Origin of the sequence: Bradyrhizobium sp. INPA03-11B, assembly GCF_040446015.1 — a bacterium.
In the GTDB taxonomy this organism is placed as follows: domain Bacteria; phylum Pseudomonadota; class Alphaproteobacteria; order Rhizobiales; family Xanthobacteraceae; genus Bradyrhizobium; species Bradyrhizobium macuxiense_A.
The window spans coordinates 55,518-96,853 of sequence record NZ_JASGSR010000020.1 but is presented as its reverse complement, the minus strand read 5'-3'; the positions used below and the strand labels follow the sequence as shown (position 1 = coordinate 96,853).

General features: G+C 63.9%; 41 protein-coding genes (1 of these 41 only partly in view). 19 read left to right on the top strand and 22 right to left on the bottom strand.

Annotated elements, in window-relative coordinates:
* From QMZ05_RS11165 to QMZ05_RS11155, 3 genes are all read left to right on the top strand, one after another.
* On the top strand, window positions 1-1,808 hold a 1,808-nt coding region (locus QMZ05_RS11165), incomplete at its 5' end, for a KUP/HAK/KT family potassium transporter (protein ID WP_353700790.1).
* 220 nt (window positions 1,809-2,028) lie between these two features.
* Window positions 2,029-2,787, top strand: coding sequence for an SDR family NAD(P)-dependent oxidoreductase (locus tag QMZ05_RS11160; protein WP_353700789.1), 759 nt, complete (start codon window positions 2,029-2,031; stop codon window positions 2,785-2,787).
* Window positions 2,784-3,698 (top strand): sigma-70 family RNA polymerase sigma factor, encoded by a 915-nt coding sequence (locus tag QMZ05_RS11155; RefSeq protein ID WP_353700788.1) that lies wholly within the window; start codon window positions 2,784-2,786, stop codon window positions 3,696-3,698. The genes QMZ05_RS11160 and QMZ05_RS11155 overlap by 4 nt, the downstream gene beginning before the upstream one ends.
* Before the next feature lie 152 nt (window positions 3,699-3,850).
* On the opposite strand, the gene gyrA is transcribed toward QMZ05_RS11155, so the two are convergent.
* From gyrA to QMZ05_RS11140, 3 genes are all read right to left on the bottom strand, one after another.
* Window positions 3,851-6,580: a DNA gyrase subunit A gene (gene gyrA / locus QMZ05_RS11150; RefSeq protein ID WP_353700787.1), complete on the bottom strand. Its 2,730-nt coding sequence runs from the start codon at window positions 6,578-6,580 to the stop codon at window positions 3,851-3,853.
* 212 nt (window positions 6,581-6,792) lie between these two features.
* Complete coding sequence (locus tag QMZ05_RS11145) at window positions 6,793-7,191, bottom strand: DUF2306 domain-containing protein (protein WP_353700795.1); 399 nt, start codon at window positions 7,189-7,191, stop codon at window positions 6,793-6,795.
* 251 nt (window positions 7,192-7,442) lie between these two features.
* Complete coding sequence (locus QMZ05_RS11140; RefSeq protein ID WP_021081257.1) at window positions 7,443-7,934, bottom strand: single-stranded DNA-binding protein; 492 nt, start codon at window positions 7,932-7,934, stop codon at window positions 7,443-7,445.
* A gap of 447 nt (window positions 7,935-8,381) precedes the next feature.
* Between QMZ05_RS11140 and QMZ05_RS11135 the strand changes: the two genes are divergently transcribed.
* From QMZ05_RS11135 to QMZ05_RS11120, 4 genes are all read left to right on the top strand, one after another.
* The gene (locus QMZ05_RS11135; RefSeq protein ID WP_353700786.1) at window positions 8,382-9,125 is read left to right on the top strand and encodes an outer membrane beta-barrel protein; all 744 of its coding nucleotides are present in this window, start codon (window positions 8,382-8,384) and stop codon (window positions 9,123-9,125) included.
* A gap of 447 nt (window positions 9,126-9,572) precedes the next feature.
* The gene (locus tag QMZ05_RS11130) at window positions 9,573-10,232 is read left to right on the top strand and encodes an outer membrane beta-barrel protein (RefSeq protein ID WP_353700794.1); all 660 of its coding nucleotides are present in this window, start codon (window positions 9,573-9,575) and stop codon (window positions 10,230-10,232) included.
* Window positions 10,233-10,576: 344 nt separating this feature from the next.
* Window positions 10,577-13,564 (top strand): excinuclease ABC subunit UvrA, encoded by a 2,988-nt coding sequence (uvrA, locus tag QMZ05_RS11125; protein WP_353700785.1) that lies wholly within the window; start codon window positions 10,577-10,579, stop codon window positions 13,562-13,564.
* Window positions 13,565-13,602: 38 nt separating this feature from the next.
* The gene (locus QMZ05_RS11120; RefSeq protein WP_353700784.1) at window positions 13,603-14,598 is read left to right on the top strand and encodes a hypothetical protein; all 996 of its coding nucleotides are present in this window, start codon (window positions 13,603-13,605) and stop codon (window positions 14,596-14,598) included.
* 137 nt (window positions 14,599-14,735) lie between these two features.
* On the opposite strand, the gene QMZ05_RS11115 is transcribed toward QMZ05_RS11120, so the two are convergent.
* From QMZ05_RS11115 to QMZ05_RS11095, 5 genes are all read right to left on the bottom strand, one after another.
* A complete protein-coding gene (locus QMZ05_RS11115) occupies window positions 14,736-15,107 on the bottom strand; it encodes a VOC family protein (RefSeq protein ID WP_353700783.1) in 372 nt (123 codons plus the stop codon).
* Window positions 15,108-15,237: 130 nt separating this feature from the next.
* Window positions 15,238-15,570: a PRC-barrel domain-containing protein gene (locus tag QMZ05_RS11110; RefSeq protein WP_353700782.1), complete on the bottom strand. Its 333-nt coding sequence runs from the start codon at window positions 15,568-15,570 to the stop codon at window positions 15,238-15,240.
* Window positions 15,571-15,842: 272 nt separating this feature from the next.
* Window positions 15,843-16,784 carry a cytochrome D1 domain-containing protein gene (locus QMZ05_RS11105; protein ID WP_353700781.1) on the bottom strand — a complete coding sequence of 314 codons (942 nt, stop codon included), beginning with the start codon at window positions 16,782-16,784 and terminating at the stop codon, window positions 15,843-15,845.
* 2 nt (window positions 16,785-16,786) lie between these two features.
* On the bottom strand, window positions 16,787-17,326 hold the full coding sequence (locus tag QMZ05_RS11100) for an SRPBCC family protein (protein ID WP_353700780.1): 540 nt from the start codon (window positions 17,324-17,326) through the stop codon (window positions 16,787-16,789).
* A 139-nt stretch (window positions 17,327-17,465) separates the two neighbouring features.
* Entirely contained in the window at window positions 17,466-18,230 is a 765-nt protein-coding gene (locus QMZ05_RS11095; protein ID WP_353700779.1) for an AAA family ATPase, read from the bottom strand.
* Window positions 18,231-18,312: 82 nt separating this feature from the next.
* Here QMZ05_RS11095 and QMZ05_RS11090 point away from each other — a divergent pair, with 82 nt between their 5' ends.
* The gene (locus QMZ05_RS11090; RefSeq protein WP_353700778.1) at window positions 18,313-18,636 is read left to right on the top strand and encodes a hypothetical protein; all 324 of its coding nucleotides are present in this window, start codon (window positions 18,313-18,315) and stop codon (window positions 18,634-18,636) included.
* A gap of 182 nt (window positions 18,637-18,818) precedes the next feature.
* Here the strand turns inward: QMZ05_RS11090 and QMZ05_RS11085 are convergent, their stop codons facing one another.
* The 4 genes from QMZ05_RS11085 to QMZ05_RS11070 all read right to left on the bottom strand — a co-directional run bounded on the left by QMZ05_RS11085 (window position 18,819) and on the right by QMZ05_RS11070 (window position 23,098).
* Entirely contained in the window at window positions 18,819-19,694 is an 876-nt protein-coding gene (locus QMZ05_RS11085; protein WP_353700777.1) for a DUF296 domain-containing protein, read from the bottom strand.
* 4 nt (window positions 19,695-19,698) lie between these two features.
* Window positions 19,699-21,357: an acyl-CoA synthetase gene (locus QMZ05_RS11080; protein WP_353700776.1), complete on the bottom strand. Its 1,659-nt coding sequence runs from the start codon at window positions 21,355-21,357 to the stop codon at window positions 19,699-19,701.
* A gap of 211 nt (window positions 21,358-21,568) precedes the next feature.
* Window positions 21,569-21,970, bottom strand: a complete 402-nt coding sequence (locus tag QMZ05_RS11075) for an SPW repeat protein (RefSeq protein ID WP_353700775.1) — start codon at window positions 21,968-21,970, stop codon at window positions 21,569-21,571.
* A gap of 183 nt (window positions 21,971-22,153) precedes the next feature.
* Window positions 22,154-23,098, bottom strand: coding sequence for a tetratricopeptide repeat protein (locus QMZ05_RS11070; RefSeq protein WP_353700774.1), 945 nt, complete (start codon window positions 23,096-23,098; stop codon window positions 22,154-22,156).
* A 100-nt stretch (window positions 23,099-23,198) separates the two neighbouring features.
* On the opposite strand from QMZ05_RS11070, the gene QMZ05_RS11065 reads away from it, so the two are divergent.
* Window positions 23,199-23,471, top strand: a complete 273-nt coding sequence (locus tag QMZ05_RS11065; RefSeq protein WP_050424520.1) for a GNAT family N-acetyltransferase — start codon at window positions 23,199-23,201, stop codon at window positions 23,469-23,471.
* Between the two features lie 11 nt (window positions 23,472-23,482).
* On the opposite strand, the gene QMZ05_RS11060 is transcribed toward QMZ05_RS11065, so the two are convergent.
* Window positions 23,483-24,274 (bottom strand): fumarylacetoacetate hydrolase family protein, encoded by a 792-nt coding sequence (locus QMZ05_RS11060; protein ID WP_353700773.1) that lies wholly within the window; start codon window positions 24,272-24,274, stop codon window positions 23,483-23,485.
* Window positions 24,275-24,373: 99 nt separating this feature from the next.
* A complete protein-coding gene (locus QMZ05_RS11055) occupies window positions 24,374-24,787 on the bottom strand; it encodes a DUF3597 domain-containing protein (RefSeq protein WP_050424522.1) in 414 nt (137 codons plus the stop codon).
* 288 nt (window positions 24,788-25,075) lie between these two features.
* Here QMZ05_RS11055 and QMZ05_RS11050 point away from each other — a divergent pair, with 288 nt between their 5' ends.
* Both QMZ05_RS11050 and QMZ05_RS11045 read left to right on the top strand, forming a co-directional pair.
* Window positions 25,076-25,987, top strand: a complete 912-nt coding sequence (locus tag QMZ05_RS11050; RefSeq protein WP_353700772.1) for a DUF2189 domain-containing protein — start codon at window positions 25,076-25,078, stop codon at window positions 25,985-25,987.
* Window positions 25,988-26,219: 232 nt separating this feature from the next.
* Window positions 26,220-27,035, top strand: a complete 816-nt coding sequence (locus QMZ05_RS11045; protein ID WP_353700771.1) for a lytic murein transglycosylase — start codon at window positions 26,220-26,222, stop codon at window positions 27,033-27,035.
* 175 nt (window positions 27,036-27,210) lie between these two features.
* Here the strand turns inward: QMZ05_RS11045 and QMZ05_RS11040 are convergent, their stop codons facing one another.
* Entirely contained in the window at window positions 27,211-28,206 is a 996-nt protein-coding gene (locus tag QMZ05_RS11040) for an AraC family transcriptional regulator (protein WP_353700770.1), read from the bottom strand.
* Window positions 28,207-28,305: 99 nt separating this feature from the next.
* Window positions 28,306-28,731 carry a DUF3574 domain-containing protein gene (locus QMZ05_RS11035; RefSeq protein ID WP_353700769.1) on the bottom strand — a complete coding sequence of 142 codons (426 nt, stop codon included), beginning with the start codon at window positions 28,729-28,731 and terminating at the stop codon, window positions 28,306-28,308.
* A gap of 514 nt (window positions 28,732-29,245) precedes the next feature.
* On the opposite strand from QMZ05_RS11035, the gene QMZ05_RS11030 reads away from it, so the two are divergent.
* A complete protein-coding gene (locus tag QMZ05_RS11030) occupies window positions 29,246-30,244 on the top strand; it encodes an AraC family transcriptional regulator (RefSeq protein ID WP_353700768.1) in 999 nt (332 codons plus the stop codon).
* Window positions 30,245-30,327: 83 nt separating this feature from the next.
* Here the strand turns inward: QMZ05_RS11030 and QMZ05_RS11025 are convergent, their stop codons facing one another.
* Complete coding sequence (locus tag QMZ05_RS11025) at window positions 30,328-30,588, bottom strand: hypothetical protein (protein ID WP_349510106.1); 261 nt, start codon at window positions 30,586-30,588, stop codon at window positions 30,328-30,330.
* 755 nt (window positions 30,589-31,343) lie between these two features.
* Here QMZ05_RS11025 and QMZ05_RS11020 point away from each other — a divergent pair.
* From QMZ05_RS11020 to QMZ05_RS11005, 4 genes are all read left to right on the top strand, one after another.
* Complete coding sequence (locus QMZ05_RS11020; RefSeq protein WP_016846063.1) at window positions 31,344-31,496, top strand: DUF1127 domain-containing protein; 153 nt, start codon at window positions 31,344-31,346, stop codon at window positions 31,494-31,496.
* A 213-nt stretch (window positions 31,497-31,709) separates the two neighbouring features.
* Window positions 31,710-33,143: a methylenetetrahydrofolate--tRNA-(uracil(54)-C(5))-methyltransferase (FADH(2)-oxidizing) TrmFO gene (gene trmFO, locus QMZ05_RS11015; RefSeq protein WP_353700767.1), complete on the top strand. Its 1,434-nt coding sequence runs from the start codon at window positions 31,710-31,712 to the stop codon at window positions 33,141-33,143.
* 5 nt (window positions 33,144-33,148) lie between these two features.
* Window positions 33,149-34,252, top strand: a complete 1,104-nt coding sequence (locus tag QMZ05_RS11010) for a serine/threonine protein kinase (RefSeq protein ID WP_353700766.1) — start codon at window positions 33,149-33,151, stop codon at window positions 34,250-34,252.
* Window positions 34,253-34,345: 93 nt separating this feature from the next.
* Window positions 34,346-34,630, top strand: coding sequence for a DUF1488 family protein (locus tag QMZ05_RS11005; protein ID WP_353700765.1), 285 nt, complete (start codon window positions 34,346-34,348; stop codon window positions 34,628-34,630).
* On the opposite strand, the gene QMZ05_RS11000 is transcribed toward QMZ05_RS11005, so the two are convergent.
* Genes QMZ05_RS11000 through yajC form a run of 5 tightly spaced genes read right to left on the bottom strand, consistent with a single transcriptional unit; the run spans window position 34,627 to window position 38,924 of the window.
* On the bottom strand, window positions 34,627-35,490 hold the full coding sequence (locus tag QMZ05_RS11000) for a squalene/phytoene synthase family protein (RefSeq protein ID WP_353700764.1): 864 nt from the start codon (window positions 35,488-35,490) through the stop codon (window positions 34,627-34,629). The two genes, QMZ05_RS11005 and QMZ05_RS11000, sit on opposite strands and share 4 nt — an antisense overlap.
* Window positions 35,487-35,870 (bottom strand): Mth938-like domain-containing protein, encoded by a 384-nt coding sequence (locus QMZ05_RS10995; RefSeq protein WP_074126129.1) that lies wholly within the window; start codon window positions 35,868-35,870, stop codon window positions 35,487-35,489. The genes QMZ05_RS11000 and QMZ05_RS10995 overlap by 4 nt, the downstream gene beginning before the upstream one ends.
* 6 nt (window positions 35,871-35,876) lie before the next feature.
* On the bottom strand, window positions 35,877-36,911 hold the full coding sequence (gene secF, locus QMZ05_RS10990; protein ID WP_353700763.1) for a protein translocase subunit SecF: 1,035 nt from the start codon (window positions 36,909-36,911) through the stop codon (window positions 35,877-35,879).
* A 10-nt stretch (window positions 36,912-36,921) separates the two neighbouring features.
* Window positions 36,922-38,526, bottom strand: coding sequence for a protein translocase subunit SecD (gene secD, locus QMZ05_RS10985; RefSeq protein ID WP_353700762.1), 1,605 nt, complete (start codon window positions 38,524-38,526; stop codon window positions 36,922-36,924).
* A gap of 41 nt (window positions 38,527-38,567) precedes the next feature.
* Complete coding sequence (yajC, locus tag QMZ05_RS10980; protein WP_021081225.1) at window positions 38,568-38,924, bottom strand: preprotein translocase subunit YajC; 357 nt, start codon at window positions 38,922-38,924, stop codon at window positions 38,568-38,570.
* A gap of 191 nt (window positions 38,925-39,115) precedes the next feature.
* Here yajC and QMZ05_RS10975 point away from each other — a divergent pair, with 191 nt between their 5' ends.
* The 3 genes from QMZ05_RS10975 to QMZ05_RS10965 form a co-directional block, all read left to right on the top strand.
* A complete protein-coding gene (locus QMZ05_RS10975) occupies window positions 39,116-40,099 on the top strand; it encodes an ATP-binding protein (RefSeq protein WP_353700761.1) in 984 nt (327 codons plus the stop codon).
* A gap of 85 nt (window positions 40,100-40,184) precedes the next feature.
* Window positions 40,185-40,640 carry a hypothetical protein gene (locus QMZ05_RS10970; RefSeq protein ID WP_353700760.1) on the top strand — a complete coding sequence of 152 codons (456 nt, stop codon included), beginning with the start codon at window positions 40,185-40,187 and terminating at the stop codon, window positions 40,638-40,640.
* 352 nt (window positions 40,641-40,992) lie between these two features.
* Window positions 40,993-41,336, top strand: the start of a protein-coding gene (locus QMZ05_RS10965; RefSeq protein WP_353700759.1) for a porin. The gene runs 1,285 nt beyond the window's last position; only the first 344 of its 1,629 coding nucleotides appear in the window; its start codon is at window positions 40,993-40,995; the stop codon falls past the right edge of the window.

Genomic DNA, 41,336 nt, shown 5'->3' with positions numbered 1-41,336 from the left:
GCCCCCTCTACGCCCTCAAGGAAGCCGCCAAGGCCGCCGCCCATGGCGGTCCACTCACCCACAGCGCAGTGCTCGGCGTGGTCTCGCTGATCCTGTGGGCGCTGATCCTCATCATTTCCGTCAAATACGCCATGCTGATCCTGCGCGCGGACAATCGCGGCGAAGGCGGCATCGTCGCGCTGCTGGCGCTGCTCTCGGCGCGCAACGCGGCGCCCGGCACCTGGCGCGCCCACCTTCTGGTCGTCGGCCTCATCGGCGCCGCCCTGCTCTATGGCGACGGTGCGATCACGCCGGCGATCTCGGTGCTGTCGGCGATTGAAGGCCTGAAGGTCGACGCGCCCTCGCTGACGCCGATTGTGGTGCCGCTCACCGTCGTGATCCTGATCGGCCTGTTCTTCATGCAGAAGCAGGGCACGGGTTTCATCGGCAAGATCTTCGGCCCGGTAATGCTGTTCTGGTTCGCCGTGCTCGCGGCGCTCGGTATTCACGGCATCGTCAAGGCGCCCGCCGTGCTGGTCGCGCTGAGCCCGTTCTATGCATTCGATTTCCTGATCCACCAGGATTTTCACGTCAGCTTCGCCATTCTCGGCGCCGCATTCCTCGCGGTCACCGGCGGTGAAGCGATGTATGCCGACATGGGGCATTTCGGCCGCTTTCCGATCCGCCTCGCCTGGTTCGCGGTCTGCCTGCCCGCGCTGGTGCTGAATTATTTCGGCCAGGCCGGCGAACTGATCAACGACCCGAATTCGATCGACAACCCGTTCTTCCAGCTTGCCCCGGACTGGGCGCACTACCCGCTCGTGTTGCTCGCGACCGTCGCCACCGTGATCGCCTCGCAGGCGATCATCTCCGGTGTGTTCTCGCTGACCCAGCAGTCGATCCAGCTCGGCTTCCTGCCGCGCATGCACATCCAGCACACCACGAGCGATGCGATCGGACAGATCTACGTGCCGCTGGTGAACTGGCTGCTTGCCGCGGGAACGCTCGGCGCGGTGCTGGCCTTCGGCACCTCGGACGCACTCGCCGGCGCCTACGGCATTGCCGTGTCGCTGTTGATGGCGATCACCACGCTGCTCGCGGCGCTGGTCGCGATCCAGTGGGGCTATGCGCCGATCCTCGTGATCGCGGTGAACGGCTTCTTCTTCATCATCGACGCGATCTTCTTTGCGGCAAACACCGAGAAACTGTTTGAAGGCGGCTGGTTCCCGCTGCTGCTCGCCGCCGCGGTGGCGTTCCTGATGATGACCTGGCGCGGCGGCGTGAAGCTGGTCGAGAAAGCACGCGCCAAGCTGCGCCAGCCCGAAGAGGATCTGATCGAGACCGCGGTCAACAAATGCAGCGCCCGCCTGCCCGGCACCGCCGTGTTCCTGGCCTCGGCGCCCAATGGCGTGCCGCTCGCGCTGACGCAATTCGTCAAGCACAACCACGTGCTGCACGAGCGCGTGCTGCTGGTCACCGTGCAGATCGAGGAGCGGCCGAGGATTCCCGACGAGGAACGCGCCGACGTCAACGAGATCAGCCCGGGCATCACAAGGATACTCCTGCACTACGGCTTCATGCAGTACCCGACGATCTATGAGGGGCTGCAGCTCGCCTGCCGGCAGGGCAAGCTGCCCGGCATCGACCTCTCCGACGTGACCTATTACATCGGCCGCGAGACCATCATCCCGCGCGAGGACGTTCCGGGCATGTGGGTGTGGCGGGAATCGCTGTTCGCCTTCCTGCAACGCAACGCCGAGCGGTCCGCGGCCTTCTTCGGCGTGCCGACCGGCCAGGTCGTGGAGTTCGGCACGGAGATCGAGATTTAGAACTGGACGTGCATGAGCAGCTCGTTTGAGCCGAATGCTGACAATCTAAGGGCCACGCAACCCAGAAGAAGCGCGCTGAACCTGGGCCACAAAGTGGCTTTACGGGCGCGTCCCACGATCCGCCACTTCAGCTCAAACGCTGGAGCTCTGGTGCTATTAGGCCTGACTCTTTTCGGTGGCCTCGATCGTCTTGGCTTCACACAGACATGGGAGCCAACAGATGAGCCTCGAGAAAAAAGTCGCCGTCGTCACCGGTGGGAGCCGCGGTCTTGGCCTCGGCCTGGTTGAAGCGCTTGTTGCCGAGGGCGCTAACGTCACGGTCGTTGCGCGTGGAACGGACTCGCTCAAGGCCGCTCGCGACCGGCTCGGCGTCGCGACGATCCCGGCTGACGTGACCGATCGCGCTGCCGCCAATCGCATCCTCTCTGAAATCAAGCCGGATATTCTGGCGCTCAACGCGGGCACCACGCCGCGGATGGGCCGACTGGACCAATTGAGTTGGGAGGACTTTTCAGCCGCCTGGGAAACCGACGTCAAAGCGGGCCTGTTCTGGCTGCAGGCAGCGCTCAATCTCCCCATGAAGCCGGGCAGCACGGTTCTCGTGGGATCGAGCGGCGCCGCTGTGACCGGCTCGCAGATGTCCGGCGGTTACGGCGGCTCCAAGCGAATGCTATGGTTCATGGCCAAGTATGCCAACGGCGTTTCGCAGGAGTTGAATCTCGGTATCCGTTTTCGGGCCATCGTGCCGCGGCAGATGATCCTGGGGACCGGGATCGGAGATGCCGCTGCTGGTGCCTATGCGGGTTCGATGGGGATTACGCCCGAACAGTTTGTCGCGCGCTTCGGCGCACCCATGCCTCCCCGGAAATTCGGTGATCTGGTGATCTCGGTTCTGAAGGACCCGCAATACGCTGACGGCATCGTGTTCGGACTCAACGGCGATGCCGGCGTGACCGTCATGGAGGGAGCGGCAGCTTGACCAGCGGCGAAGACCTTTCGAGCGCCAATCGGTGGGCCGCGCTTCTCGCACTCGCCGAGGAACTGCGGCCCGAGCTTCACCGCTATTGTTCGCGCCTGGTGGGCTCGGTGATCGAGGGCGAAGACGTCGTACAGGACACCTTCGCCAAGGCCTTCGTCGCTCTGGAAGCAATGACCGAATTGCCCCAACTTCGCGCGTGGCTGTTTCGCATCGCTCATAACCGGGCATTGGATGTCTGGCGCAGCAAAGCCATCCGCGCGGCCGAACCGATCGAGGCGGCGTACGATGTTGTCGACGGAGCAAGCCCTGATCCTGTGGAGCAGTTGATGCATCAGGAAGCGGTGCGGACAGCGGTATCGCGCTTTGCCGAGCTGCCGGTTCTGCAACGCAGCGTGATCATCCTGAAGGATGTCCTCGATGAGCCGCTCGCCGACATCGCCGCACTGCTCGGTCTCAGCGTCGATTCCGTGAAGGCGCATCTTGCGCGCGGGCGTGCGCGTCTTCGCGAGATCAACGCGACCGCATCGCGGCCGCCGGACGTCAGATCGCCCTCCGCAGCAGTCATGCGGTATGTCACCCTGTTCAACCAGAAAGATTGGGACGGGTTGCGCGCGATGCTGGCGGATGACGTGAAACTCAATCAATCGGCTCACGCCGTCCGGACAGGACGGACGGACGTTGGGGTGTTCTTCAGCATCTACGGAAAAATGGACCGGGTACGGCTGGCGCCCGCCTGGTTGGAGGGCCGGGAAGTCATCGCAGTGTTCGAGGACGGCATGGACACCAGGCCGAGCTACTTCATGTGGCTAGAGTGGCGCGGCGACGAAATTACGTTCATCCGCGACTACCGATACGTCCGCTACATCATGGCGGACGCCGAGCTCACATTCTCAACCAGCGACGGAACGTAAGCGCAGGGCACGGCGCGCCGCAGCCAACTAGAAAGGCGGCATAAGCCTTTTCGTAGCCCGGATGCAGCGAAGCGTAATCCGGGACGGAAGTGCCGGATCGAGAGCCCCCGGATTTCGCTACGCTTCATCCGGGCTACGGGACTACGGCGGCGCTAGCCGCCGTTGCCGTTCTCGCCGTTTTCCTCTTCCGGAATGTGCTCGACCGAGACCACGTGCTCGTCCTCGGCGGTGTCGAACACGATCACGCCCTGGGTCGAACGGCCGGCGACGCGGATGTCGGCGACCGGACAGCGGATCAACTGGCCCTTGTCGGTGACCAGCATGATCTGGTCGGCGTCCTCGACCGGGAACGACGCCACCAGATTGCCGTTGCGGTTGTTGACGCTCATCGCGACGATGCCCTTACCGCCGCGGCCGGTGGTGCGGTACTCGTAGGACGAGGTCCGCTTGCCGTAGCCGTTGACGGAGACGGTCAGCACCACCTGCTCCGCGGCCGACAGTTCGGCATAGCGCTCCTGCGACAGTTGGATCGCATCGTTCGCCGTCTCCTCGCCCTCGGTCTCGACCGGCTCTTCGGTCGTGGCCTCGCCGGCCACCGCGCGGCGCATCTTCAGGTAGGCCGAGCGCTCGTCCGAGGTGGTGTCGACATGGCGCAGGATCGCCAGCGAGATCAGCCTGTCGGCCTCGGCCAGCGCAATGCCGCGCACGCCCATCGAGGTGCGGCCGGTGAAGACGCGGACATCGGGGACCGGGAAGCGGATGCACTGGCCGCCGGCGGCGGTCAGCAGCACGTCGTCGCGCTCGGTGCAGATCTGCACGTCGACGATCGCCTCGCCCTCCCCGAGCTTCATCGCAATGATGCCGGAACGGCGGACGTCGACGAAGTCGGACAGCTTGTTGCGGCGAACGGTGCCGCTGGTGGTCGCGAACATCACGTCGAGATTGCCCCAGGAGGATTCATCCTCCGGCAGCGGCATGATCGTGGTGATGCGCTCGCCCTGCTCCAGCGGCAGGATGTTGATCAGCGCCTTGCCGCGCGCGTTGGGGGCTGCCATCGGCAGCCGCCAGACCTTCTCCTTGTAGACCTGGCCGCGCGACGAGAAGAACAGCACCGGCGTGTGCGTGGAGGCGACGAACAGGCGCGAGACGAAATCCTCGTCGCGGGTCTGCATGCCGGCGCGGCCCTTGCCGCCGCGGCGCTGAGCCCGGTAGGTCGACAGCGGCACGCGCTTGACGTAGCCGGCATGCGAGACGGTGACGACCATGTCCTCGCGCTGGATCAGGTCCTCGTCCTCGACCTCACCTTCCTGCTCGATGATCTGGGTCTTGCGCGGGGTGGCAAACTGCTGCTTCACCTCGGCCAGCTCGGTCTTGACGATGCCCTGCACGCGCGCACGCGAGCGCAGGATGTCGAGATAGTCGGCGATTTCAGCTGCGAGCTTGTCGAGCTCCTCGGAAATCTCGTCGCGCCCGAGCGCCGTCAAGCGTTGCAGCCGCAGATCGAGAATGGCCCTTGCCTGCTCGAGCGACAGGCGGATCGTGCCGTCGTCGTTGATCCGGTGCCGGGGATCGTCGATCAGCGTGATCATCGCCTCGACGTCGCGCGCCGGCCAGTCGCGCGACATCAGGGTGTCGCGCGCCGTGTTCGGATCGGGCGAGGTCCGGATCACCCGGATCATCTCGTCGATATTGGCGACCGCGATCGCAAGGCCAACCAGGATATGGGCGCGGTCGCGCGCCTTGCCGAGCAGGAACTTGGTCCGGCGGGTCACCACCTGTTCGCGGAACGCGACGAAGATGGTGAGCAGATCCTTCAGGGTCATCGTCTGCGGACGACCGGAATCCAGCGCCAGCATGTTGGCGGGGAAGTTGGTCTGCAACGGCGTGAACCGGTAGAGCTGGTTCAGCACCACATCCGGCACCGCATCGCGCTTCAGCTCGATGACGACACGATAGCCGTCGCGGTCGGACTCGTCGCGAAGGTCGCCGATGCCCTCGATCTTCTTCTCTTTCACGAGGTCGGCGATGCGCTCGACCATCGTGGCCTTGTTCACCTGATAGGGAATCTCGGTGATGATGATCGCTTCGCGGTCCTTGCGGATGGTGTCGATCGTCACCTTGCCGCGCATCACGATCGAGCCGCGGCCGAGATGATAGGCGGAGCGGATGCCCTGGCGGCCGAGGATGATGCCGCCGGTCGGGAAATCCGGGCCCGGGATGATGTCGATCAGTTCGTCGATCGTGAGCGCCGGGTTGTCGATCAGCGCCACGCAGGCGTCGACCACCTCGCCGAGATTATGCGGCGGGATGTTGGTCGCCATGCCGACGGCGATGCCGCCGGCGCCATTGACCAGCAGGTTCGGGAACCGGGCCGGCAGGACCGACGGCTCCTGCTCGGAATTGTCGTAGTTCGGCTGGAAATCGACGGTTTCCATGTCGATGTCGGCGAGAACGGCGAGCGCCGCCTTGGTCAGCCGCGCTTCGGTATATCGGTAGGCCGCCGGCGGATCGCCGTCGATCGAGCCGAAATTGCCCTGGCCGTCGATCAGCGGCACGCGCAGCGAGAAATCCTGCGCCATGCGGACCATCGCGTCGTAAATCGACTGGTCGCCATGCGGATGGTATTTACCGATCACGTCACCGACGACGCGGGCGGATTTGACGTATTTCTTGTCCGGCGTGTGCCCCTGCTCATGCATCGAATACAGGATGCGCCGGTGCACCGGCTTGAGCCCGTCGCGCGCATCGGGCAGCGCACGCGACACGATCACGCTCATCGCGTAATCGAGGTAGGACTTCTTCATCTCGTCGAGAATGGAAACGGGACGAATATCTGAGGGCGCCGGCGGCTCGCCGGGCTTGTCATCTTCGTTATCGGACAAAGGGGAAATCCGGTCAGTTTTACTGGGGAATCATATAGCCCATCGGGGGCCTGAAAACCACCCCTGAGCGGCTCCGGCAAGCCGTTTTTCCCTTCGTTTTTTCATACACTTACCAGCCGCATTGTGGGCTTCCCGCGGGCCTGCTTTGCACTGCGATCGCAAGACGGTGGGGACCCGATGGAACCGGCCCCGCGACGCCCTCAATCGCCCAATCAGTGGCCGAAAATCACGGCGTGCATGATCCGCCCGGGCATGAAGGTGAACAGCCCGGCAATGACCAGCGCGCCGAAGAAAATCCCGATCATCGTGAACTTGTGGCTGCGGGCATTGTGGCTCCGCGCCGCCATCACGCCGAGCACCAGCATGACCAGCGAGAAGATCGACAGCAGGTGGATCGGGCTCCACGGGCCGACCAGGCGGATCTGATGGATCCAGAACGAGCTCCCGGCGACGACCAGCATCAGGATCACCCAGATCCAGCCCAGCGTCCGGTGCGGCAGCGTGCCCTTGGGTGCGGCGAGCTGAATGGAGCCGAGCACGAAGGCGGCCATCGCGGCGAAGGCATGGAGCGGGATCGCAGGCGCAGCGTCGAGCAATGGCGCGAGGCTCATGGTGGCGGCCCTTGAATTGAGCTGGCGGCCAAACATCGCTCGCCGCAGGCCGATGTAAATATCATTCACATCGGCCTGTGTCAAAGTCAGGGGAACTCGTCCTCGCCGCCTCCAGAGATTCGTGAGTCAGCAAGCGGCTATGGAGTTATCCTCATAATTCACACGAGGAAATTGCCATCACGCATCGCAACGCCGCTCCGGGAAATGATCTTCACGGAGCGACGGCATGAGCGCCGGAAAGCAACGTTCGATCAGAACGGGATATCGTCGTCCATGTCGCTGTTGCGGCTGCCGCCGCCGGCGGCCACCGCGCGCCGCGGCGCCGAGCTGACCGGACCGGACGAGCCGAAATCGCTGCCGCCGTCATCGGAGAAGCTGCCGCCTCCACCGCCGCGCCCGTCGAGCATGGTGAGGTTGGAGTTGAAGCCCTGCAGCACGACTTCGGTCGAGTACTTCTCGACGCCGGACTGGTCGGTCCATTTGCGGGTCTGCAACTGACCCTCGATGTACACCTTGGCGCCCTTCTTGAGGTACTGCTCGGCGACCTTGCAGAGGCCCTCGTTGAAGATCACGACGCGGTGCCACTCGGTCTTTTCCTTGCGCTCGCCGGTGCCCTTGTCGCGCCAGGTCTCCGAGGTCGCGATGGACAGGTTTGCGATCGGACGGCCGTCCTGCGTCCGCCGGATTTCCGGATCCTTGCCGAGGTTTCCAACCAGGATCACCTTGTTCACGCTTCCTGCCATCGCATCATCTCCACTCAAAAACCGGGCGTCCGGACATCGGCCGCCGCTCTCAACCTTCGCCACTTACTTTGCAGGCGTCGTGGATGACCCTATACGCCGGCGCCGGCCCGCCGCCTTTGCCCGTGCGCGGTTATCCACGATTATCGAGATATAGCACCGCAGCCGATCATGTTCCAGTTTTGTTCGCCACAACCAGCCGTAGCAGCGGCGAATGGCGATGGAACCGCAGCCGATTTCGATCCCGGCCGCCGCGGGCTTGATCAGCCTTTGAAAACACAAGCTAAATCAACTGCTTGTATCAGCCTTACTTCTTCCGCAAGTGTGGCTTTTGGGAGACGGCGCTTCCGGTTGAATCAGCGTATAGCTACCACCCATGACGCGGGCGCTCGCGTCTGAGGTCGGCTTCGGGACAAATTGGAAGCCGATCGGGGAGCTGGGAGATTGATGATGAAGAAGTTTTTGCTCGGTACGGTTGCCCTGATTGCGTTCGCCGCGCCTGCTGCGGCCGCCGACCTGGCGGCGCGCCCCTACACCAAGGCGCCGCCGATGATCGCCGCCGTCTATGACTGGAGCGGCTTCTACATCGGCGTCAACGGCGGCTGGGGCTCGAGCCACAATTGCTGGGACCAGGTCCCGGGTGGCGTGTTCATCGGATCGGATGGTTGCCACGACGCAACCGGCGGCGTCGCCGGCGGTCAGATCGGCTATCGCTGGCAGGCTGGCGCCTGGGTGTTCGGCCTCGAAGCGCAGGGCGACTGGGCTGACCTGAAGGGCAGCAACAACAGCGCGCTGTTCCCGGGCCTGTTCACCAACCAGTCGAAGATCGACGCGTTCGGCCTGTTCACCGGCCAGGTCGGCTACGCCGTCAACAACGTGCTGCTCTACGCCAAGGGCGGTGCGGCGCTGACCGACAACCGCTTCAACACCTACTTCACGCCGACCGGCGTGCTCGCCGGCAGCGCCAGCGACACCCGCTGGGGCGGCACCATCGGTGCCGGCATCGAGGTCGGCTTCGCGCCGAACTGGACCGCTGGTGTCGAGTACGACCACCTGTTCATGCAGGACAAGACCTACAACCTCACCACCCCCACCGGCGCGCTGTTCAGCAGCATCCGCGACCGCCAGGACGTCGACGTCGTCACCGTCCGCGTGAACTACAAATGGGGTGGCCCGGTGGTTGCGCGCTACTGATCGCGCGATCCGGTTTGATCCAGACCAAAGGCCGGCCTCGCGCCGGCCTTTTTGTTTGTGGGGTCGGCCGTGAGCGGTGGTGCCGCGGTTGGCGACATCCTGCGTCGCTACAATGCCGGGCTCGTACCTTCCCCTGCCTCGGCCAGCGACACGCGCTGGGACTCGGCTTCGAATACATATCCGCAGCGAAGTACTGAGGCGGCCTCAGCTCACGCATCACTGCCTCGCATCGAAATATCGGAGCCGGACTCGCGCCGGCTGTTTCGCTGCGCAGGCACGCCAGCGCGGGCCGTTTTCCGTGCATTGTGGTTTCACAGATACACAACTTCCAGCATTTCTCTGTAGAAGCACGCGTACGTCACGCAACACTGCCGCGACGCTCCCTTCAAATGCGTGAAGGGGGACAACAAGAAAATGGGCAAGAAAAACGGGATTTGGACTTTGAAAATCAGGAATGTTCTGCTGGCCTCGGCCGGCCTGTTTGCCCTCAGCGCAATTGCACCGGCAATGGCCGCCGATCTCGCCGCACGCGGCCCCTACGTCAAGGCTCCGCCGCCGGCCGCGATCTACAACTGGACCGGCTTCTACATCGGTGGCTTCGGCGGCTACGCCAGCGAGGATTCCGGCAATCCGAAGATGGAAGGCGGCTTCGCGGGCGGCACCGTCGGCTACAACTGGCAGGCCGGCAACATCGTGTACGGCATCGAGGCCGACGGCGGCTGGGCTGACGTCAACGCTTCCGCCACCGCGTTCGGCATCACCGCGACGAGCAAGATCGACGCGCTCGGCACCGCGCGCGGCCGCATCGGCTTCGCGGTCGACAAGGTGCTGTTCTACGGCACCGGCGGCTACGCCTGGGTCGACAACAAGCTGACCCTCAGCGCGGGCGGCGTGAGCGCATCGCAGAGCAACTTCCACTCCGGCTGGACCGTCGGCGCCGGCATCGAAGCGTTCATCGCGCCGCAGTGGTCGATCAAGGGCGAGTACCTGTATCGCAGCCTCGGCGGCGAGACCTATTTCGGCGTTCCGTCGGCCGACATCAACCTGCACAGCGTCCAGTTCGGCGTGAACTATCATTTCGGCGGCCCGATCGTCGCCAAGTACTGAGCCAAATACTGAGCCGATCTGCGAGCAGATCGCACGGAAAGGCCGGCCTCGCGCCGGCCTTTTTGCGTCAAAGCGTTTTCGAGCGAAGTCTGTCCCGGACTTTGATCCGGGATGGATCCCGGTTCGCGCCAGGAAAACGCGTCAAAACAGAAATCTGGAACCTGCCCTGCTGACGGCTGCTGCCATCAGGCAAACTATCCGTTGATGGACGCTATTCAGCACTGGAAATTGTCGGCCGTTCTTCCTACGTTCCAGTCCTCACACCCCCATCGGCGCAAGCTCCCGGCATCACCGGCGATGCGCGCCCAAAAAAGGCGCCCAAGCATGCGCCCGGAACCGTCGCAATGGATGAAGTGCTCAAGGCGAAGCGCCAACAGAACGCCGGCTCCTCATCGCGCGCCATCACGATCCGCGGCGCGCGCGAACACAATCTGAAGAACATCGACGTCGAGATTCCGCGCGACAAGCTCGTGGTGTTCACCGGCCTGTCCGGCTCCGGCAAGTCGTCGCTCGCATTCGACACCATCTATGCCGAGGGCCAGCGCCGCTACGTCGAGTCGCTGTCGGCCTATGCGCGGCAATTTTTGGAGATGATGCAGAAGCCGGATGTCGACCAGATCGACGGCCTGTCGCCGGCGATCTCGATCGAGCAGAAGACCACCTCGAAGAACCCGCGCTCCACCGTCGGCACCGTCACCGAGATCTACGACTACATGCGCCTGTTGTGGGCGCGCGTCGGCGTGCCCTATTCGCCCGCCACGGGCCTGCCGATCGAGAGCCAGATCGTCTCGCAGATGGTCGACCGCGTGCTGGCGCTGCCGGAAGGCACCCGCCTCTATCTGCTGGCGCCGGTCGTGCGCGGCCGCAAGGGCGAATACAAGAAGGAGCTCGCCGAGTACCTCAAGAAGGGTTTTCAGCGCGTCAAGATCGACGGCACCTTCTACGAGCTCGCCGAGGCGCCGGCGCTCGACAAGAAGTTTCCGCACGACATCGACGTCGTGGTCGACCGCATCGTGGTGCGTCCCGATCTCGCCCAGCGCCTCGCCGAAAGTTTCGAGACCGCGCTGAAGCTCGCCGAGGGTCTTGCGGTGATCGAGTATGCCGACGCGCCCGCCGCGGCCGCGCAGGACGAGAAGAAAGAGGACAAGAAGAAAACCGCGAAGATCCACGACAAGAGCGGCCCCGAGCGCATCCTGTTCTCGGAGAAGTTCGCCTGTCCGGTGTCCGGCTTCACGATCCCCGAGATCGAGCCGCGCCTGTTCTCGTTCAACAACCCCTATGGTGCCTGCCCGGCCTGCGGCGGCCTCGGCGTCGAGCAGCATATCGACGAGGACCTGGTCATCCCCGACAAGGAGCTGACCCTGCGCAAGGGCGCGATCGCGCCCTGGGCGAAGTCGTCCTCGCCCTACTACATCCAGACCCTGACCGCGCTCGGCAAGCACTACAAGTTCACGCTCGACACCAAGTGGAAGGACCTGACCAAGAAGGTGCAGGCCGCGCTGCTGCACGGCTCCGGCGACGACGAGATCAAGTTCTCCTACGAGGACGGCGTCCGCTCCTACGACACCAAGAAGCCGTTCGAGGGCGTCATCACCAACATCAACCGCCGCTACCGCGAGACCGAGAGCGAGTGGGCGCGCGAGGAGCTCGGCAAGTATTTCTCCGACGTGCCCTGCGCGGGCTGCCACGGCCACCGGCTGAAGCCCGAGGCGCTGTGCGTCAAGATCGGCGGCAAGCATATCGGCGAGATCTCCGAGCTCTCGGTGAAGCGCGCCGGCGAATGGTTCGAGACGGTGCCGGAGGCACTGAACGCGCAGCAGAACGAGATCGCAACGCGCATCCTCAAGGAGATCCGCGAGCGCCTGACCTTCCTGCTCGACGTCGGCCTCAACTACCTGACGCTGTCGCGCTCATCCGGCACGCTGTCCGGCGGCGAGAGCCAGCGCATCCGCCTGGCCTCGCAGATCGGCTCGGGACTGACCGGCGTGCTCTACGTGCTGGACGAGCCCTCGATCGGCCTGCACCAGCGCGACAATGCCCGGCTGCTCGATACGCTGAAGCGACTGCGCGACCTCGGCAATACCGTGGTCGTGGTCGAGCATGACGAGGACGCCATCCGCCTCGCCGATTACGTTCTCGATATCGGCCCCGGCGCCGGCATGCATGGCGGCCACATCGTCGCCGAAGGCACGCCCGACCAGATCATGCGCAACCCGAAATCGCTGACCGGCAAGTACCTCACCGGCGAACTTTCGGTCCCGATTCCCGACCGGCGGCCGCCGAACCACCGGCGCACCATCAAGGTCGTCAACGCCCGTGGCAACAATCTGAAAAACGTCTCGGCCGAGATCCCGCTCGGCCTGTTCACCTGCGTGACGGGAGTCTCCGGCGGCGGCAAGTCGACCTTGCTGATCGACACGCTCTACAAATCGATCGCGCGCAAGCTGAACAACGCCAGCGAGGGCGCAGCGCCGCACGACCGCATCGAGGGCCTCGAGCACATCGACAAGATCATCGACATCGACCAGTCGCCGATCGGCCGCACCCCGCGCTCCAACCCCGCGACCTATACCGGCGCCTTCACGCCGATCCGCGAATGGTTCGCCGGCCTGCCCGAGGCGAAGGCGCGCGGCTACGAGCCCGGGCGCTTCTCCTTCAACGTCAAGGGCGGCCGCTGCGAGGCCTGCCAGGGCGACGGCGTCATCAAGATCGAGATGCACTTCCTGCCCGACGTCTACGTCACCTGCGACACCTGCAAGGGCAAGCGCTACAACCGCGAGACGCTGGAGGTGCTGTTCAAGGGCAAGAGCATCGCCGACGTGCTCGATATGACGGTCGAGGAAGCCGCCGAGTTCTTCAAGGCGGTGCCGCGCGTGCGCGAGACCTTCCAGACCCTGCACCGCGTCGGCCTGGATTACATCCATGTCGGCCAGCAGGCCACCACGCTGTCCGGCGGCGAAGCCCAGCGCGTCAAGCTGGCAAAAGAGCTGTCCAAGCGCGCCACCGGCCGCACCCTGTACATCCTGGACGAGCCGACCACCGGCCTGCACTTCCACGACGTCGCAAAGCTCCTGGAGGTGCTGCACGAACTGGTCGCCCAGGGCAACACGGTCGTGGTGATCGAGCACAATCTCGAAGTCATCAAGACCGCCGACTGGGTCATCGACCTCGGCCCCGAAGGCGGCGACGGCGGCGGCGAGATCGTCGCCTGGGGCCCGCCGGAAGACATCGTCAAGGCGCCGAGGAGCTACACCGGCAAGTTCCTGGCCCCGGTGCTGAAGAAGGCGAATAGCAAGCCAAGGAAGAGCTCGGCGAGCGAGGCGGCGGAGTGACTTGACCGTGGCAAAGCCAACGGGAAGATGAGTTCTGAATGAAGTGGAGGCAACGCACCCTCGATGAAATTGCCGAGATGATTTGCGGCAATGGTGAGAACGTTCCCTTCGTCTACCGTAGTAGCAGCTATCTCACTCGATTTTTCCGTGACGCGGACACAGACTTTGCTCACGACGGCTCAACGCGGGCCGCTTGGGTTTCGGGAATTTTAGAAGCGCTCCTTAATGATCCGCATCAAGATGCACAAACCCCGCCGCATAGTTTCTGCCGGGTGATCGCAACGTTGATGGATGTCGCCGATGCGACGGCTAGCGATCCTGATCGCACAGCTGCGCTATCGAAGCTAAATATATCGCTAGCTCGCGAAGGCTTTGAGGCCTTCTTTGCGCCAGATCATAAATGCTACCTCCGACATATCGGAACGGGCGCAGTCGCAACGTCTGCCGCAAATCCTCACCGTCCTCTATCCAGGGATGAGCTTCAACGTCGTGATCTGCTTATAAGCTTTCTTGATAAGGCATCGGAAGATGACCTTATTGGCGAGATATTGCTCCCGCTGTTTCGTCAGCTCGGCTTTCATCGTGTCACAGCTACAGACCATCGCGACAAGTCGCTAGAATACGGAAAAGACATCTGGATGCGTTACACGCTTCCAACTCAGCATGTGCTGTACTTCGGCTTACAGGTAAAGCGCGACAAGCTCGACGCGGCTGGAATGAGCAAAAGTGGCTCGGCCAACGTCGCCGAAATTCTCAATCAGGTTACAATGATGCTTGGTCACGTAATCTTTGATCCAGAGACCAGCCGAAGAGTCTTAGTGGATCATGCCTTCATTGTAGCAGGAGGCGAAATTACGAAGGCTGCGAGAAATTGGCTTGGTGAACGCCTCGACGCATCTAAGCGTAGTCAAATCATGTTCATGGATCGCGAGGATATCTTGAATCTATTTGTCGTCGCTAACGTTCCCCTACCTCAGGCCGCGCTGCCAGCCACCATGAGCGGCTCCGTACTCGACGATGACATTCCATTTTAACCCTCGACCTGCATGGTTTCGCCGGAACGTGATGCCGACATAATCACCAAGCTAGCGCGTAGGATGGGTAGAGCGAAGCGAAACCCATCAACTCATCCCGCGGCCCGAATGATGGGTATCGCTTCGCTCCACCCATCCTACGGAGTGCCGCGGTACGTGGCGATCTGCCAGACGTTCGCCCAGGCATCCCGGACCATCGCTCGTCTGTCGCCGTAGGGCGTATCCGCGGGGGTCTCGATCGATTCAGCGCCCGCCGCGATCGTACGCCGATAGGTCTCGTCTGCGTTCTCAACATAGACGTAGAGAAAGGCCGGCATCGCCTCGCGTACGCCTCCGCCATCGCTGATCAGGATGATCGAATCTCCGATGCGGATTTCTGTTGGCGCTCCGGAGCGCACGTCGCCTTCCGCATCAAAGACGTCCCTCAAGAAGCCGGTCAATCCGGTGAGGTCGCTCGTGACAATTCTCGGTATGATGGAAGGCCAGCCGGCGGGTTTGTATTGGGTCATGTGCCTGCCACTGAATAAGTACGTAGCCCGGATGAGCGAAGCGATATCCGGGGCCGCTGGCCGGACAAGTCAACCGCCCCCACATGTCGCTTCGTTCATGCGGGCTACAACACTGCCCCTCACCTCCGCGCTACACCGCCCAATAATTCGGGTGCGTGTACGACTGCGAGCGGTCGCCCCAGTCGAATTCGTCTCCGTCGAATTCGGACGGCCCGGCGCGCAAATCCTCCAGCGTCACCTCGGCCTCGAAGGCCTGCCGTACGGGATCGAAGTGCAGTGCGGTCCATCTGACGGGATAGTGGTGATGGCTGCTCAGGACGCCGCCGGTCTTGATGATGGCGTAGGCCACCGTTCCGCTCACCTTGTCGAGCATCAGCCGCTCGATCAAACCGAGTTTTGAACCGTCGCTCCCGAAGACGCAGACGTGCTCGACCCGGTCACTGGGCACCAAGGTATGATGCATGGCATCCTCCCTGTGTTTCCTGGTATTTTGTTTCCTGGTATTTGCCCGATAATATATGCCTGCCGCGCTGGTGAGCCAATGGGTCGCAGCTCGGCGGCAGGCCGTAGGAGCGATCGGTTATCGCGCGGCGGCGGACGCCTGCACAATTTCGGAATAATAGAAACGTATCGCTGATTTGCCCGACGTGTCAAGTCGCGTTTCCGAGTGTGGCGGCAGCATGCTCCTTTGCATGGGGTTGTTTTCGATATTTTGGAACACCCCACGCTCCTCACCTACTCCGTCCGTCTCAGGAACGCCCCGAACGCGCGCGGGCCGTCGCCGACCTTGACCTCGCCGATCACCTTCAGCTCGGCGGCGTCGATCACGCTCAGCGTGTTGCTCTCCCAGTTCGCGACCACGACCCGCTTGCCATCGGCGGTCGCCTCGATGCCCTCGGGGTAATCGCCGACGCTGATCCGCTTCACGGGTTCCAGCGTCGCGAGATCGAACACGCTGACCTTGCCGTCATACTGGTCGGTGACGAAGCCGCGGCCCTGCGCCAGCGCCACGGCATAGGGGCGCAGGCCGACATGGACGCGGCCGATTTCGTGCGCGGTTGCGATGTCGATCACGGAGACGTCGTTGGAGCCGACATTGGCGGTGTAGGCGCGCTTGCCCTCGGCATCGATGGTGACGCCGAACGGACGCGTCCCGACCTTCACGATCCCTCGCCGCTCATGTGTTGATGTGTCTGTTATGGAGACGCTGTCGTCGTCTCGGTCGGCCGAGAGCAGCAGCCGCCCGTCCGGCGTCACCGCAAGCCCGGATGGCGATGCGCCGACCGCAAGACTGGCGACGACCCGCAGCTCCTTCGCGTCGATCACCCGCACCGCGGCGGCGTACCAGTCGGCGACATAGACCGTCGCGCCATCGGGGGCCACCGCGACGCCGAGCGGCCCGCCGCCGACATCGACCCGGCCGACCACCTTGCGCGCCGACGCATCGACCACCGTGACCGCCTTGGCATCCGGGCTCGTCACATAGGCGAAGCGGCCGTCACGGCTGACAGCGACGCCCGCGGGCTTGCCGCCGATCGCGATCGTCGCGACCGGCTTTGCGGTCGCGAGATCGACCACCGTGAGATCGTCGCTGAGCTGGTTGGTGACGAACGCCTCCTCGGCCCGCGCACCGCAGAGGCCGGCGAGCAGCGCCAGCAGCGCGACCGCACGCCGCATGTTCAGCTTCCGCTCTCGATCTTCTTCTTCAGCGCTTCCAGGCCGGCCTTGTAGAGCCCGCTCACCGCCTTCAGTGCGGCCTCGTCGCTCAGCTCCGGCGGCGGGTCGTTGTTCGGAAAGCCCCGGTAGAACGCGCCGGCCCATTCCAGCTTCGACTTGCCGCCGGGCGCCGGCGACACCGACAGCGTCGAGGAATAGTTTGTGACCGGCAGCACCTTCACGTCGACCGCGGTGATCCGGTACGAATAGCTCATCATCTCGGGCTCGTATTTGTAGAGCTCCTCGTCGACGGTGGCGCCGGGTCCCAGCGTCAGCCGCCTTGTGGCGCCGATCTCGTTGCCCTTCTCGCCCTCGGTCTTGGTGACGCCGGCGAGCCAGCTCATGTCCTGGAAATTGCCGATCACCGCCCACACCTTGGCCTGCGGCGCGTCGATCTCGATGGATTCCCGCACCTTCTGCCGGGTCGGCCCATGCGCCCACACGGCCCCCAACACAGCCAGCGCCGCCACCACGACGCCAGCCTTCGCGATCATCAGCCTCATCCTTGTCTCCTCGCTTTTCGGTCACCGCGCCAGGCGCGTGCCGAAGCTTATGTTTCGGTATTCTGGACCAGATGGAAAGCGGCTTCTTGCACCAGAGCGAAGTCAGAACTTCCCCGTGGGACAAGCCTCTCCGGCGCCCTTACTCCTCGATCACCGCCTCGACGAACCCCTTCGGGTCATCGCAAAACTCCCGCATGACCTTGAAGTGATCGGTATCCTTCAGGCTCACCGGTTCGAGGCCATACTTCGTCAGCCGCAGCAGCGTCGCGTCCGGATAGGCCATCAGGACAGGCGAATGCGTGGCCATGATCACCTGGCAGTGGCCCGTCCCGTTCATCCGGTGCAGCAGCTTGAGGAATTCGATCTGCCGCGACGGCGACAGCGCGGATTCCGGCTCGTCGAAGATGAAGATGCCCTGCCGCTGGCAGCGCTCCTCGAAGAAACGCAGGAAGCCCTCGCCGTGGGAATGCGACAGGAAGTCCGGCGGCATGCCTCCGGCGTCCATCGCCGCTTCGTCGAGATAGCGTGCGACCGAGAAGAAGCTCTCGGCGCGGAAGAACCAGCCGTTGGTGATTCTGGGCAGCCAGCTCGCGCGCAGCGCCGACGCAAGCGAGCCGCCCATTTTCTCCAGCGCACGGCCGTGGTCGACCGGCCGATAACCCTTGCCGCCGCCGGCGTCGTCATAGCCGGCCATCACGGCGATGCCCTCGAGCAGCGTCGACTTACCGGTGCCGTTCTCGCCGACGATGATGGTGATCGCCTTGTCGAAGCCGAGCTCGAATTCGTCGCGCAGCAGCGGCAGCACGAATGGGTAAGCCTGGCGGTTGGGAATGCGCGTTGGATCAAGCCAGACCCGCCGAAGATACGGCGCGGGCATGTTGATCGGGCGATTTCGTCTGGCCATGTGCGCGGATCCGGGGAAACAACGGCGGGTAGCTCAGTTTATGATAAGAGCCCGCGACAATCCTAGATGGATCGATGTCCCAATGCCCAGCAAGGCCTACGCCCTCTTCCGCAAGGCCATCCTCACCGAGCAACAGGTAGCCTGCGTCTACGACCGGCGGCCGCGCGAGCTGTGTCCGCACATCATCGGCCACAACAAGAGCGGTGAAGAGGTCGTGCTGGCCTGGCAGTTCGCCGGCGCGAGCTCCGGCAAGCTGCCGCAATGGCGCTGCCTGCGACTCGCTCATGTCAGCGACATCAGCCTGCGCAGCGGCCGCTGGCATGAGGGCGGCTCGCACAAGTCCGAGCAGCGTTGCGTCAGCGCGATCGACCTCGACATCAACGTCCATGTCCGCAAGCGGCGGTGATGCCCCCTTGCCACCGAATCGCACAACACATTCGGTGTCGTCCCTGCGAAAGCAGGGACCCATAACCACAAATGGTCATTGGTGCACGATGTCGGAACGACGAGTCCCGTCAACAACATTCGCCGCAGGGTATGGGTCCCGGCCTTCGCCGGGACGACGATGGGGATGACGCGTGCCGCCCCCTACGGCCGCTCCGCCTCCTCCAGCACCTCCAGCACCAGCTCCATCGTCATCAGCACCGGATTGTCGCCGCGCACCAGGCGTCCCTCGGCGATGCCGCCGAGATAGTCGACCAGCGCGACGTCGAGCTCGGCATGCAGCAGGCCATCTTCGTCGGCCGCGATCAGCCCCGCGGTCACCGCAAGTTCGGTCGCGAACGGCACCACGCTGTGGCCATCGCTGAAGACGGCGCCGATGGTCGAACCGACGCCGCCGTGCAGCCGCGCGCGCAGGATGCCGTGGTGGCGGCAGAAGCCTTCCAGCGCGCAGGCGAAATCCTGGTTCGGGCGCAGCCGCAATGCGAAGGCATGGCTGGTGGTCTTCGCACCAACAGGCGCGCGGGCGACGGGACCGAACAGCTTGAAATTGGTCTCGCTGTCGAGCTCGGCCAGGAACGTCGCGCCATCGATCCCGAACGCGCTGACCTCGAACGGCTCGGCGACGATGGTCTCATCGGGCAGCATGTGGCCGCCGTTGAAGCGGCCGTCGGCCTCGGTCCACAAGCCGTGGCAATGGAAGAACGGCGCGCCGTCGCGTTCACCGAAGGTCAGCGCCGCTAGCTTGAGCCGCGTCACGCCGTCGGGGCGAAACGTGTCGCTGTAGAACGCCGCGTTGACGCCGTCCTTCGACAGCGCCGGCATCACGTAGGCGAACGGCCCGAGCGCGCCACCCGTCGCGCTCAGCACGCCGCCGGAAAAGCCTTGCGCCGCAAAGCCGCGGCGCACCGCTTCGAGCAAGGGAATGCCGGCCTCGAGCATGAATGAAAAGGCGCGGCCGCGCGCGGCGACCCACTGGATTCGCTCGGGAAGCGGAGCGCCAGGCTGGGCGATGCTGCGCATCGCCCTACGTGTCCGTCGATTTGGCGATCACCTCGAGCAGCCCGCGCGCCTCGAGCTCGTCGCGGATCAGCCGCTTCGGCACCTTGCCGTAGCCGGACTTCGGCAGCGCTTCCCAGAAGAAGAAGCGCTTCGGCATCTTGTAGCGCGGCACCTTTGGCGCCAGGTACGCGGCGAGCTCCGCCTCGGCGACCGCCTCGGTGCCCTCGCGCGCGACGCAGACGGCGACGCCGACCTCGCCCCAGAACGGATCGGGCACGCCGAGCACCGCGACCTCGCCGACCGCGGGATGCGTCAAGAGCTTCTCCTCGATCTCGCGCGGATAGATGTTGGAGCCGCCGGAGATGTACATGTCGGAGGCGCGGCCGGTGATGTAGACGAACCCCTCCTCGTCCATATGGCCGAGGTCGCCGGTGCGGAACCAGCCGTCGCGGAACGCCTTCGCATTGGCCTCGGGATTGTCGTAATAGCCGGCGAACACGCCGGGCCCGATCACGCAGATCTCGCCGGTCTCGCGCGCCTTCAACTCGCGGCCGTCGTCTCCCTGGATCGAGACCTGCATGCCGGTGCGCTCGAAGCCGCAGGTGCCGATCCGCGCATGCGGGCCGTCCTCAGGATCGTGCAGACCGGGCGGCAGCACGGTGATGTTGCCGGTGACCTCGCCGAGGCCAAAATATTGCACGAGCACGCCGCCGAGCTTGTTCAGCGCCGACTTTTGGTCTTCGCGATACATCGGTGCGCCGGCATAGATGATGTAGCGCAGCGAGGAATGATCGTGCTGGTCGGCCGCGGGATGCTCGACCATCATCTTCAGGATGGTCGGCACCGTGAACATGTTGCTGACGCGGTGCTTGGCGATCAGCCGGAACGCTTCGGCGATGTCGAACTTCTCCGACGGCAGCAGGATGGTCGGCACGCCGCGCGCGGACTGCACCAGTTGATGCACGCCGGCGCCATGCGACAGCGGCGCCACCACCAGCGAGGCGTCCTCCTCGGTGGTGCCGGGCATCAGGTCGGCGAGATGGTTGGTGATCACGAAGGCCATCTGGCCATGGGTCAGGACCGCCGCCTTGGAGCGGCCTGTGGTGCCGGAGGTGAAGAAGAACCAGCAGGGATCGTCGTAGTCGACCGCAACGTTCTCGACCACCGCGCTCGCATGCCTGGCGATGACGTCACCGACGGTCGCCTCGCCGAACGTGCCTTGCTCGCCGAAGCTGTTTTGCTCACCGATCCGCCAGACGAATTCGAGCGCGGGATTGGCGGCCGCCTTGGCATGCTCGGGGAAGTCGGCGTGGCACAGAAACGCCTTGGCGCTGGAGGCCGCGGCCAGATAGGCAACCTCATCAGGCATCAGGCGGAAATTGGTCGGCACCCAGACCGCCCCGAGCCGGAACGCTGCGAACATCGACCAGAACATCTCGTCGCAGTTCTTGGAATGCACCAGGATGCGGTCGCCCTTGCCGATGCCGCGCGCGGCCAGTGCCGCGGCCAGCGCCGAGACGTTCTGGTCGATATGGCGCCACGACCAGGCCTTCTCGTTCCAGATGAAACCGGGACGATCGCCATGTCGGCGGGCGTTCTGGGTCAGGATGTAGGCGAGGTTCATCACCCGGCGCGACACCCGCGCGATCCCGCCGCGCGGCGCGGTCCCAGCCGTCCCGCTCATTGTCGCCCCGCCGATACGCACAACAGACAGGGCATGGTCAGGACGGTCATCGGGTGTTTCCTTGGTCAGAACCGGGCGTCTTCAAGCGCCGCAAGGGGTTGGTACCACCCGGTTTATCGCCAAGCAGCGCGCCTCGGCAAGGCCCGCCGGGGCGCAGCGCGATGATACCGCGCGCCGGCGGCGGCCAGCCCGATCTGCCCGGCTCCGCCCGCTACTGCGGATACTTGGCCAGGTCCTGCTCGCTCAGGTTCCAGTCCTGCCAGAGCTGCAACGCGCCGATCAGCGCGACCAGCGCGCCGAGCAGGATGTGCCAGAGCTGCAGCGACTGGTCTTCCGAATAGCCGAAGATGTTGGGCGACGCGACCAGCCAGAGGCCGAGCAGAATGCTCGCCACCTCCTCCCAGCGATGCAGCGCGACATATTCGAGCTGGGCGAGGCCCAGCACCAGCATGCCGACCACGAAGCTGTTGAGCACCAGGTGGCTGCGTTCGACGTCGACGACGTCGCTCACCTGCATCGGAAACCAGGGCGAGACCATGATCAGCACGCCGAGCAGCATGCCGAGCCAGTCCTCCCAGGGGCGATGTGTGCCGAAGAAACGATTGTCCGACATGACGAACCTCCTTGCGACAAGGGGCATACGTCAGCGGCCGGCCTTACCACTCCGTACCAGACGACCATCGGGCCGCATCACGGGCGTATGTCTCGGCTCAAGCCTAATCGAATTGCGCCCGCCCGCAAGGCCCGATCGGCATGTGTGCAACGCGGCAGGACCGACGGCCGCGGGCGATGTGCGTTACCGTGCCCCGTCGAGACGCGCCAGCGCTTCCTTGGCGGTCTTCAGATCGGGCTGCAGCTCGAGCGCCTTGCGGAAATCGGCCGCCGCGCCCTTCCTGTCGCCGAGCCGCAGCCTGGCCTGGCCGCGGTTGTTCCAGGAATAGACGTCCGCGGGATCGTATTGCAGCGCCTTGTCGTAGTCGGCGAGCCCGCCCTTGTTGTCGCCCTGAAAGAGCCGGATCATGCCGCGGTTGCGCCAGCCGCGCGCGTCGGTCGGCGCGAGCTTCGTCGCCTCACCATAGTCGGCGGCGGCGCGGTCGAGCTGCTCGGCCTCGCGGTAGACATTGCCGCGGTTGATATAGGCGAGCACGTTGGGATCAAGCTTGATCTCGGTGGTGAAGTCGGCGATCGCATGCGCCGCGTCGTGCTTGCGGTAATAGACGAAGCCTCGATTGCCATAGGCCGTGGAGAGCTGTGGACTGTACTTGATGGCGAGGTTGAGATCGGCCAGCGCGCGGTCGAGATCGCCCTTGTTGAGCCAGGCATCGCCGCGGTTGTTGTAGGCCATCGCAAAACCCGGATCGATCCGGATCGCTTCATCGTAGTCGGCGATGGCATGATCGAGATCCAGCTTGAAGGCGTAAACGCGGCCACGGTTGGTGTAGGCGCAGGCAAACGCAGGATCGAGCTTGATCGCCTCGTTGAGGTCGGCAAGTGCGGCATCGAGTTCGCGCTTCTCGGTCAGTCCATGGCCGCGGTTGCAATAGGCCCCGGCCAGATGCCTGCCGGTTTGGGTCTTGCCGTCGATGACAGCCGTGCAGGCAGTCACGCGGTCGCCCGGGGCCGTCGCGGAGCCGATGCAGGTCTGCCAGACCGGATCATCGGCGGCAGCCGCTTGCGGGGGATTTGGCAGCGTCAGGGCGGCGCCGAGCAATGCGGCGGTCAGGCAGGCCGAAATGCGCATATCGTCAATCCACAAATGCCAATATGCGGGTTGGTCGCGTCTTTGCACCGGCCGGTTCACGCGCTTAGATCAACGCCTGTGAATCAAGTTAGGATTTGCGATGGCTGCCGTCCGCGACAACAGGGATCAAAACCGCTTCGAGCTCGACACCGAGGGCGGTCTCGCCTTTGCGAATTACCGGCGGACGCCGGCGGCCGTGATCATCACCCATACCGAGACACCGCGTGCCCTGCGCGGCCGCGGCATCGCATCGGAGCTGGTCAAGGGCGCGCTGGAGCTGATCCGCGCCGACGGCCGCAAGGTCATCGCCGGCTGCGGCTTCGTGGTGGACTACCTCAACAAGCATCCGGAATATGCGGACCTCGCCGGCTAGCGCCGTTCTGGTCAGACGATCTTGATCGACATGTCGGGCAAGCCTTCGAGCTTGCAGAGCAGCACGTCGCCCTTGACGACCGGGCCGACATTCTCCGGCGTGCCGGAATAAATGATGTCGCCGGCCTTCAGCTCGAAGGCCTCGGACAGCTTTGCGATCTGCTCGGCGACGCTCCAGATCATGTTCTTCAGATCCGAGCTCTGCCGCACCGTGCCGTTGACTGCGAGCGAGATCGCGCCTTGCGTGAAGTGGCCGGTCTTGTCAGCCGGATGGATTGGCCCGAGCACCGCCGCATGGTCAAAGCTCTTGCCGATCTCCCACGGCTTCTTCTCCGCGGCCATGCCGTTCTGCAGATCGCGCCGCGTCATGTCGAGCCCGAGTGCGTAACCATAGACGTGCTCGAGCGCCTTGTCGGCGGGAATGTTGCTGCCGCCGGACTTCAGCGCCGCGACCAGTTCGACCTCGTGGTGATAGTTCTTGGTCAGGGACGGATAAGGATGATCGGCGACGGTGCCGGCCGCGACATTCTGGATCGCATCGGTCGGCTTCTGGAAGAAGAACGGCGGCTCGCGCGTCGGATCGGAGCCACGCTCGATCGCGTGCGCGGCGTAGTTGCGGCCGATGCAGTAGATGCGGCGGACCTGGAACACCTCGGAGGCGCCGACGATCGGGATCGTCACAGCCGGTACCGGAAACAGCGCCTTCGGCGCGGCCTCGGCATGGGCCGGCGCGGATTGCGTCGCGGCGCCGGCCAGTGCGAGGGCGCCGGTCGCAAGCATGGTCCGGCGATCAAGATCAGTCATGCGCGTTCTCCTTCTTGTTTGCCGATCTATAGATGCTCGCCGATCCATAAAAAAGGGCCCGCGCTGGCGCGGGCCCTGGTGGTGTGTAGGATGATCCCGTTAGTGCTTGATGTCCGCCGGCAGCACGCCGCCATTGGCTGCGAGCTTGGTCATCACTTGCTTGTGCAGCCAGATGTTCATGCTGGCGGAATCGTTGGTGTCGCCGCTGTAGCCGAGCTCCTTGGCGAGCTCCTTGCGGGCCGACAGGCTGGAGTCGATGTCGAGTGCCTTCATCAGGTCGACGATCGAGGTGCGCCACTCGAGCTTCTCGCCCTTGGCGGCAACCGCCTTGTCGAGGATGGGGGCGACGTCAACGGACTGGGCGGGCGCCGCACCAGCAGGCACTGCGGCAGGAGATGGCGACGCGCTGCCGGATCCACCGGCGGGAGCTGCGCTTGTGGCCGTTCCGCCGGCGGGCGCCGCGCTGGCACTGCTGCCGAAGATCGCGCCCATGATTTTTCCAAAAATGCTCATCGTTCGCTCCCAAGAGAGTTGAGATGTGAAGGTCACACGGCAATGGGCCGGCTGACCGCGGTCGCAGTTCAAGTGTATCGCCCCCTCAATACCTTGCCAATGCGACATTCACTTAAGCGTGAGTGCTTTTGGCGCAGTTTGGGAGTAGCCTCACTCAACAGTTCGCGACACGGCCAGTTCCCTGCTCTGTCTTTCGCGTCTGGCTTGCTCGTGATCGCTTCGAGAGGCAGTACGTTTGTGCCCGCGCGCCGGGCGCAGAATGCGCCCGCCCAGAGGGAGACAACGACCATGGCCACACCATACCAAGGCAATGTCACATCGATGACGCAGAGCGGAGAAGGTGCCGCGTCTGCGCCCGTCATCCGCACCATCGGCCTGTCCGATTTGCACCAAGCGCTGCGTCTCGGCTGGGAAGACTTCAAGGCGGTGCCAAGCCACGCCATCATCCTGTGCCTGATCTATCCGGTGCTCGGCATCGTGCTCGCGCGCACCGTGCACGGCTATTCCGTGCTGCCCCTGCTGTTTCCGTTGGCCGCGGGCTTTGCCCTGCTCGGCCCGTTTGCCGCGATCGGCCTCTACGAGATGAGCCGCCGCCGCGAGGACGGCGGTGAAGCATCTGCGTGGGACGCCATTCAGGTCTTCCGTTCGCCGTCGTTCGGCGCAATGCTTGGGGTCGGAACGATCTTGTTCGCACTGTTCGTGACCTGGATTGCGACCGCGCAGGCGATCTACACGGCGGTGTTCGGTTATGCGATTGCGGCTGACATTCCCGATTTCGCCGGGCGCGTGCTCACCACCCCGCAAGGCTGGTGGCTGATCGTGGTCGGCTGCAGCGTCGGCTTCCTGTTCGCGCTCGTGGCGCTCTGCATCAGCGTGGTCGCCTTCCCCATGATGCTCGACCGCCAGGCCAGCGCCGGCGAAGCCATGGTGACATCGATGCGCGCCGTCGCGCAGAACCCGGTGCCGATGGCAGCCTGGGGCCTCATCGTCGCGGTGCTCCTGGTGCTCGGCACGATCCCGTTCTTCCTCGGGCTTGCTGTCGTGATCCCCCTGCTCGGTCACGCGACCTGGCATCTGTATCGCGAGGTCATCGTCAAGGATCCGAACGCACGGCCGGTGTTCCCCGAGCCGCGCGAGCGCAAGCCGGCCGCCGACTTCCCGGCCAACCTGTTTCCGTGGCGGCGCAGCGATCGCGGATAAGTGCCGGTCAACCTGAACTCGTAAACGTCACAGCAACCGCCGGCCGATATATTCGGCCGGCGGTTTGTCGTCCCGGACCGTCAAATGGATGTGAAGTTGGCGTGGCATTTGCAGCGCGACCCGAGAAAAACGGCCCGATCACGAGCCTTGTTTTGGCCGCTGTTGCCGCGAACATACCCGCCGCGTTGCACGACCAATCGATGACATCGCAGACTTCGGAGTGAAATTGCCTATGACCTCTCGCTTGTCCTTTCACGCGCTCGCCATCGGGGCGTGGCTCTTGACCTCGACCGCGTCTGCGCTCGCCGCCCAATGCGGCACGGGCACGTTCGAGTCCTGGCTCGACGATTTCAAGAAAGAGGCCGTGGCAAAGGGTATTTCACAGAACGCGATCCAGGCCGGGCTGAATGGCGTCACGCAGGACAAGGCGATCCTGGCGCGCGATCATTCGCAGCAGGTGTTCAGCCAGACCTTCGAGCAGTTCTCGGGCCGCATGGTGCCGCCGCGGCTCAATCGCGGCTCCGACATGATGAAGCGCTACGGCTCGGTGCTGTCGCGTATCGAGGAAGCCTACGGCGTGCCCGGCGAAATCCTGGTCGCGATCTGGGGCCTGGAAACCGATTTCGGCGTCAACACCGGCAAGTTTCCGACCCTGCGTTCGCTGGCGACGCTGGCCTATGATTGCCGCCGCTCCGACATGTTCAAGGCCGAGTTGATGGATGCGTTGCGCATCGTCGAGCGCGGCGATCTCGCACCGCAGGAGATGCGCGGTGCCTGGGCCGGCGAGATCGGCCAGACCCAGTTCATGCCGTCGTCCTACATCAAGTTCGCAGTCGACTTTGACGGCAACGGCAAGCGCGACCTGCTGCACAACGTGCCGGACGTGCTGGCGTCGACGGCGAACTTCCTGAAGAGCTACGGCTGGAAGAAGGGCAAAGGCTGGGAGCCCGGCAGCGAGAATTTCGCGGTCATCCAGCAGTGGAATAAGAGCGAGGTGTACGCCAAGACGATCGGCTACTTCGCCACCCAGCTCGCCAAAGCGCCATAAGGTCATTTGCCATCAGGTAGGTCAAAGGCCGACTGTCCCAGGCAATCGGCCTTTATCGCCTTGATCAAGGATGGCGCGCCGGCCCCGATGAGGGGCGCGCCGCAGGCGCCGATCTTGCCGTTCGGCATCGCAGACCAGCCACAATCGTGACGGTATGTCGTTGAAGCGTTTGCCGTCAGTGGCGCAGCAATGCGGCGCGGATGTCCGACGGCGTTGCGCCGTAATACCGGCGAAACGTCCGATTGAAGTAGGACAGATCGCCAAATCCCGATTCAAACGCGATCGTGCCGATGGTGCTGTCGCTCCGGACCGGGTCCGTCAAGAGGCGATGCGCGCGTGCCAGGCGCTGAGCCAGCACGAATTCCGAGAACGTCGTGTCCACGCTTTCGAACAATCTCTGGATATAACGCGGCGTGAGCCGCAGGCGCGCCGCCACGGCGAGCAAGGTCAGATCGCCGTAGCTGAGATTTTCGGAGATGTCGGCCTTGACCGCGGCGAACCGCGCGGCCGCCAGCCCTCGATCTTTCGCGACGGCCGTTCCGTCCGGACTAGCGCCGACGACCAGCGACCCAAGGTCGATCAAATGGGTGACCACGGCATCGAGCAGTCCGGGTGTCGAAAGACGATATCCGTCGTCCAGTTTCCGAAGATAAAGCGCGAGCAACCGCAGTGCTTCCGTGCTCGATGGCAAACCACGCATGAGCACGTCGTCGAGATTGGACACCAGCGGCGCCAACGCCTTGCGAGGCAACCTGAGGCCGATGAAGCGGGTTGGCGATTGTGGGAGGACGGCCATGCGGCCGACTTCCGCGCTCGACATCAGCACGGCTTCACCCGGGCCGAGCGTGACCTCCCGACCGCGTTGTGAGGCGTTCATGCTGCCGCTTGTTGCGATCGTCAGGACGAGGTCGTCAGTGCCGTCGAGCAATTCGCGCGGTCTTACCACCTGCAGGTTGGTGCACGCCCAGGATCCGGTGCCAAGGACAATCCCAACGCCGGGCAACTCACGCAACCTCGCTTCGGCATGGAATGCACCTTCGATCAGCGGCTCCGGGTCGAGCTTCATGACCAGCCGTCCGACCTGTTCCCGGAAAATCGCCAATCGGTCTCGTTCGCCCCAATCAGCAGTCGAGAACCGAAATTCGATGATACCTTGCGGCTTCATTGTCATCGGCACATCCTCGTGGGTGGGGCCCAAGATTCTTGCCATCCGGCCAGCGACTGACGTCGCGCGCGCGATGGAGATGGATATTGCGGTTACAGCGAGTGGTCAGAACGATGCGCAAGTGGTCGAGAGCGTGAGGCCAACCGACTGTTGATGAAAGCGCTGCCTGTATGCGGTGCCGATCTGCGTCAAGCGCGCCAAGGTCTCCGGCGTCTCGGCAGCGATGATGCGCACGACAAAGGACTGCTCGCGTGTGATCCGGCCCGTGTCCGGGTCGCGCCACTGGCCAGAAGCGCTGAGCAGGGTCAAGCCATCTGGAAAGCGCGGTGTCACCTCCCGCAGAAGGAAATCCGACCACTGGGCGTCCGATACGCTTCCATGTCCGGGGATACGACGTCCAAACAACAGTTCGGCCTGCATCGTCGACTTGCCATTGATCAGCTGGCACGACGTTGCTGCGCCTTCGGCGGCGGACGTGTTGCTTCCCGCAACCAGGACAAGCCACGCCGCGGCGTGGATCAGTGTGCGCATGAAGTTCGAACTGTGAGCTTTGCCGCTCCGGCCCGCGACGTCCTGGGTGCTGCGGTCCGGTATACGATCCAGGCAAACGGTAACATTCCGAGGAACACGGCCAGTACGCCGACGATGCCCATCGCAAGCCTGACGTCGCCGGGCGCGACATCAACACGCAAAAGTAGTGCTAAAATCACCTCTTATCCTTCTGCGAGCGGTCCAATCTTGCGCCATGGGTTTTAGTGACTGGTCCGCCCGCCGGCTTGGACATGCGCGACAACGCATTGGATGAAAACGACTTGGCGGGTCGGTATTTCAATCTGTATAGGTTCCGGCCAATGGAACGTGCGTCCCACCCCGGACGCACTCGCCGCTGGGGGGGAACCGCGGATGGAACATACGTAGGACGCTTTGGCAGAGCCAAGTCGTTGGCTAGAAGCCCTGCGTTCGTCTGTTGCCGCCGAACCGGGTCGCCTCGGTGAACCAGACGCGGCATTCCGGCGACATCTGTTGCGACAGCTTGAGTTTCCCGATGACCTCGACGGCCAACGACGTTGCACTCTCCCGGTTTTCCCTGGAAGATTTTGCCGAGAAGGACCGTATGGCCGCATGGCGTGATCTGTACGGCCGGCTGGTGCTGAAGGCCGACCTCGCGCCACTGCCGGATCATTCCTTGCATGCGGATGTGACCGTGCGGATGCTGCCCGGGCTGGCCATCACGTCAGCCAGCATGTCGGCGTTTCGCTACGAGCGCGGTGCCGAACAGTTGGCGGATGGCAACGACGGGCTTGTCCTGGTGATGGGCTCGCACGATGCCATGATGGTGCAGCGTGGGCGCGAGGTCACGTGGAGCGCCGGCGACGGGTTGCTGGTCAGTTCGGCGGATCCGGTCGCGATGGTCTGCCCCGCCCCGGCGAAGATTTTGTGCCTTCACGTTCCACGGCCGGCGCTGGCGCCGCTGGTGAGCAGCGTCGATTCCTCCGTGATGCAGCCCATTGCGCGCTCCACCGAAGCGCTGAAATTGTTGGTGAGCTATGTTGGGGCGCTGCAGGAGGACGATGCGCTTGCCACGCCTCAGCTACAGCACCACGTGGCTTCGCATGTGCACGATCTGATCGCTGTGGCGCTCGGCGCAACGAGAGATGCCGCGGCTCTTGCCCATGGGCGGGGCGTCCACGCAGCGCGGCTGCGTGCCATCAAAGCCGATATCATCGACCATCTCAATCACGGCAATCTCACGGTTGCGGCTGTCGCGCGGCGACACGGCGTCACCCCGCGCCAAGTGCAACGGATGTTTGAAGGCGACGGGACCACATTCTCACAATTCGTGCTTGGGCGCCGTCTCGCGCGAGCGCATCGATTGCTCGTCAATCCGCGCTACGCCGATCGGCCTGTGAGCGCGGTCGCCTTTGAGGTTGGTTTCGGCGACGTGTCCTATTTCAACCGCACCTTTCGCCGGCAATACGGAGCGCCCCCCTCGGACGTGCGTGAATCGGTGCGAAGAGGGCTGATCGCGAACAGTGGCTCCTGATTCAATCGAGGCCGATCGCGCTCCAGCCAAATAAAAAGGGCCGATTGCCCCAGGCAATCGGCCCTTGTCGTCATGATCAAAGCTTACTTCGCCATGCTGGCTTCAGCTGCTTTGCCGAGGTGTTCGCCGCATGCGCCCCACTTGTTGTTCAGCATCGCGTCCTGGGCGAGCGAGACTTCCTTCTCCGCCGCGAATTTGACCTCATTGTCCGCCATAGCTTCGACGGCCGCTTCAGTCTTGCCGAAATTGGCGCCGCTGCAGCCGACGCCCATGTGATGGCGATGAGCGGCCTGAGCCGGGGCAACAGCGTAAACGACGGCAGCCATGGTGGTCGCTGCGATCAATGTCTTGATCATGGGATGTTCCATCTTTTGTTCTTGAACAGAATCCTGCGTGATTGCGGAATCTGCGGAATGATTATTCGCTGTTCCCGGCACCGTTCAGAATGAACTTCGCGCGATACGAATGTGATGAGCGCTGCACGCGTATCGCGCATGCGTTGCATAGTGTTTTGATTACAAGCCGGTAAGGAAGCGGCGCCGCATTAGCGCGGCTGGAGGCGTTCACTTCAATCAACGCATTTCCGATAAGCAGCAGGCGATCCCCGCGACATCGTGCACCCGGCCGACATCCGAGCCGCGGACAAGGCCGTACTACCTCGCAAGTCAATGCGGCCGATTGACGCTACGTCCGTCGAGCGTCCGCGCCGCCATACAATGAACTTATAATCACTTCTAATGTCAAGATATTGCATGCGAATCACGCATGGGACACATCGACGTGATCATTCACTCACAACGCCATTTCAGCTTGATCACGCGGTCTGTAATTACCACATACTTAACGCGGTAGAGGCCAGCGGAATCCCATCAACTCACTGATATCTAGAAGGTTTTATCGAAGGCGACCGGGTTGCCGGGACTTCCGCCTCCGGCCCCGCTCTCGACGCCGCAAACGGTTAACCGGACCTTACCTCCGCCATGCGTTTTGAGCTTAGCTGCATCGCAACATTGGAACTACCGCACTGCACTATATCATCTATATTCACTTCAACGATGAGGCTTTAGAAAAGCTGAATCTGAACTACTAGGAGACTACCATGTTGCTCTCGCTCATCCGCATGATCCAGGCTTTCCGGGATTATCAGCGCAATGTCAGCGAACTGTCCCAGCTCAGCGATCGTGAACTGGCCGATATCGGCCTCGACCGCTCGGACATTCCGCGTGTTGCCGCCGGTACCTACAACGGCTAATCGGCCGCAAGCCATCTGATGAACGGATAACGCCCGCTTCCACAGCGGGCGTTGTCGTTTTCAGAGCTATCCGTTCGGATGGCATCGGAACGGATAGGCTCTGGTCCCCTTGGTTTGGCGCGTCTTCCTTACGCGAACCGGTATCCACTTCGCTTGAAACGCTCCGGCGCGGTTTCAGATGCATATGGTCACGAAACGCGCTAACGCTGCGCGATGACACCGCATCAATCCTCTTCCCAACCCGTGCACATCGTGGGCGCGGGGCTCGCCGGCTCGGAAGCCGCGTGGCAGGTCGCCAACTCCGGCGTCCGCGTCGTCCTGCACGAAATGCGCCCGCAACGGATGACCGAGGCGCACCGGACCGACGGCTGCGCCGAGTTGGTCTGCTCGAACTCGTTCCGCTCGGACGACGCGGCCAACAACGCAGTCGGGCTGCTGCACGCCGAGATGCGGCGGCTGGGCTCTCTCATCATGCGCTCGGCCGATGCCAACCAGGTGCCGGCCGGCGGCGCGCTCGCCGTCGACCGCGACGGCTTTTCCGCCGCCGTCACCAAGGCGCTCAACGAGCATCCGCTGATCGAGATCAGCCGCGAGGAGGTCACAGGCCTGCCGCCGGCCGACTGGAGCAACGTCATCGTCGCGACCGGTCCCCTCACCTCGGCACCGCTCGCCGACGCCATCAGGCAGCTGACCGACGAGAACGCGCTGGCGTTCTTCGATGCGATCGCGCCGATCGTGCACAAAGATTCCATCGACATGTCGGTGGCCTGGTTTCAGTCGCGCTACGACAAGGTCGGTCCCGGCGGCACCGGCGCCGACTACATCAACTGCCCGATGACCAGGGAGCAATATGACGCCTTCGTCACGGCGCTGATCGACGGCGAGAAGGTCGACTTCAAGGATTGGGAGACCAACACGCCGTATTTCGACGGCTGCCTGCCGGTCGAGGTGATGGCCGAGCGCGGTCACGAGACGCTGCGCCACGGGCCGATGAAGCCGGTCGGATTGACCAATCCGCACGATCCGACGGTGAAGCCATATGCGATCGTCCAGCTGCGGCAAGACAACAAGCTCGGCACGCTCTACAACATCGTCGGCTTCCAGACCAAGCTGAAGCATGGCGCGCAGCAGCGCGTGTTCCGCACCATCCCGGGCCTCGAGAACGCGGAGTTCGCCCGCCTCGGCGGCCTGCATCGCAACACCTTCCTGAATTCGCCGAAGCTGCTCGACGCGCAGTTGCGCTTGCGCGCACAGCCGCGGTTGCGCTTCGCCGGGCAGATGACGGGCTGCGAGGGCTATGTCGAGTCGGCCAGCGTCGGCCTGATTGCCGGCCTGTGCGCCGCTGCCGACATGCGCGGCGCCGCGCTGACGCCACCGCCCGCCACCACCGCGCTCGGCGCGCTGCTCGGCCACATCACCGGCGGCCATATCGAAACCATCGATGCCGGGTCGCGCTCGTTCCAGCCGATGAACATCAATTTCGGTCTGTTCCCGCCGCTGGCCAGTGCGCCGACCAAGAAGCCGGACGGCTCGCGGCTGCGCGGCAACGAGAAGACGGTCGCCAAGAAGCAGGCGATCAGCGCGCGGGCGCTCGCCGATCTCGATCACTGGATCGCAGAGCACCTGCGCGTTGCGGCAGCGGCCTGACAGTCATGAGCTTGCCGAAAGATGACGACGCCACCCTGTCGGCGCGATGGAGCCAGGGCGTGCTGCTCAAGCGCGACGTGTTCTCGACCGTCGAGCGCGGCCGCTTCCGCGTCGATGACGGTGAGGTCGAGGGCGTGCTGCGCCGGCTCGATCAGGTGCCGTTCTGGTCGTTCGCCGTGGCGCTGCATCTGTTCTCGCGCGAACGCCGCGCGCTGACCCTGGCGCGCGACCTCGACGTCGGGCCGAAGCTGATGTGGGCCGGCCGGCGCGCGCTGGTGCGCGGCTTCATCGACGGCGCGGCGCTGCATCTGGCGAAGCCGCACGGCGACGTCGCCTATTTCCGTTCCGCCAAGGCCGCATTGCGCAAGCTGCATCGCGCCGGCATCTGCCACAACGACCTCGCCAAGGAGCAGAACTGGCTGGTCGGCCGCGACGGCCGCGCCTATCTCACCGACTTCCAGCTCGCCGCCTGCTTCAAGACCCGAAGCCGGTTGTTCCGCATCGCGGCCTATGAGGATCTGCGGCATCTCTTGAAGCACAAGCGCAGCTACGCGCCGGAGGCGTTGACGCCGATGGAGCGCAAGGTGCTTGCGAAGAAGTCCGCGGCCGCCAGCATCTGGCTGAAAACCGGCAAGAAGGTCTATCAGGCGATCACCCGCGGCATCTTCAATTTCACCGACCGCGAAGGCGGCGGCCGGCGGCTGGTCAACGACGCCCCGGTGCTGGTCGATTTGATCCGCAGGAATCCTGACGTGCGCGATACCGCGATCGTCGCCTTTGCCGACCGGCGCGTCGGCGTCGGGCTCTACGCTTTCGTCGAGGCGGATCAGTCGGCGCTGGAAAAGACGCTGCGCAGCGAGCTCACCGCGGCCAAAGGCGTCAAGCCGCCCGAACACATCCAGATCGTGCATGCGCTGCCGCGCGACGCGGCCGGCAAGCCGCGCACCGAAATCCTCCAGCTCGTCGCGATGAATCAGATCGATCTGATCGAGCCGATGATGCGCAGCGACGCCGATCGCGAGTTCCTCAAGGATATCCTCGAGCAACGCAAGAATCTGCGCGATCGATTCAATTTCGAAGTCGCCGAGATGGATCGGCCCGTCGGCTAATTTGCGCGCATCTTGCCGTGCGCGTGGCCCTCGACAAACGCGGCGCGAAGCCCCACTCTTTGCGTGGGCTAGCGCGCTCAAGGGACAAGTTTAATGCCACTCACCCGTGGTCGTATCGGGGGATATGATTCCGAACGCCTGGCGTTCGGTTTCACCATGATGCACGGCGATCAGGAAGTTGAATGCCAGATCAGCGACGCCGCAATGGACGAGCTGGCGGGCACGCGTGGAACAGCGAGCATGGCGCGGCAGGCGCAATTCGTCGCGTTGCGCGACGCGGTCGAACAGATTGCATCCGACATTTATGACAGCGGCCCGATGGTCAGGGGCCTAACGGTCCGGATCTTCACCAAGCACATTTCGAAGGAACCGAGCTAGCGGCCGAACTCTTCGGTGCGCGCGGCTCGCCACAAAGTCCACAGCGTGCGCAGGCGCGAGACCGGCCTCGGCAGGAACGGATCGTTATCGGCTCTCCTCGCCCGGTTCAGCTCGCGCCTGACGTGAGCGAGCGGCAGGAAGATCGGCCGCACACCGGATGGCACATCCGCGAGCAGCCCGAATGCGGTCTTGAGATGGCCTTGCACCTCGTCCGCAAGCTGGTCGATCGCAGCGCGAATATTCGGCGTCAGCTTGCCGGCAAACACCTCCTCCTTGCTGCTGCCGTGCTGCTGCAGCAGCTGCAGCGGCAGAAACAGCTGATGCCGCGAAGCGTCGCGGCCGAGCGTCGCGATGACCTGCGCCATGCCCTGGGCAAGACCGGCATGACGGGCCAGATGATCGATCGCCTCCGATGGCCGCGCCACCACGCGCGTGGCCTGCGAGAACAGAGCCGACGCCGTGGCGTCGAGATAGCCTTCGAGCGCGGCCAGCGACGGCATCGGGTCGTTGTAGAGATCGAACTGGTGCTCCTCGACCAGCCGTGAGAACGGCGAGACCGGCAGGCGGTGATTGCGGATCGCGTAGAGCAGCTCGGCCGCGACCGGATTACCCTCGACGCCGCCGTGCCCGGCACCTGCCAGCATGTCGGTCCACCATTGCAGCCGCATCTCGCCGGGCAGCGGCTGGCTGACCTGCTCGTGCACGCGCGAGACCTCGATGTTGAAGGCATAGATCGCGAGCAGCGCCCGGCGCTCCGGACCCGGCACGAACAAGGTCGACGCGTAGCGCACGAAGTCATAGGTCCGCACCAGATCGGCGCAGAAGGCTGCGCCGTCCCTCGGCGCCTCCACCGCGCTCATGGCACTGCGATCAGCGCCGCCGCGACCCGGCGCCGCTCACCCAGCATGATGTTGTAGGTGCGGATCGCAGGGCCCGTCTGCATCGGGTCAAGCACCACGCGGACTGCACGCAAGGCCTCGCGCAGGCCCTTTGGCGGCACCCAGACCTCGGTGCCGGTGCCGACAATCAGCGTGTCGATCGCATTCGCTGCCGCGAACACCTTTTGCAGCGAATATTCGTCGATCTCCTGCGGCTTCGTGACCGGCCAGGCCCAGATCGAGTCCGGCAGGCACAGCAGCGAGCCGCGATGCGACATATCGGCGAACGCGAAGCCGCCCTTGCCGTAGGCCTCGATCGGCGCCGACCTCGGAAGATGGGGAGCGTCCGAGGGGTTGCTCATGACCGGTTACTTCTTGGCTGCCGCCGTGTCCGGCTTCTTGGCCGGCGCATCCTGCGCCTCGCCCCGCGTGGTGTGAACGCCGAGATAGATCAGGATCGGCGCCGCGATGAAGATCGAGGTGTAGGTGCCGACCAGCACCACGCCGAACATCATCACGGCGGTGAAGCTGTGGATCGCCTGGCCGCCGAACAGCAGCAGCGCGAGCAACGCCAAGGTCACCGTGACGTGGGTGATGATCGAACGCGACAGCGTCGAGTTGATCGATTCGTTCAGCAGCTGCGGCATCGGCATCTTCTTGTAGCGCCGCAGCATCTCGCGGATACGGTCGTAGATGACGACGGTGTCGTTGAGCGAGTAGCCGAGGATCGTCAGCAGCGCCGCGATGCTGGTGAGGTCGAAATCGACCTGGGTGATCGACATGAAGCCGATCGTCAGCACGATGTCGTGCACGTTGGCGATCATGGCGCCGAGCGCGAACTGCCACTCGAACCGGAACCAGAGATAGATCAGGATGCCGATAATCGCGAACATCAGGCCGATCATGCCGTAGGCAAGCAACTCGCCGGAGACGCGCGGTCCCACCACTTCGACGCGGCGGTAATCGACGGATTCGCCGAGCGCGCCGCGGATCTTGCCTACCGCGTCCTGCTGGGCCTTGTCGCCGCCCGGTTGTTCGGCGACGCGTATCTGCACGTCGGCCTCGCCCGAGCCGCCGAGTTGCTGCAACTGCACCTCGCCGAGACCAAGGCCGTTCAGGGTCGTGCGCATCGCTGCGATGTCGGCGGTGCCGGACTTGGCCCGCACCTCCAGCAGCGTGCCGCCCTTGAAGTCGATGCCGAAATTCAGTCCATGGGTGAAGAACAGCGTGATGGCGAGGATCGAGAGCAGCGCCGAGATCGGGAAGCTGATGCGGCGGAAGCGCGTGAAGTCGAAATGTGTATCGTCGGGCACGATGCGCAGCGGCGGCATCAGGCCGAGCGCCGCGACCACAGTCAGCACGGCGATCAGGATGCCAAGGCCAATGAGAACGGTATGGGTCACGAGAGGCCTCTCAGATCGGCACGGTTTGCGGCCGCTTCCACCGCACCCATGCCGCAACGATCAGGCGCGTCAGGGTAAAGGCGGTGAACACCGTGGTGATGATGCCGATGCCGAGCGTCACGGCAAAGCCGCGAACCGGCCCGGTGCCGATATAGAACAGCACGGCGGCGGCGATGAAGGTGGTGATATTGGAGTCGAGGATGGTCGCCAGCGCCCGCTTGAATCCGGCGTCGATCGCCGAGATCGCATTGCGGCCGCCGCGCAATTCCTCGCGGATGCGCTCATAGATCAGCACGTTGGAGTCGACCGCGATGCCGACGGTCAGCACGATGCCGGCGATGCCGGGCAACGTCAGCGTGGCGTTGAGCAGCGACAGCAGCCCGAAGATCATGGCAACGTTGATGGCCACCGCGATGTTGGCGAACACGCCGAACAGCCGGTAGGTGATCAGCATGAACACGATGACCAGGATCGAGCCGACATAGGCGGCAAGCTCGCCCTTCTCGATCGAGTCCTGCCCGAGGCCGGGACCGACGGTGCGCTCCTCGACCACGGTCAGCGGCGCCGGCAGCGCGCCGGCGCGCATCAGGATCGCCAGATCGTTGGCCGACTGTACGGTAAAGCTGCCGGAGATCTGGCCCTGTCCGCCGGTGATCGGCTCGCGGATCACCGGTGCCGAGATCACCTTGTTGTCGAGCACGATCGCAAACGGCTGGCCGACATTGTCGGCGGTGGCCTGAGCGAATTTGCGCGCTCCCGACGTGTTGAACTTGAAGCTGACGATCGCCTCGCCGGTACGCTGGTCGAAGCCCGGCTGGGCATCGGAGAGTTCGCCTCCCGAAACCAGCACCTGCTTCTTGACGACATACGGAACCGGCGGCGGCGACGCGCTCATCAACAGTTCGGAGTCCGGCGGCACCCGGCCCTGCTGGGCCTGATCGGCCGACACCGAGGTGTCGACCATGCGGAATTCCATCTTAGCGGTCTTGCCGAGCAGCTCCTTCAGATGGGTCGGGTCCTGCAGCCCCGGCACCTGCACAAGGATGCGGTCGGTGCCCTGACGCTGGATCAGCGGCTCGACGGTGCCGAGCTCGTTGACGCGGCGCTCGACGATCTGGATCGACTGCTCGATGGTCTTGCGCATCCGCTCGATCATCGCGGGCTGCGACACTGTCAGGCGGATCAAGCCGCCACCGGCATCGGTCACGTCGACGTCGCGCTGGCCGCTTGAGCCGAGCAGGCCGCCGATTGGCTGCGCCACCTCGCGAAGCTTGGTCAGCGCAGCCGGAACGTCCGCCTCCTTCGTGATCCGGGCCTCGACGGCGTCGTTGCGGATCTGCACGCCCCCGGTGAACTGGATCTTGGCGTCACGCAGCGCCTTTCGCGCATCATCACGCACCTGTTCGAGTTTATCCTTCTTCACGTAGTTGGAGTCGACCTCGAGCAGCAGATACGAGCCACCCTGCAAATCGAGGCCGAGCACGAGGCGCCGCTGCGCCCACGTCGGCCAGGTCTTCACCTGCGCCTCGGGGAAGAAATTGGGCACGGCGCACAGGCAGACCACCAGCGCTGTCAGGATAATCCCCAGCGCTCGCCACCGCGTGAAATACAACATCGAATTGACCTGTCAGATTCGGCAAAAGGCTTCCGCGGCGATCAGCTCGCGGACGCCTCGTCCTTGGCGTCGCCCTTCGCCGGCTCACCCTTGGTCCGCACGCCCGAAATCATCTGGCGCATCTGCCGCACGCGGACGCCGTCCGAAATCTCGAACTCGATCTGGTCGTCGTCGACCACCTTGGTCACCTTGCCGACGAGGCCGCCCGAGGTCACCACGGTGTCGCCGCGGCGGATGTTCTTCACGAGGTCCGCATGGTCGCGCACCTTCTTCTGCTGCGGGCGCAGAATCAGGAAGTACATGATGACGAAGATCAGCGCGAATGGCAGCAGCGACATCAACATGCTGTTGGTGTCACCACTTGCTCCAGCCTGAGCAAACGCAGGAGTAATCAGCATTCGAACGATCCTCGGATAAGACGGGAAAGAACCGGCAGTGCCCTCGACCTTCGGGGCGGTATGGCGGTCCGGACAAATTCGCGCGGACTATAGCGGCCGCGGTCCCAATTGCAACGTTAACGGACCTTCATTTAGGGCGCTTGCGGGACCGCCGCCAGCCCGATAAGGCTGCGCCGTCAGGAACTGGACAAATGCCGAAAAAAGCCAAAAAAACCACCAGTAAAGCAACCAGCAAAACCGCCGCCAAGGCTGCCGCCAAGCGTGCCGCAAACACCGCGACAAAACGCCCGGCGACGGCGCTCGACGGCGCGGCCGCCGAGCGGATCGCGAGCGCCCTGGAGGCCATCGCGAGCCGCCTCGCAGCCGCCTCTCCGGCCTCCGATCCGGCTCGCTCGTTCGGCGCCGCGGACGCCTTTGTCTGGCATCCGGACGGCCGCCTTGCCCCGGTGCCGCGCGTCAGCCGCGTCGAGATCGGCCTGCTCAAGGGCGTCGACCGGATGCGCGATATCCTGATGGAGAATACCGAACGCTTCACCAACGGACTGCCCGCCAACAATGCGCTGCTGTGGGGCGCCCGCGGCATGGGCAAGTCGTCGCTGGTCAAGGCCGTGCACGCCAGCATCAATGTCGACCGCAAGCCGGCCGACCGGCTGAAGCTGATCGAGATCCATCGCGAGGACATCGAGAGCCTGCCCGGCCTGATGGAGTTGCTGCGCGGCTCCTCGTTCCGCTTCATCGTGTTCTGCGACGACCTCTCCTTCGACGGCAACGACGCCTCATACAAGTCGCTGAAGGCGGTGCTGGAAGGCGGAATCGAGGGGCGCCCCGACAACGTCATCCTCTATGCCACCTCGAACCGGCGGCATCTGCTGGCACGCGAGATGATCGAGAACGAACGCTCGACCGCGATCAATCCGGGCGAAGCGGTGGAGGAGAAGGTGTCGCTGTCGGATCGCTTCGGCCTCTGGCTCGGTTTCCACCGCTGCAGCCAAGACGAGTACCTCGCAATGGTGAAGGGCTATTGCAACCATTACGGCATCAAGATCGCCGAGGACGAACTCGAGCGCGAGGCGCTCGAATGGTCGACCACCCGCGGCTCGCGCTCGGGCCGCGTGGCCTGGCAGTACACGCAGGAACTTGCCGGCCGGCTCGGCGTGCGGTTGAGCGGGGCCTAGCGCAAGCGGCGCTTGCAGCGGACCGTGGGCCTTCTGAATTCGGCGCGGCATTGGTAGACTCGGACCCATGCCGGCCAATCCAAACATGACTGCGAGACGCTGTGGCGAGTGCACGGCTTGCTGCGATGGCTGGCTGAAGATCCGGATTCGCGACCACGACGTCCATCCCGGGCAGCCGTGCCCGTTCAGCAGCGCGGGGAAATGCACGATCTACGCCGAGCGTCCGGTCGATCCCTGCCGGAATTTCGTCTGCGGATGGCTGGCGCCGACGAGCCCGCTGCCTGACTGGATGCGTCCGGACCGATCCGATCTCATTTTCCTTCCTGCAAGCTTCGTCTGGCGAACGATCCCCGTCGATGTCGCGGTCGCCGTCGGCACCCACCCGAAGGCAAAGGCACGCGCCTGGCTCGAAGCCTTCAGCCGTGACATGCGGCGGCCCCTGCTGCTGCAGTCGGACGGCGAATGGCACGCCTATGGGCCACCGCAATTCCTGCGCGAGATGGTCGAGCGGATATCAAGCGGCCTCGATCCGCTGAGGTAATATAAAACCTCACGCGAGCGCGCGCCCGCTTGGAATTGGCATGTATTATCCCATTTTCTCTGTGTGATGTTGCGACGCAACGATAACTTGTCAGCAACACTGACGCAATTCACAAAGCGCAATTACATCAACAACCTCAATCCGAAGCAGGTAAGTCAAATTTTATTCCGAAAATCACAGTGCGACAAATTGATGCACTGCAGCACTACTATAGTACCCTTTATGTCACACAGCGCGTTTATCGCCTTCAGCGCACTCGGTACCCATGTATCTGGCATCTGGTATACCTTAGCATTTCCACCCGTTTGCAGCCTCAGCACCCCGCTGAGGCGATCGGCAGATGGGGGAATGAATGAAGAAGAGACTTCTCGCAGGAACAGCATCCGCAGCGATGTGCCTGGCGCTGACGCAAGGCCCGATACACGCGGCAACGCTCGACGACGTCATGGCGCGTCTGGATGCACTCGAACGAAACAATGCGAAACTCGCCAAGGAGAACGCTCAACTCAGGGACCGCGTCAACCACATCGCGAGCCATCCGGCTCCGCCTGCGGCGGCAGCCACGACGCCGAAGGGCAATCCGGTCCAGCATGCGGCCGTTGCGCCCTCCCCGACGCCAGCACCGCCCGAACATGCTGTCGTCAGCATCGGTGGCGCGCCGCTCTACACCAAGGCGACAGGCACCAATGCCTTCGT

What these genes read in the sequence shown, in the direction of transcription:
- QMZ05_RS11160 (WP_353700789.1), top strand. Translation starts at nt 2,029, where the DNA reads ATGAGCCTCGAGAAAAAAGTCGCCGTCGTCACCGGTGGGAGCCGCGGT.
- QMZ05_RS11145 (WP_353700795.1), bottom strand. Translation starts at nt 7,191, where the DNA reads ATGAGCCTCGCGCCATTGCTCGACGCTGCGCCTGCGATCCCGCTCCAT.
- QMZ05_RS11140 (WP_021081257.1), bottom strand. Translation starts at nt 7,934, where the DNA reads ATGGCAGGAAGCGTGAACAAGGTGATCCTGGTTGGAAACCTCGGCAAG.
- QMZ05_RS11135 (WP_353700786.1), top strand. Translation starts at nt 8,382, where the DNA reads ATGAAGAAGTTTTTGCTCGGTACGGTTGCCCTGATTGCGTTCGCCGCG.
- uvrA (WP_353700785.1), top strand. Translation starts at nt 10,577, where the DNA reads ATGGATGAAGTGCTCAAGGCGAAGCGCCAACAGAACGCCGGCTCCTCA.
- QMZ05_RS11120 (WP_353700784.1), top strand. Translation starts at nt 13,603, where the DNA reads ATGAAGTGGAGGCAACGCACCCTCGATGAAATTGCCGAGATGATTTGC.
- QMZ05_RS11115 (WP_353700783.1), bottom strand. Translation starts at nt 15,107, where the DNA reads ATGACCCAATACAAACCCGCCGGCTGGCCTTCCATCATACCGAGAATT.
- QMZ05_RS11110 (WP_353700782.1), bottom strand. Translation starts at nt 15,570, where the DNA reads ATGCATCATACCTTGGTGCCCAGTGACCGGGTCGAGCACGTCTGCGTC.
- QMZ05_RS11105 (WP_353700781.1), bottom strand. Translation starts at nt 16,784, where the DNA reads ATGCGGCGTGCGGTCGCGCTGCTGGCGCTGCTCGCCGGCCTCTGCGGT.
- QMZ05_RS11100 (WP_353700780.1), bottom strand. Translation starts at nt 17,326, where the DNA reads ATGAGGCTGATGATCGCGAAGGCTGGCGTCGTGGTGGCGGCGCTGGCT.
- QMZ05_RS11095 (WP_353700779.1), bottom strand. Translation starts at nt 18,230, where the DNA reads ATGGCCAGACGAAATCGCCCGATCAACATGCCCGCGCCGTATCTTCGG.
- QMZ05_RS11090 (WP_353700778.1), top strand. Translation starts at nt 18,313, where the DNA reads ATGCCCAGCAAGGCCTACGCCCTCTTCCGCAAGGCCATCCTCACCGAG.
- QMZ05_RS11085 (WP_353700777.1), bottom strand. Translation starts at nt 19,694, where the DNA reads ATGCGCAGCATCGCCCAGCCTGGCGCTCCGCTTCCCGAGCGAATCCAG.
- QMZ05_RS11080 (WP_353700776.1), bottom strand. Translation starts at nt 21,357, where the DNA reads ATGAGCGGGACGGCTGGGACCGCGCCGCGCGGCGGGATCGCGCGGGTG.
- QMZ05_RS11075 (WP_353700775.1), bottom strand. Translation starts at nt 21,970, where the DNA reads ATGTCGGACAATCGTTTCTTCGGCACACATCGCCCCTGGGAGGACTGG.
- QMZ05_RS11070 (WP_353700774.1), bottom strand. Translation starts at nt 23,098, where the DNA reads ATGCGCATTTCGGCCTGCCTGACCGCCGCATTGCTCGGCGCCGCCCTG.
- QMZ05_RS11065 (WP_050424520.1), top strand. Translation starts at nt 23,199, where the DNA reads ATGGCTGCCGTCCGCGACAACAGGGATCAAAACCGCTTCGAGCTCGAC.
- QMZ05_RS11060 (WP_353700773.1), bottom strand. Translation starts at nt 24,274, where the DNA reads ATGACTGATCTTGATCGCCGGACCATGCTTGCGACCGGCGCCCTCGCA.
- QMZ05_RS11055 (WP_050424522.1), bottom strand. Translation starts at nt 24,787, where the DNA reads ATGAGCATTTTTGGAAAAATCATGGGCGCGATCTTCGGCAGCAGTGCC.
- QMZ05_RS11050 (WP_353700772.1), top strand. Translation starts at nt 25,076, where the DNA reads ATGGCCACACCATACCAAGGCAATGTCACATCGATGACGCAGAGCGGA.
- QMZ05_RS11045 (WP_353700771.1), top strand. Translation starts at nt 26,220, where the DNA reads ATGACCTCTCGCTTGTCCTTTCACGCGCTCGCCATCGGGGCGTGGCTC.
- QMZ05_RS11040 (WP_353700770.1), bottom strand. Translation starts at nt 28,206, where the DNA reads ATGACAATGAAGCCGCAAGGTATCATCGAATTTCGGTTCTCGACTGCT.
- QMZ05_RS11035 (WP_353700769.1), bottom strand. Translation starts at nt 28,731, where the DNA reads ATGCGCACACTGATCCACGCCGCGGCGTGGCTTGTCCTGGTTGCGGGA.
- QMZ05_RS11030 (WP_353700768.1), top strand. Translation starts at nt 29,246, where the DNA reads ATGACCTCGACGGCCAACGACGTTGCACTCTCCCGGTTTTCCCTGGAA.
- QMZ05_RS11020 (WP_016846063.1), top strand. Translation starts at nt 31,344, where the DNA reads ATGTTGCTCTCGCTCATCCGCATGATCCAGGCTTTCCGGGATTATCAG.
- trmFO (WP_353700767.1), top strand. Translation starts at nt 31,710, where the DNA reads ATGACACCGCATCAATCCTCTTCCCAACCCGTGCACATCGTGGGCGCG.
- QMZ05_RS11010 (WP_353700766.1), top strand. Translation starts at nt 33,149, where the DNA reads ATGAGCTTGCCGAAAGATGACGACGCCACCCTGTCGGCGCGATGGAGC.
- QMZ05_RS11005 (WP_353700765.1), top strand. Translation starts at nt 34,346, where the DNA reads ATGCCACTCACCCGTGGTCGTATCGGGGGATATGATTCCGAACGCCTG.
- QMZ05_RS11000 (WP_353700764.1), bottom strand. Translation starts at nt 35,490, where the DNA reads ATGAGCGCGGTGGAGGCGCCGAGGGACGGCGCAGCCTTCTGCGCCGAT.
- QMZ05_RS10995 (WP_074126129.1), bottom strand. Translation starts at nt 35,870, where the DNA reads ATGAGCAACCCCTCGGACGCTCCCCATCTTCCGAGGTCGGCGCCGATC.
- secD (WP_353700762.1), bottom strand. Translation starts at nt 38,526, where the DNA reads ATGTTGTATTTCACGCGGTGGCGAGCGCTGGGGATTATCCTGACAGCG.
- yajC (WP_021081225.1), bottom strand. Translation starts at nt 38,924, where the DNA reads ATGCTGATTACTCCTGCGTTTGCTCAGGCTGGAGCAAGTGGTGACACC.
- QMZ05_RS10975 (WP_353700761.1), top strand. Translation starts at nt 39,116, where the DNA reads ATGCCGAAAAAAGCCAAAAAAACCACCAGTAAAGCAACCAGCAAAACC.
- QMZ05_RS10970 (WP_353700760.1), top strand. Translation starts at nt 40,185, where the DNA reads ATGACTGCGAGACGCTGTGGCGAGTGCACGGCTTGCTGCGATGGCTGG.